General features: G+C 68.3%; 42 protein-coding genes and 2 pseudogenes (1 of these 44 running past the window's edge). 28 read left to right on the top strand and 16 right to left on the bottom strand.

The window, feature by feature from the left end; translation table 11 throughout:
* The 8 genes from IEY86_RS28885 to IEY86_RS28850 all read left to right on the top strand — a co-directional run.
* Window positions 1–222 carry the 3' portion of an aspartate aminotransferase family protein gene (locus tag IEY86_RS28885; RefSeq protein WP_189134835.1) on the top strand. The gene continues 1,143 nt to the left of window position 1, outside the view, so the window shows 222 of its 1,365 coding nt (coding positions 1,144–1,365); its start codon lies beyond the left edge, outside the window; the stop codon is at window positions 220–222.
* A gap of 111 nt (window positions 223–333) precedes the next feature.
* A complete protein-coding gene (locus IEY86_RS28880; RefSeq protein ID WP_189134834.1) occupies window positions 334–1,950 on the top strand; it encodes an ABC transporter substrate-binding protein in 1,617 nt (538 codons plus the stop codon).
* A 30-nt stretch (window positions 1,951–1,980) separates the two neighbouring features.
* Entirely contained in the window at window positions 1,981–2,931 is a 951-nt protein-coding gene (locus tag IEY86_RS28875; protein WP_189134833.1) for an ABC transporter permease, read from the top strand.
* An 18-nt stretch (window positions 2,932–2,949) separates the two neighbouring features.
* Window positions 2,950–3,819 (top strand): ABC transporter permease, encoded by an 870-nt coding sequence (locus IEY86_RS28870; protein ID WP_189134832.1) that lies wholly within the window; start codon window positions 2,950–2,952, stop codon window positions 3,817–3,819.
* Entirely contained in the window at window positions 3,816–5,744 is a 1,929-nt protein-coding gene (locus IEY86_RS28865; RefSeq protein ID WP_189134831.1) for a dipeptide ABC transporter ATP-binding protein, read from the top strand. The genes IEY86_RS28870 and IEY86_RS28865 overlap by 4 nt, the downstream gene beginning before the upstream one ends.
* A complete protein-coding gene (locus tag IEY86_RS28860; RefSeq protein ID WP_189134830.1) occupies window positions 5,745–6,614 on the top strand; it encodes an amidohydrolase family protein in 870 nt (289 codons plus the stop codon).
* 26 nt (window positions 6,615–6,640) lie between these two features.
* Window positions 6,641–7,393: an SDR family NAD(P)-dependent oxidoreductase gene (locus tag IEY86_RS28855; protein ID WP_189134829.1), complete on the top strand. Its 753-nt coding sequence runs from the start codon at window positions 6,641–6,643 to the stop codon at window positions 7,391–7,393.
* A 25-nt stretch (window positions 7,394–7,418) separates the two neighbouring features.
* Complete coding sequence (locus IEY86_RS28850; protein WP_189134828.1) at window positions 7,419–8,642, top strand: alpha/beta hydrolase family protein; 1,224 nt, start codon at window positions 7,419–7,421, stop codon at window positions 8,640–8,642.
* Window positions 8,643–9,040: 398 nt separating this feature from the next.
* Here IEY86_RS28850 and IEY86_RS28845 read toward each other — a convergent pair whose 3' ends face one another.
* Complete coding sequence (locus IEY86_RS28845; protein WP_189134827.1) at window positions 9,041–9,802, bottom strand: IclR family transcriptional regulator; 762 nt, start codon at window positions 9,800–9,802, stop codon at window positions 9,041–9,043.
* Between the two features lie 247 nt (window positions 9,803–10,049).
* Here IEY86_RS28845 and IEY86_RS28840 point away from each other — a divergent pair, with 247 nt between their 5' ends.
* From IEY86_RS28840 to IEY86_RS28805, 8 genes are all read left to right on the top strand, one after another.
* Window positions 10,050–11,711, top strand: coding sequence for an acyl-CoA mutase large subunit family protein (locus IEY86_RS28840; protein WP_189134826.1), 1,662 nt, complete (start codon window positions 10,050–10,052; stop codon window positions 11,709–11,711).
* Window positions 11,708–13,261, top strand: a complete 1,554-nt coding sequence (locus IEY86_RS28835; RefSeq protein ID WP_189134825.1) for a class I adenylate-forming enzyme family protein — start codon at window positions 11,708–11,710, stop codon at window positions 13,259–13,261. The genes IEY86_RS28840 and IEY86_RS28835 overlap by 4 nt, the downstream gene beginning before the upstream one ends.
* Window positions 13,251–14,450 (top strand): thiolase family protein, encoded by a 1,200-nt coding sequence (locus tag IEY86_RS28830; protein ID WP_189134824.1) that lies wholly within the window; start codon window positions 13,251–13,253, stop codon window positions 14,448–14,450. The genes IEY86_RS28835 and IEY86_RS28830 overlap by 11 nt, the downstream gene beginning before the upstream one ends.
* 77 nt (window positions 14,451–14,527) lie before the next feature.
* Window positions 14,528–15,292, top strand: coding sequence for an SDR family NAD(P)-dependent oxidoreductase (locus tag IEY86_RS28825; RefSeq protein WP_189134823.1), 765 nt, complete (start codon window positions 14,528–14,530; stop codon window positions 15,290–15,292).
* A gap of 36 nt (window positions 15,293–15,328) precedes the next feature.
* Window positions 15,329–17,365: a hydantoinase/oxoprolinase family protein gene (locus tag IEY86_RS28820; RefSeq protein WP_189134822.1), complete on the top strand. Its 2,037-nt coding sequence runs from the start codon at window positions 15,329–15,331 to the stop codon at window positions 17,363–17,365.
* Window positions 17,362–19,008: a hydantoinase B/oxoprolinase family protein gene (locus IEY86_RS28815; RefSeq protein WP_189134821.1), complete on the top strand. Its 1,647-nt coding sequence runs from the start codon at window positions 17,362–17,364 to the stop codon at window positions 19,006–19,008. Before IEY86_RS28820 ends, IEY86_RS28815 begins: the two co-directional genes overlap by 4 nt.
* Before the next feature lie 10 nt (window positions 19,009–19,018).
* Complete coding sequence (locus IEY86_RS28810; protein ID WP_189134820.1) at window positions 19,019–19,477, top strand: VOC family protein; 459 nt, start codon at window positions 19,019–19,021, stop codon at window positions 19,475–19,477.
* A gap of 304 nt (window positions 19,478–19,781) precedes the next feature.
* Window positions 19,782–22,202, top strand: coding sequence for an ATP-binding SpoIIE family protein phosphatase (locus IEY86_RS28805; protein ID WP_373287107.1), 2,421 nt, complete (start codon window positions 19,782–19,784; stop codon window positions 22,200–22,202).
* A 157-nt stretch (window positions 22,203–22,359) separates the two neighbouring features.
* Here IEY86_RS28805 and IEY86_RS37905 read toward each other — a convergent pair whose 3' ends face one another.
* The 5 genes and pseudogenes from IEY86_RS37905 to IEY86_RS38255 all read right to left on the bottom strand — a co-directional run.
* Complete coding sequence (locus tag IEY86_RS37905) at window positions 22,360–22,839, bottom strand: ATP-binding cassette domain-containing protein (protein ID WP_189134818.1); 480 nt, start codon at window positions 22,837–22,839, stop codon at window positions 22,360–22,362.
* A complete protein-coding gene (locus IEY86_RS28795; RefSeq protein WP_189134817.1) occupies window positions 22,840–23,835 on the bottom strand; it encodes an MBL fold metallo-hydrolase in 996 nt (331 codons plus the stop codon). It abuts the gene before it with no gap.
* A gap of 27 nt (window positions 23,836–23,862) precedes the next feature.
* Complete coding sequence (locus tag IEY86_RS28790; RefSeq protein WP_189134816.1) at window positions 23,863–25,098, bottom strand: ABC transporter substrate-binding protein; 1,236 nt, start codon at window positions 25,096–25,098, stop codon at window positions 23,863–23,865.
* 153 nt (window positions 25,099–25,251) lie between these two features.
* Window positions 25,252–27,522: an ATP-binding protein gene (locus IEY86_RS28785; RefSeq protein ID WP_189134815.1), complete on the bottom strand. Its 2,271-nt coding sequence runs from the start codon at window positions 27,520–27,522 to the stop codon at window positions 25,252–25,254.
* Window positions 27,523–27,665: 143 nt separating this feature from the next.
* Window positions 27,666–27,781, bottom strand: a pseudogene (locus IEY86_RS38255) (IS630 family transposase); the annotation flags it as partial.
* Between the two features lie 89 nt (window positions 27,782–27,870).
* On the opposite strand from IEY86_RS38255, the gene IEY86_RS28780 reads away from it, so the two are divergent.
* Window positions 27,871–28,212 carry a PadR family transcriptional regulator gene (locus IEY86_RS28780; protein ID WP_189134814.1) on the top strand — a complete coding sequence of 114 codons (342 nt, stop codon included), beginning with the start codon at window positions 27,871–27,873 and terminating at the stop codon, window positions 28,210–28,212.
* Window positions 28,209–28,710 (top strand): annotated as a pseudogene (locus IEY86_RS38250) (hypothetical protein); the annotation flags it as partial. The gene IEY86_RS28780 and the pseudogene IEY86_RS38250, both read left to right, overlap by 4 nt.
* Window positions 28,711–29,013: 303 nt before the next feature.
* On the opposite strand, the gene IEY86_RS28770 reads toward IEY86_RS38250, so the two are convergent.
* The gene (locus IEY86_RS28770) at window positions 29,014–32,343 is read right to left on the bottom strand and encodes a S8 family serine peptidase (RefSeq protein ID WP_189134813.1); all 3,330 of its coding nucleotides are present in this window, start codon (window positions 32,341–32,343) and stop codon (window positions 29,014–29,016) included.
* Window positions 32,344–34,199: 1,856 nt separating this feature from the next.
* On the opposite strand from IEY86_RS28770, the gene IEY86_RS28765 reads away from it, so the two are divergent.
* Window positions 34,200–35,039 (top strand): chitosanase, encoded by an 840-nt coding sequence (locus IEY86_RS28765; RefSeq protein WP_189134812.1) that lies wholly within the window; start codon window positions 34,200–34,202, stop codon window positions 35,037–35,039.
* A 328-nt stretch (window positions 35,040–35,367) separates the two neighbouring features.
* Here the strand turns inward: IEY86_RS28765 and IEY86_RS28760 are convergent, their stop codons facing one another.
* Window positions 35,368–37,248, bottom strand: a complete 1,881-nt coding sequence (locus IEY86_RS28760) for a serine/threonine-protein kinase (RefSeq protein WP_308425182.1) — start codon at window positions 37,246–37,248, stop codon at window positions 35,368–35,370.
* A gap of 419 nt (window positions 37,249–37,667) precedes the next feature.
* Here IEY86_RS28760 and IEY86_RS28755 point away from each other — a divergent pair, with 419 nt between their 5' ends.
* Window positions 37,668–37,877 (top strand): hypothetical protein, encoded by a 210-nt coding sequence (locus IEY86_RS28755; protein ID WP_189134810.1) that lies wholly within the window; start codon window positions 37,668–37,670, stop codon window positions 37,875–37,877.
* 29 nt (window positions 37,878–37,906) lie between these two features.
* Here the strand turns inward: IEY86_RS28755 and IEY86_RS28750 are convergent, their stop codons facing one another.
* On the bottom strand, window positions 37,907–39,415 hold the full coding sequence (locus IEY86_RS28750; protein WP_189134809.1) for an FAD-binding oxidoreductase: 1,509 nt from the start codon (window positions 39,413–39,415) through the stop codon (window positions 37,907–37,909).
* A gap of 791 nt (window positions 39,416–40,206) precedes the next feature.
* On the bottom strand, window positions 40,207–40,962 hold the full coding sequence (locus IEY86_RS28745; RefSeq protein WP_189134808.1) for a glycoside hydrolase family 18 protein: 756 nt from the start codon (window positions 40,960–40,962) through the stop codon (window positions 40,207–40,209).
* A gap of 364 nt (window positions 40,963–41,326) precedes the next feature.
* On the opposite strand from IEY86_RS28745, the gene IEY86_RS36885 reads away from it, so the two are divergent.
* The 5 genes from IEY86_RS36885 to IEY86_RS28720 all read left to right on the top strand — a co-directional run bounded on the left by IEY86_RS36885 (window position 41,327) and on the right by IEY86_RS28720 (window position 49,559).
* On the top strand, window positions 41,327–41,713 hold the full coding sequence (locus IEY86_RS36885; protein WP_229698846.1) for a hypothetical protein: 387 nt from the start codon (window positions 41,327–41,329) through the stop codon (window positions 41,711–41,713).
* A 332-nt stretch (window positions 41,714–42,045) separates the two neighbouring features.
* Complete coding sequence (locus IEY86_RS28735; protein ID WP_189134807.1) at window positions 42,046–42,774, top strand: dienelactone hydrolase family protein; 729 nt, start codon at window positions 42,046–42,048, stop codon at window positions 42,772–42,774.
* A gap of 1,345 nt (window positions 42,775–44,119) precedes the next feature.
* Complete coding sequence (locus IEY86_RS28730; protein ID WP_189134806.1) at window positions 44,120–45,193, top strand: S1 family peptidase; 1,074 nt, start codon at window positions 44,120–44,122, stop codon at window positions 45,191–45,193.
* Between the two features lie 859 nt (window positions 45,194–46,052).
* Window positions 46,053–46,334 (top strand): hypothetical protein, encoded by a 282-nt coding sequence (locus IEY86_RS36875; RefSeq protein WP_229698844.1) that lies wholly within the window; start codon window positions 46,053–46,055, stop codon window positions 46,332–46,334.
* A 342-nt stretch (window positions 46,335–46,676) separates the two neighbouring features.
* A complete protein-coding gene (locus tag IEY86_RS28720; protein ID WP_229698843.1) occupies window positions 46,677–49,559 on the top strand; it encodes a helix-turn-helix transcriptional regulator in 2,883 nt (960 codons plus the stop codon).
* A 188-nt stretch (window positions 49,560–49,747) separates the two neighbouring features.
* Here the strand turns inward: IEY86_RS28720 and IEY86_RS28715 are convergent, their stop codons facing one another.
* From IEY86_RS28715 to IEY86_RS28700, 4 genes are all read right to left on the bottom strand, one after another.
* Window positions 49,748–50,107, bottom strand: coding sequence for a hypothetical protein (locus IEY86_RS28715; RefSeq protein ID WP_189134804.1), 360 nt, complete (start codon window positions 50,105–50,107; stop codon window positions 49,748–49,750).
* A gap of 51 nt (window positions 50,108–50,158) precedes the next feature.
* On the bottom strand, window positions 50,159–50,500 hold the full coding sequence (locus IEY86_RS28710) for a hypothetical protein (protein ID WP_189134803.1): 342 nt from the start codon (window positions 50,498–50,500) through the stop codon (window positions 50,159–50,161).
* A gap of 71 nt (window positions 50,501–50,571) precedes the next feature.
* Window positions 50,572–51,267 (bottom strand): hypothetical protein, encoded by a 696-nt coding sequence (locus IEY86_RS28705; protein ID WP_189134802.1) that lies wholly within the window; start codon window positions 51,265–51,267, stop codon window positions 50,572–50,574.
* 23 nt (window positions 51,268–51,290) lie between these two features.
* Window positions 51,291–51,668, bottom strand: a complete 378-nt coding sequence (locus tag IEY86_RS28700) for a hypothetical protein (protein ID WP_189134801.1) — start codon at window positions 51,666–51,668, stop codon at window positions 51,291–51,293.
* 525 nt (window positions 51,669–52,193) lie between these two features.
* Between IEY86_RS28700 and IEY86_RS28695 the strand changes: the two genes are divergently transcribed.
* From IEY86_RS28695 to IEY86_RS28685, 3 genes are all read left to right on the top strand, one after another.
* A complete protein-coding gene (locus tag IEY86_RS28695; RefSeq protein ID WP_189134800.1) occupies window positions 52,194–52,391 on the top strand; it encodes a hypothetical protein in 198 nt (65 codons plus the stop codon).
* Window positions 52,392–52,471: 80 nt separating this feature from the next.
* Window positions 52,472–53,770, top strand: a complete 1,299-nt coding sequence (locus IEY86_RS28690) for a DUF1800 domain-containing protein (RefSeq protein ID WP_229698842.1) — start codon at window positions 52,472–52,474, stop codon at window positions 53,768–53,770.
* A 27-nt stretch (window positions 53,771–53,797) separates the two neighbouring features.
* Window positions 53,798–55,051 (top strand): DUF1501 domain-containing protein, encoded by a 1,254-nt coding sequence (locus IEY86_RS28685; protein WP_189134798.1) that lies wholly within the window; start codon window positions 53,798–53,800, stop codon window positions 55,049–55,051.
* Between the two features lie 212 nt (window positions 55,052–55,263).
* Here the strand turns inward: IEY86_RS28685 and IEY86_RS28680 are convergent, their stop codons facing one another.
* Both IEY86_RS28680 and IEY86_RS28675 read right to left on the bottom strand, forming a co-directional pair.
* Window positions 55,264–55,455, bottom strand: a complete 192-nt coding sequence (locus tag IEY86_RS28680) for a hypothetical protein (RefSeq protein ID WP_189134797.1) — start codon at window positions 55,453–55,455, stop codon at window positions 55,264–55,266.
* Between the two features lie 995 nt (window positions 55,456–56,450).
* On the bottom strand, window positions 56,451–57,671 hold a 1,221-nt coding region (locus tag IEY86_RS28675; protein ID WP_189134796.1), incomplete at its 5' end, for a 2-oxo acid dehydrogenase subunit E2.

Genomic DNA, 57,671 nt, shown 5'->3' with positions numbered 1-57,671 from the left:
ACCAAGGAGCCGTTCTCGCCCGAGGACCAGGTGTCGCTGCTGGGGTACCTCTCCGACGAGCTCCAAGAACGCGGCCTGATCTTCCGGGCCGACGACCGCGGCGGCCCCGTGGTGCAGCTTGCGCCGCCGCTGATCGCCGGGCCCGCTCAGTTCAACGAGATGGAAGAACTGCTGCGTCCTGTGCTGCACAAGGCATCCGAACTCTTCCCACACGCCCGTTGAGCAGTCCGCAGCAGCCGCCTGCGGGCTCCGGTCCCTCTCCGGAGCCCACCGCGCTTCACCCGCACGACTGCCTGTAGCCCCAACCACCCCCTCGACGCAGGGAGCGTACCGATGGCACCAGTCACCCCACCTTGCAGAACCCGGCGCGGAAGACGACAGCGGGGTGCCCTCGTCGCGGGCACCGCACTGATCCTGCTCCCCACGGGATGCACCGGCCAGGACACCGGCGTCGGCGCCGACCAGTCCTTGAGCGAGCAAACCTGGCTGGTCCCCCAGGACTGGGGTGCGATCGATCCCACCAAGGAGGCTGCCACCAACATCGGAGCCATCCTCATGGCACTGGAGCCCTTGGTGCTCGCCACCCAGGACGGTGCGGTAAGGCCCAACCTCGCCACCCAGAGCCAGCCCGACCCCACGACCTACGTCTACACGGTGCGCAGCGGCGTGAAGTTCAGCGACGGCGCTCCGCTGACGATGGACGACATCCTCTACTCCTTCCGCATCCACATGGGGAAGGACTCCACCTCGAACATGGCTTCCTTCTTCACCGACGTGAAGTCGATCGCCATCACGGGCGAACATCAGCTGACCATCAAACTGAAACACCCCAACGTGCAGTTCCCCAACGCCGTGGCTGAGACGGGCATCGTCGAGCGCAAGATACGCAAGGCCAACACCGGCAACCCTGGGTCGCCAGGGCACCTCAACGTGGGGACCGGTCCGTTCGTCGTGAGCAGCTACGCTCCCGGCAACAAGGTGGTCTTCGCCCGCAACGACAACTACTGGGGCAAGCGGCCGGCCGCCGAGAGGATCACCCTGAGACTGATCCAGGACGACTCCGCCCGGCTGGCCGCCGTCCAAAGCGGGGAAATCACCGGAGCGTTCGAGATCCCGCCCTCGCAGGCCCCGGTGTACAAGCGGATCCGGGGCATGAAGATCATTCGCGGGGCGAGTCCATCGACCGTGCTGCTGAACCTCAACATCCGGCGGGCTCCGTGGAACGACGTCCATGTCCGCAGGGCCATCGCTCTGGCCCTCGACAAGAACGCCATCGTCACGGGAGTACTGCGCGGCAACGGCAAGGCGTCCGCCAGCGTCGTCCCCACGGACATCCTGAACAAGACCCTGTCCGCACAGGATGTCGCGGCGCTCGACAAGTATCCGTTCGACATCGCGGCCGCCAAGGCAGAGCTCGCCAAGTCCTCCATACCCGGCGGGGTGCACGCGACGCTCATGTACACGCAGGCCCGGGGCAGCACCGGGCTGGTCGCGCAGGTCGTCGCTCAGCGCCTCGAAAAGATCGGCATCAAGCTCGACATCAAGTCCGTCCCGGATGCCCAGTTCACCGAGCAGCTCTTCTTCAAGCACACGGCACCCCCCTCCATCGTGGACTACCAGACGGACATCCCCGACCCCATCAGCTTGGCGAACTACCTGTCCAACAGCGACAACACGCTGGCCAAGGGCGGCTACACAAACATCGCCGAGTACAACAGCCCGCGCCAGGACCAGATCCTTCAGCAGTACTTGGAACTGCCGGCCACGGCGACGAAGCGGCGGTCCTCTCTGTTGTCGCAGGCCCTGCACAAGCTCGCGGACGACGAACCCTACGTCCCCCTCTACAACGCCGACTACCTCGCGGTGATCCGCAAGGACCTCACCTTCGACCAGTTCGACGGCATGTGGTGGATGCGCCGCTGGGTCGACTCCGTCCACGCCGCCGGATAACACCACGCCTCCGGGAAGGGTCCATGCCCGATGGCCATCTATCTGCTCAAGCGCATACTGGCGTCCCTGCTGGTCGTCCTCGTCGTCTCGTTCCTGATCTTCCTCTGCCTCTACTTCACCCCGGGCAGCCCGGAGCAGGCGATCCTCGGCCCCACCGCCGCAACGCCCCAGACCCTCGCGGCGGTCCGCAAGACCTACGGACTCGACGATCCGCTCCTCGTGCAGTACTGGAATTTCCTGCGCGGGATACCCACCCTCAACCTCGGACGCTCCTACCAGAGCGGCCAGAGTGTGCTGGAGGGCATCGGATCAGGAGCAGCGGTGACTCTGCCGCTGGCGGTCGGAGGATTCTTCGTCGCCACCACACTCGGCATCTGCGGCGGCGTCGCCGCGGCCAAACGCCGCGGACACCTGTCCGACCGGCTCATGGGCGCCGCCGCCATCGTCGCAGCCAGTACACCCGCATACGCCACCGGCGTGCTCCTGCTCGTCGTCTTCGGGGTGGACCTGCGCTGGTTCCCCGTGTCCGGCAACGGAAGCGACGTGCCTTCGCGTATCAGCCACCTCGTCCTGCCCGTGATCACCCTCGGCCTGGTCGGTGCGGCCACCGTCATGCGCCGCACCCGCATCACGGTCGCCGCCGCCCTGGAGCGCGACGACGTCGCCTTCGCCCGAGCACGCGGTCTTCCCCGACGCGAAGTGCTCTTCCGCTACGTGCTGCGCCATGCCGCTGTGCTGATCCTGACCTCGGCCGGCGTGGTGCTGATCTACATGGTGGCCGCCACCGCGGTGGTCGAGAGCGTCTTCGGCCTCAGCGGCACCGGCACCTACCTGGTCTCCGCGATCAACAGCAAGGACATCCCGGCTGTGCAGGGCGTAGCCGTGGTGATCACTTTCCTGGTGGTCGCGATCAACCTCGTGACGGACATCCTCTACGCGCTGATTGATCCACGCATCCAGCGCGGCGCCTCCGCGCGGTGACGGAAAGGCCCTTCCCCGATGACTATGGAAGCGATACCGGCCGCTCCCGCAAGGAGCCACCACAAGCGGCGGCCATGGCGCCCCGATCCGCTGACCGCACTCTCCGCGGTCATCGTGTGCGCCGTGCTCGCCCTCACCGTGTGGGGGAGCGCACTCGCCCCCCAGCCGCCCATGCGGCAAGACCTCTTCGGCGCCGCCCTCCCACCCGGCGGCGAGCACCTGCTCGGCACCGACCAACTGGGCCGGGACATACTGTCCCGAACTCTCGCCGGTGCCCGTACCGCCGTCCTCGGACCGTTGATCATCGCCCTGGTGACAGCGGTGTTCAGCACCTGCCTGGGCCTGCTCGCCGGATACATCGGCGGCATCACCGACAGCGTCGTCAGCCGCCTCGCCGACGTCGTCTACTCCGTCCCGCCCCTGCTGGTCGCCATCGTTGCCGTCGGTGTTCTGGGAGGCGGTTACACGTTGGGCATCGTCGTGCTCAGCATCCTCAACATTCCTGCGGGCCTGCGCAGCATCCGTGCGGCCGTGCTCGAGCAGAAGGCGCTGCCGTACATCGAATCAGCGTGGGTGATCGGCAAGTCCGGGACACACATCATGTGGGTTCACATCCTGCCCAACATCCGGCCGATCGCCCTCACCACCTTCTTCCTCGCCTTCACCTACGCCTTCGTCGACCTTTCCACACTGTCCTTCCTCGGGCTCGGAGTCGCCCCTGGCACCTCCGACTGGGGGCGGATGGTCGCCGAGAGCCGCGTGCTCGTATTCCAGAACCCATGGGCCGCACTGGCGCCCCTCCTCCTCATCGTCGTGACGGCGGTCTGCGCGAATCTGCTCGGTGAATCGCTCGAAGGCGCGGCTGCGGAGAAGGGAAAGGCCCGATGAAGGCAAGCAGTGCGCACCAGTCGGGCACCGCCGCGCTGACCACCCGCAGCGACCCAGGATCCTCCGGAGCGCCGTTGCTCAGCGTCAAGGGCCTCCGCGTGGCCACACAAGACGGACGGACCCTGGTCGACGGTGTCGATCTTCAAGTAGCCGAAGGCGAGTCCCTCGCCATCGTCGGCGAATCGGGCAGCGGCAAGTCCCTCACGGTCCGGTCGGTCATCGGACTGCTTGCCGGCGGCCTCAGCGCGTCGGGATCCATCCGCTACCGCGGCAAGGAACTGCTGGGCGCCAAGGAGAAGGAGCTGGCACGGCTCAGGGGCGGCGGGATCAGCATGGTATTCCAAGATCCCTTCACCATGCTCCATCCGATGCGGCGCTGCGCCGACATCATCACCGAAACCCTCAGGGACGACCGGGGGCGCCACCTGCGACGCGAAGTCCGCCGGGCCCAGGCCCGCACCCGTCTGGCCGAGGTGGGTATCAAGGACGAGCACGTCCTGAACCAGTACCCGTTCGAACTGTCCGGAGGCATGCGCCAGCGCGTCGCAATCGCCGCCGCACTGGCCCGCGACCCCAGCCTGCTGATCGCCGACGAGCCCTCCACCGCTCTGGACGCAACCACCCAGCGCGAAGTGCTCGACCTGCTCCAGCGCCTGCAGCAGGCGCGCGGAATGGCCCTGGTACTGATCACACACGACCTGCGCGTGGCCTTCTCGGTGTGCGGACGGGTCAACGTTCTGTACGCCGGCTCCATCGCGGAAGTCGGCTCAGCACAGGACGTCGCCACCACCCCGCTGCACCCGTACACGCGTGGCCTGCTGCGCTCCGAACCACCGCTCGACAGGAAGGTCACCGACCTGGTCGGGATACCGGGCTCGGTCCCCTCCCCCGACAGCGTCGCCGGCCGGTGTCCCTTCTCCACCCGATGCACCTGGGCCACCGACCGGTGCCGCAGTCGGCGGCCCGAGCTCAAGGCCGCGGGGTCCGGACGGTGGGTCGCCTGCCACCATCACGGTGATCTCGGCAGCCATCTCGCCGATATGCCCGCCGACATCGAGGAATCGGTGCCCGCCCCGTCGCCCGATGCGACAGCTGTGCTGCTCAAGGCCACCGACCTGCACGTCACCTATGACGCCCCCCGCGGTCGCAAGGGCCGAGCGGTGCACGCACTCAAAGGCGTGGACCTGAGCATCTGCGCTGGGGAGAGCGTCGGCATCGTCGGCGAGTCAGGCTCGGGCAAGACCACGTTGGGCCGCTCCATCGTCGGACTCGTCCACCCGACCGGGGGCAGTCTCACACTCGGCGGCATCGACGCCACCTCCTACACACGACTGCCCCGTACACAGCGCGCCGAGCTGCGGCGCGCCGCCCAGATCGTCTTCCAGGACCCGTACTCGTCGCTGAACCCCGTGCGCACGATCGGCGCCACTTTGGGAGAGGCCCTGGGAGTCCGACTCGGACGCAAAGCCCGCCCCCACGAGATCGAGGCACTTCTCGAACGCGTCAGGCTCCCCGCCTCCTACTGCCAGCGACGCCCTGCGATGCTCTCCGGCGGTGAGCGCCAGCGTGTCGCCATCGGCCGCGCCATTGCGCTGGAACCACAGCTTCTGATCTGCGACGAACCCGTCTCCGCACTCGACGTATCGGTCCAGGCGCAGATCCTGACCCTCCTGCGGGAGATCCGCAGCGAACTCGGTCTGGCCCTGCTGTTCATCACGCACGATCTGGCCGTGGTCCGCCAGATCACCGATCGAATCTACGTCATGTACCGCGGCGAAGTGGTGGAGAGCGGACCGACAGCCGACGTCCTGGGCCACACCCGGCACGCCTACACCCAACGACTGGTCCGCTCCGTTCCCGGAGCGGCGACGACGACACCGTCCGGCGGCACCCGGCCGTCACGAGAAGCTGGGGAGCAGGACTAGATGCGGCCCTTCACCTTCATCGACACACACATCCATCTGTGGAACTTCGACAACGACCGGAGCCTGGAATACAACTGGGTGCAGGCACCCTCCGATGCGCTCCTGGGAGAACTCACCGAGATCCGCATCCCGCGCTGGGACGCGGACCGGTTCATCGCCGAGACACGGCACATCCCGCCCACCCATGTGGTGCACGTCCAGGCGGCGGACGGTGGCGACCCCCTGGAGGAGACGGCCTGGCTGCAAGAACAACACCAGCGCAGTGGTTGGCCGAACGCGATCGTCGCCCACGTGCCACTGTGCTCGCCACGCGCAGCGGAACTCCTCGCACAGCACCAACACCGCTCGGGCCTGGTGCGCGGCGTGCGTGACATGACCACCTTCGGTGCCCTCGGGCAACCCGAGCTGGAGAACGGTCTGTCGGCCTTGGAGGCCGCCGGCATGTCGTGGGAGGCAACGTGCACATGGGGGGAGATGGCACGCCTGAAGGAACTGGCGCTGCGCCACCCCGACCTGCGTATCGCCCTCGGACATGCGGGCTTCCCGGTCTCCCGCGAGGAGAGCTACCTCAAGCACTGGTACGCCGCGTGCTCCGACCTGGCCGAGGCCCCCAACATCGTCTGCAAGGTGTCCGGCCTGGGGATGGGCGATCACACCTGGACTCTGGAGTCACTGCGGCCCATGGTCAAGGCCTGCCTCGACATCTTCGGACCCGAACGCTGCATGTTCGGAACCAACTGGCCCGTCGACCGGCTGTACGCCTCCTACGACGCTGTGCTCACCACCTGTCAGGACATCACCAGGGACCTGTCGCCCTCCCACGCACAGGCCTTCTATGCAGGGACGGCCCAGCGGTTCTACGGATTGTGATCAGCACAGTGAACGAGGAGAAGCCCATGCCCGTTTCCATCGACCTCACAGGAAAGAAGGCGCTGGTCACCGGGGCCAGTTCCGGCATCGGAGCAGAGATCGCGGTGGCCCTGGCCCAGGCCGGAGCCGCCGTAGCCCTGGGCGGGCGCGATGCGGACCGACTTCGGACGACGGCGAACCGCATCCGCGCGCTGGGGACGGACTGCGTCCAGATCATCGCCGACCTGACCACACCTGACGGGCCGAGCGACGTGGTGAACGCCGCTCTGGCACAACTCGGAGGCCTGACCACACTGGTGAACGCGGTAGGCGTCTTCGAACCCAATCCGTTCACCGAGGGTGTCGAGGTCCTCGACCGCCACTGGGCAAGCAACGTGCGCGCACCCTACGCCTTGGCCTGCGCGGCCGTCGAGCACCTTCGGCCGGGCGGCAGTGTGCTCTTCATCAGCTCGATCGGCGGGCACGTCGGCTTCCCCGGGTGCGCCGCCTACGGAGCCACCAAGGGCGCCATCGAACTGCTGGTGCGTTCGCTGGCCGTGGAGGAGGCCCCCAACGGCGTGCGAGTCAATGCGATCGCTCCGGGCAATGTGCGTACCCCCATGAACCAGGACCTGTTCGCCGACCCGGAGTACGAGGCACAGGAACTGGCGCTCACACCACTCGGCCGCATCGGAGAAGTCACCGACATCGCCCCGGCGGCGGTGTTCCTGGTCTCCGACTCGGCTTCCTACATCACAGGCACCAGCCTCGTCATCGACGGCGGAGTCGTCGCCGGCTGAACGCGGGGCTCGACGAAAGGCAGACATGAGCAGGCGTTCCCAAGAACAAGCCTGGGTCGTCAACACCCTACTGGCCTCCAGCGGTTACGAAGTGCTGCACCCCGAGGCCCGCTACTTCATGGCCGAGACGGGCTACGCGGCAGTCGACTTCGACCGGGTCCTGTCGATGGTCAAGACCGCGGGAATGATGCCCAGGGCCTGGAGCATCGTGGGCCGCGAACTCGAGGCCAAGGCCCAGTGGTACGAAAGCCAGGGCTTTCCCCGAGCGGCCCGTGATCTGTTCCTGCGCGCGGGGCTCTCGTTCGGACAGGCCCAATACGCCTTCACCCCGCAGGACCCGCGCAAGGCCGTCTTCCGCCAGGCGGTCAACCGATGCACGGACGCGGTGATCAGACTGACGCCCCATCGCATCGAGCGGGTCGAGATCCCCTTCGAGGGCAAGAAACTCCACGGCATCGCGCACTACCCGGTCACCAGCCGGCCCGCCCCGCTCGTCCTCCTCCTGCCAGGCATGGACATGTACAAGGAGGACTGGACCAAGGTGGCGCAGGAGTACTACGTCCCCCGAGGGATCGCCGTGCTGGCCGTCGACGGCCCCGGGCAGGGCGAGACCTTGGGCGGCGGGCTGCTCGTCGAAGGAGGCAACTACGAGCGCGCCATGAGCGCGTTCATCGACCACATGACGGCCGACCCGGCAATCGACGGCGACAAGATCGGCCTGTGGGGTGTGAGCATGGGCTCGTACTGGGGGCTGCGCACGGCGGCGGTCGAGCCACGCGTCAAGGCCGTCGCCACCGCGATGGGCTGCTACGGCAGCATGGAGACGATCTTCGAGGTCGCCCAGCCCAGCTTCAAGGCCAACTTCATGAAGATGAGCGGTTACACCGACGAAGCCGCCTTCGACGTCGAGGTGGCCGGCACGATGGCAGTCCTTCCAGTCGCCGAGGCGATCAGCTGCCCGGTCCTGATGGCCTACGGAGAGTTCGACGAACTGTCCACGCTGCCCCAGACCATGGACCTGTTCGAGCGGATCAAGGCCCCCAAACGCCTGATGGTCTTCGACCAGGAATTCCATGCGCTGGGCGGCGTCGCGGCCGAACTCATCGGCTCCGCGGCGGACTGGCTGGAGGCCGCCGTCAACGGCCGGCTCGCCGATCTGAAGGCCGAACAGGACTACCTCGGCCGGGACGGCAAGGTCGGCGTGGGCAGCGCACTGCCTCCCTGGTGGACCAACAGCGCGACCGACTAGCACTGTCCGGCAAAGCGAGGGGCGCCCCCTGCGGCGCCCCTCGACAAGCAGACCGAAGGGACTTGTCGCATGAGGCCGCCATCGGACGTCACCCGGCCCGGGGTCGGGGCGGTACTGGCTCAATCCGGCTTGGACGGCCACGACCGCGGCATCGAGGTCGTCGCCCGGGCCCCGCGCGACGCAGGCGTCGACGTCATCCACCCGGGACGCCATCAAAGTCCTGACCGCAGTGTGCACACACTCGTCCGGGAAGACGCCCCGGTTGGAACCGGGGGTCCGGGAGATCTTCGCACCCGGCACCAACATCGCCAAGGTGGTCGAACCGATCACCGGCGTGGACGGGCCCTCCCGCGCCCTGGCCCCGGGTGGCGATCTGAGGGCCCCGGGGCGGGTATGGCTCAGTTCGCCCCTGCGTCGGCGACTGCTCCGCCGAGCTGCCGGGTGATCGACTCGGCCACCTCGCGGATGGCATCCACCGCTGCCGCCATCCGCTCGGCGGTGAAACGATCGGCGGGCCCGGTCACATTGATGACCGCACGTGCCGCTCCCTCGGAGTCCAGCACCGGTACGGCAACCGCGGTCGCCCCGGCGACGACCTCACCCCTGCTGGTGGCGTACCCCGCCGCCCGGATGGCCACGAGTTCCTTGGCAAGCCGCTCGGGTTCGGTGGACGTGGGCACCAGGCGGTCGATGTCCCGCTGCGGCAGGAAAGCGAGCAGCGCCTTGCCCGCGGCACCCCGCAGCAGGCTGTATGTCGCCCCCACCCCCGACGCCATGCGAATGGGATGCTCGCTGATCAACTCCACAATCGGAACCCGCTGGTCACCGATCCGGGTCTGCAGCGACACCGTCTCGCCCGTCTGGGACCTCAGACGCTCCAGGCCGGGATGGGCCAGGACCACCAGATCATCCCGACTCATGATGATCTTGGCCATGCGCATGACCCCGTGCCCGAGGCTGTACCGGCGCGTATCGGGGTCGAGGATCACCATGTCGCGACTGCGCAGGGCTTTGAGCAGCCGGTGCGTGGTGGGCACGGACAGGCCCACGGCCTCACTGATCTCCGACAGGCTCAAAGAGGGCTGGGCGGAGGAGAACGCCTCCAGGATGCTGAGGGCCCTCATGGCCGTCTGCACGCCCCTGGCCGGATCCGTGGTCACCGTAGCCCCCTCCAGCAGTTACCCGTTCGAAACAACGTGCGTGAAAGTAGCATACGCAGCTTGCTTTCACATAGTGCATCCTCCCCCGGCCGACCGCGCCACCCGGATGCCCGGCCGCGGCCTTGAGCGGCGGGTTTCACCGCACTCAAGCCGCCCAGCAGCAGCGACAACCGGGGCCGCGGATGCGGATCGGGGATCGTTGGGCCACCCATTGACGCTACTTGCATCATGTGGATACCTTATCCATATGATGCAGATGCCGATCTCGGAGTCCGATCTGGCAGCACGGGCACGCCAGTGGCGCACGGACAACGCACAGCGGCTCACCGCCCCCTCGGACGCGGACGCTTCGACCCTGTCGCGGCTTCCGGTGGAGGCCGTCTACACGGCCGCCGACACACCCGTCCCCGGGACACAGGACGGCGACCAGTTCCCCGGGGCATTCCCCTACACGCGCGGCATCCTCCCCGGCATGTACCGCGAGCAACTCTGGGTCATGGGCCAGTACTCCGGTCATGGATCCGCCCGGCAGACCAACGCCCGGATCCGTTCACTGCTGGCAGGCGGTCAACGCGGTTTCTCCGTGGCGCTGGACTTGCCGACCCAGATGGGCCTGGATTCCGACGACCCCAGGGCCAAGGGCGAAGTGGGACGCGTAGGTGTCCCCATCGACTCCGTCGCCGACATGGTCGAACTGCTCGACGGCATCGCTCTCGACCAGGTCCGGCAGATCAGGACCACGGCCAATGCCATCGGCCCCCTCGCCGTTGCCCTGTTCGCCGTCGCCGCGGAACGCCTCGGATACCGCCCCGACCAGTTCAAGGTGATGCTGCAGAACGACATCCTCAAGGAGTACGTGGCCCGCGGGACGTACATCTTCCCGCCACGCAAGGGGCTGCGCTTCTCCGTCGACGTGATCGAATACTGTGCGCGCAACCTGCCCCGCTGGGAGCCCATCGAATTCTGCGGCTATCACATACGGGATTCCGGATCGGACGCCGTCCAGGAGCTGGCCATCGCCATGGCCAACGGCTTCACCTACATCGAAGAGGCCCTTGGCCGAGGCCTGTCCATCGACGACTTCGGCGGCTCGCTCTACATGTTCCTCAGCGCGCATCTCGACATCTTCGAAGAGGTCGCCAAGTTCCGCACCGCACGCGGCCTTTGGGCTCGCCTCATGCGCGAGCGGTACAACGCCGCCGACGAAGCCTGCCGACTGAACATCTTCTGCTACACACTCGGCAGCCCCCAGACAGCGCAGGAACCCCTGAACAACATCGTGCGGATCGCCTACCAGGCGCTTGCAGCGATCCTCGGCGGCGTGCAGACCCTGGCCACCTCGGCCTATGACGAGGCCATCCAACTGCCGAGCGACGAGGCCGCGCGGGTGTCCTTGCGCACCCAGCAGATCCTGGCTCACGAAACAGGGGTCGTCAAAACAGCCGATCCGCTGGCCGGCTCCTACTACCTGGAAGCCCTCACCGCCGAACTCACCGGCCGCGTCACCGAGATGCTCGACGAGATCGACGCGATGGGCGGCTCGCTGCGGGCGCTGGAGACCGGCTGGATCGGCAAGGTCATCGACGACGAGTCCTATCGCCAGCAGACCGCCGTCGACAGCGGCGAACGCGTGGTGGTCGGGGTGAACCGATACGCCTCGGAACAGGCAGAACTGCGTCACCGCCTGACCACCGACCCGCGGCTGGAAATCGAGCAGGTCCAGCGCCTGAGCCGACTCCGGGAGCACCGCGACAACGACCACGTTCACGCGGCCCTGGCCGAGCTGCGCCGGGCAGCGGCCGACGGGGAGAACACCGTGCCCCACCTCATGGAGGCAGTGCGCCGCGAGGCGACCGTCGGCGAGATCTGCTCCGCTCTCCGGGAGGTCTGGGGGGTGTATGTCGCATGAACACCGTTGCTTCCCTGATCGAAAGCGCCTCGCGCCGCTACGCCGCCCGTACCGCCGTGGTCGACGGCCGGCGCTCCCTCAGCTTCGCCCAGACCGACCGCCGCTCCAACCGGCTGGCGCACGTCCTGCTCGCGCTCACACCCGACCCCGGCTCACGGGTGGCGCTGCTGATGAACAACCGGCTCGAGTACGTCGAGTGCGACTTCGCCGTCGCCAAGGCGGGCAAGGTCCGGGTTTCCGTCAACCCCCGCCTCGTCGACCAGGAGCGGCAGTACATCCTGGACGACTGCGGCGCCGACACCCTCATCTGCGACAGTGACCACGTCGGCTTCGCGGTGCGGGCACGGGACGCGCTTCCCACGCTGAAGCACCTGATCGTCATCGACGGGGCTCCGGCCGGGGCGCACGACTACGCGGACATCATGCGAGGAGCAGCTGACTCGGCTCCCCGTGTCCCGCGCCGTCCCGAGGCCCCCAGTTACATCATGTACACCTCGGGGACCAGCGGCAGGCCCAAGGGGGCTACCGCAAGCGTCGCCGGCCGCGTCGCTTCCACCGTCAACATGCTCCTGGACGAAATCGACCCCAAGGCCGGCGACGCCATGCTCCACGTCGGCTCCATGTGCCACGGCAGCGGCGCCAAGGTCCTCGCCTACTACCTGCGCGGCGCCCGCAACGTGACGCTGCCCAAGTTCGCCCCGTCCACCTTCTTCGACACCGTCGTCGAGCACGGCATCACCGGCACCTTCGTCGTCCCCACCATGATCGGCATGCTGTTGGAGACCGCCCGGAGCAAGCGGGTCGACGTGGGCCGGTTGCGCGACGTCACCTATGGGGGAGCCCCCATCACCCCGTCCCGGTTGAGCGAAGCTCTCGAACGGTTCGGGCCGATCTTCGTGCAGGTCTACGGCTCCTGTGAAGCACCCCATCCCGTCATGGTGCTCGGCCGCGACGACCACACGGCGGCACTCAGCAGCGGCGGCGACCTCTTGACGTCGGTCGGCCGCGAATCGACGCTCGTCGAAACCCGCCTGATGACCGAGTCCGGCGCAGAAGCGACCGACGGCAGAGGGGAGTTGTGGGTCCGCGGCCCGAACGTCATGAGCGGCTACTGGAACAATCCCCAGGCGACCGCAGAGGTCTTCCATGACGGCTGGTACAGGACCGGCGACGTCGCCGTACGCGACGACAACGGGTTCCACTACATCGTCGACCGCGTTCGCGACGTCATCATCAGCGGCGGACTCAACGTGTATCCCGCCGAGGTCGAAGCGGCCATCAGCAAACATCCGGCCGTGCACGACGTCGCCGTCATCGGCGTCCCGGACGAGCGTTGGGGAGAAGCCGTCAAGGCCGTCGTAGTCGTCAAGCCCGGTGCTCACATCGACGAGGACGACCTGGTCGGCTTCTGCGCCGACCACCTCGCCGGCTACAAGAAACCCCGCTCCTTCGACTTCGTGGCCTCCCTGCCCACCGGCTCCACCGGAAAGGTCCTCAAGCGGGAACTGGCAGCCCGGTACTGGGACGGAAGGCAGCGACGTGTCAACTGATTCCATCGTCGTCCTGGGGGCCGCACGGACCCCCTTCGCCCGCTTCGACGGGGCACTGCGCGACGTCGTCGTCCCGGCCCTGGGCGGCGCGACCGTCGCCGAAGCCCTACGCCGCGCGCGCGTGGCCCCCGAAGACGTCGACGAGGTGGCCATCGGGGTGAACTTCCCCGGCTCGGACCGCTCATTGGCCCGTCAGATCCAGCTTCGGGCCGGCATCCCCGAGGACCGCAACTCCTTCACCGTCGACCGGGCCTGCTGCTCCTCCCTGGCCGCGCTGACCATCGCCCGGCGCGGTCTGCTGCTGGGCGAGTCCACGGTGGCGGTCGCCGGCGGCGCCGAGAACCTGGGCCTGGTCCCCTACTTCCTGCACGGCATGCGCTGGGGCACTCGGCTGGGCGACGTCACTGTGGTGGACCAGCTGGTCATCAGCTGCCCCCACACCGGAGTCCCGCGAGCCGTTCAAGCCGCGGAGGAAGCCCAGAAGTACGGCGTCGGACGGGAGGAACAAGACGCCTGGGCCCTGCGCAGCCACGTCCGTTACGCGGAGGCGCTGGCCAAGGGGCACCTGGAGGACGAGCTGCACATCACGTCGTATGAGTTGCCCCATGGCGGCCACACCGGCATCGAGGCCGACGAGGCCCATCGGCCGCAGGCCTCCATGGAGACGCTCGCGTCCCTGGGCACGGTCTACGGCAGCGCGACCGTCACCGCGGGCAACGCCCCGGGACTGAGCACCGGAGCCTCCGCGCTCGTCCTCAGCACCCGACAACGGGCCCGCGCCGGTGGCCACGACGAGCTCGCCCAGGTGCTCAGTACCGCACAGGCATCAGGCCCTCCGGCGAACATCGCCTCCATCCCGGCCACCGCGGCCCGCAAGGCGCTCCACCGGGCCGGACTTGGCATCGATGACATCGACCTCATCGAAATCAATGAAGCGTTCGCAGCGGTGCCCCTGGTCACCACACTGGTCCTCGGCGACCACGACCCCGCCCGGGCCCGCGAGCTGCGCACCAAGACCAACGTCAACGGCGGCGCGATCGCCATCGGGCACCCCACCGGTGCCACAGCGGCACGCCTGGTCATGACTGCGGCGTTTGAGCTTCGGCGCCGCGGTGGTGGCACCGCACTGGTCACCCTGTGCGGCGGAGTCGGTGAAGCCGAAGCCACCGTCATCCGCGTCGAAGGCTGAACGCCCTCCACCCCCGCCCCATGCCGACCGGCGGACCCGACCGCCGACGGACCGCAGTGAGCCGAACGGGAGCAAGTATGAGCAACGGGCTCGTCGCCGGAAAAGTTGCGCTGGTCACCGGCGCAGGCGCCGGCATCGGGCGGGCCAGTGCCCGCGCGTTCGCCCGCGAGGGCGCCCAGGTCGCCGTCTGCGACATCAACCCGGAAACGGCCACCGCCACCGCTGACCTGATCACCGCAGACGGCGGAACCTGCGCACCCTTCACCGCCGACATCGCCGACGAGCGGTCAGTGACGCGGCTGATCACCCAGGTAGTGGAGCACTTCGGCCGACTGGACTGCGCGCACAACAACGCCGGAGTCGAAGACGCCATGAAACCGGCCCACGACCTCCTGTCCGACGAGTGGGACCGGGTCCTGGGCACCGACCTGCGCGGCACCTGGCTGTGCATGCGCCAAGAGATCTCCCAGATGCTCCGCAACGGCGGCGGCAGCATCGTCAACACCGCATCGGTGCTCGCCGAAGTCTCCATGCCCAACGTCCCGGCCTACACCGCCGCCAAGCACGGCACCGCCGGCCTGACCCGCTCCGCCGCCATCGACTACGCCACCCGCGGCATTCGGGTCAACGCCGTGTCCCCGGGAGCCATCCGTACAGAACTCATCGACCGGACCATCGCCTCGGGCCAAGTCAGCGAAGCCGACTACAACGCCCTGCACCCGATGAACCGGCTCGGCCAGCCCGACGAGGTCGCCGAAGCAGTCGTCTGGCTCTCCAGCGACCGCGCCTCCTTCGTCACCGGCCACTGCCTGGCCGTTGACGGAGGCTTCCTCGCCCGGTGAGCGCGCCTGCCCCGACTACCGAGCAAGGAGACTCCCGTGACTGAAACCGGCACTTCCACAACGACACCCGACCCCTCGGCCTGGTACGTGGGCGGCGACGTCGGCGGCACCTTCACCGACCTGATCGCCTGGCGGGACGGCCACACACCACGCATCGTCAAGGTCCCCACCACACCGGACAACCAAGCTCGCGCCCTGACCTCAGGCGTGACCACCGCGGTCCCCGAGGACGGCTGGCACCACATCACCGAAGTGGTTCACGGGACCACAGTGGCCACCAACGCGATCCTGGAACGCAAAGGCAGCCGCACGGCGGTGATCACCAACAAGGGGTTCCGCGATGTGCTGCAACTCGGCCGCCGCACCCGCCCCAACGTCTACGGCCTGCGCGGCCACTTCCAACCGCACGTACCCCGTTGGTGGCGCTACGAGATCGACGGCCGCCTCGACCGCCACGGCACGGAAATCGAGCCGATCGACCCGGACCAGGTCCGTCGGATCGCTGCGCGGATCCGTGCCGAAGACATCGACGCCATCGCCGTGGTACTGCTCCACTCCTACGCCAACCGCGACCACGAGGACCAGGTCGTGCGCATCCTCTCCCAGGAGCTGCCCCGCACCACCATCTGCGCCTCGGCCGACATCCTTCCGGAGAGCGGCGAGTTCGAACGCACCGTGGCGACAGTCCTCAACGCCTACGTCGACCCCCTGCTGAACCGCTACCTGGACGAGCTCGTCCGGTCGCTCGAGCCCATCGCCCCCCACGCCCGGGTACGCGTCATGCAGGGCAACGGCGGTACCATCCCGGTCGGCGGTGACGCCGGCTTCCCCATCCGCTCCGTCATCAGCGGCCCCGCCGCCGGAATGACCGGCGCCAGACGGGTCCTGCGCGAGCTGAACGCCTCCGACGCCATCACCTGCGACATGGGCGGAACCAGTTTCGACGTCGGAATCATCGAAGGCGGACAACCCGTCGTCACCAACGAACTCGACCTCGAGTACAACGTCCCCATCAAGATCCCCACCCTGGACATCCGGACCATCGGCGCTGGTGGCGGATCCATCGCCTACCTCGACGAGGGCGGCATGCTCCGCGTCGGGCCCGCTTCGGCAGGCGCGGTGCCCGGCCCCATCTGGTACGGCCGCGGCGGCACCCACCTGACCGTCACCGACGCCAACGTCCTGGCCGGACGCCTCAAAGCACTGTCCCTGGGCACCGGTATGCGCCCCGCGCTGACCCCGGACGAAATCTGGGACGTCGTCCGCACCCACCAGCCCGGACTCGTCGCGGCGTTCCCGACGCCAGACGCTCTGGCCGACGCCGTCATCCGCGTCGTCGTCGCCCAGATGGCAGCCTGCGTCCGCGATCTGACCGTGCGACGCGGCCGGGACCCCAAGGACTACGCCCTCGTCGCCTACGGCGGCGCCGGAGCTCTGCACGCGGCCGAGATCGCACAGGAGCTCGGAATCCGTCGCGTGGTCGTCCCCGCCTTCCCCGGACTGCTCTGCGCCTACGGCGCGCTCGTCGCCGACTACGCACTCGATGCCATCGTCAGCGTCCGCACCTCATTGGACGGCTTCGACGCCGACACGGTGGCTGCCGCCCTCACGCCCAAAGCCGCGCAGCTGAGCACCGAACTGAGCGGCTTCGAAGGCATGGAGGTGGAACTCCAAGCCCTGTACGAGTGCCAGTTCGAACGCCAGACTCACACCCTGCACGTCCAAGCGCCGATCGGGGTGACCGCACACGACCTGCGCACCGCATTCCTCAACGAGTACCGCCTCCACTTCGGTGGCCTGATCCCTGACGCACCCATCACGCTGCGCAGCGTCCGGCTCCAGGCACGCTGCAAGCGACGCGGCGCCGAGGGCTGGACCCTGCGCGACGCCGCACCCCCCACCGACCTGCGGCCGCCGCCCGACGCGAAGTACTGGCGGCCGGCCTTGGCCGAGGGCGACACGATCGTTGGTCCGGCCTCCATCAGCGCCGTCGACGCATCCATCACCGTTCCGAGCGGCACCCGAGCGCAGGTCGTCGAGGCCGGACACATCATCATCGAGGTGAACTCATGAACGCCGCGGAACTCGCCGTCTTCTCCGGCGCAATCGAACAACTGTGCTCGGAGATGGATGTGACTCTTGAGCGCGCCGCCTTCTCACCGATCATCTCCGAAGCCACCGACCGCGCCTGCGGCATCTATGCCATGAGGGACGGCGGAGTCATCTCGCAGGGACATCGCGGCCTGCCCATCTTCGTCGGCATCATGCAGTACAGCGTCGAGGCGTTCCTGCGTGAGGTGGACGACTACGCCGACGGCGATGTCTACATCATGAACGACCCCTACCGCGGCGGCACACACCTGATGGACGTGCGGATCATCGCCCCCTACTACTACAAGGGCGAACTGGTCTGCTTCCTCGCGAACACCGCCCACTGGGCCGACATCGGCGGGGCGACACCCGGCGGGTTCGGTGCCCGGGCCACCTCCATCCATGAAGAGGGACTGCGGATGGGCCCCACGCGCATCGTCCGCAACGGCACGCTCGACCGCAACATCATCGATCTGATCATGGCCAACATCAGGCTGGCAGAGGACCGCGAAGGCGACCTGCTGGCCCAGCTCGGCGCACTCGATGTGGGCAGACGCCGCCTGGACGAAGTGATCAGCCGCTACGGCCTGCCACGATTCCACGCCCTGAGCGCCGAGCTGGCAGACTACGCGGAGCGCGTCACCCGCGCCCGGATCCGCTCCATCCCCAACGGCACCTACACGGCCTCCGACTTCCTCGACGACGACGGCATCGGCTACGACCCACTGGAGATCCGCTGCACCCTCACCGTCGAAGACGAGCGGCTCGCGTTCGGCTTCGAGGGTTCCAGCCCTCAGTGCGCCGGCCCGCTCAACTCCCCCGCGGGAGCTTCCTCTTCGTCGGTCCTCATCGCTCTTATGCACCTGTTCCCCGAACTGCCGATCAACAGCGGCACCTTCCGTCGCATCGACATCCGCATCCCCGAGGGCACGTTCCTGGCCGCCAACTACCCCGCCCCCGTATCCGGATGCGCCTCAGAGGTCCCGGCTCGCATCATCGACACGGTCATGTCGGCAGTCGGCCAGGCCGACACCTCCCTCTCACAGGGCGGCGCCTGCTCCACCTCGGCCAACTTCACACTGCACGGCCACGACGGCGGCAAGGAGTACATCATGTACTTCTTCGCAGGCGGCGGATACGGGGCCTGGGACGGAGGCGACGGACTGGACAACGCCTGCGCCACGATCTCCATGTCCAAGGTCCCACCGGTCGAACTACTCGAAGAGTGGTACCCCATCCGGTTCGAACGCTACGAACTGCGAGCCGGCTCAAGCGGGGAGGGCCAGTACCGCGGCGGCCTCGGCGCGGAATACCTGATCCGGTTCGAAGGAGAACTCGCGACGGCGTCCTTCCTCGGCGACCGCGGCAAGTTCCCGCCCCAGGGCCTGGCCGGCGGCGGCGACGGCCAGATGACCGCTATCCGTGTCCTTCGCGCCGACGGAACAGTCCATACCCCTGACCACGTGTCCAAGGACCAGGACGTCGACCTGGTCCGAGGCGACAGGATCTGGGTCCGCATGCCCGGCGGCGGGGGGTTCGGAGACCCCGCAAAGCGCGACGCCGCTTCCCGCGCCCTCGACGAACGGGCCGGCCTGTCCGACCTCCACGCCCGCGAGAGCGCCTGAGGAGGCCACGATGATCCGCGACTTCCACCACACCGTGCTGCTTGTCACCAACATCCAACGATCTTTGGACTTCTACTGCGGCACCCTGGGATTCGAACTGATCAGCGCGGACGACGACCGCCGCGGCCCGTTCCTCGACCAGATGTTCGCCCTCGATGACGTTCTCATCAAACTCGCCCTCGTCCGCGGGGGCGGCGAGATCATCGAACTCATCGAACCGGTCTCACCCCCTGAGCTCCTGCACACCGATGCGTCCTCGCACCGATTCGGAATCGCTCGGATCGGCTTCGAGGTCGACGACATCGACAACATGGTGCTCGACCTCACCGCACAAGGCGTGGAGTTCCTCAGCCCGGTCGTTGACATGACGGTCGGGCACTACGCGGGAGGCAAGGTCGTCTTCTTCCGCGACCCCGACGGCATCCTCCTGGAACTGCAACAACCCGCGGTGCCCGGACAGATCACCTAGCACCTTGCGGCTCGTCCTGGAGCGCACGGCACCAGCCCCCCCCCCGGCCGGTGCGACGGGGATGGCCGACCGCGGGCTTCCCGCGCGTGCGGGGCGGTTCTGATCCCCGGCCGGGACTCACGGGGTGCGGGCGCGCGGAGCCTCAAAGCGACCGCGCTGCCCGGTGCGCCTGCCGCGAGAACCCGGTCGAGCGGCGGCCCTCGCCGGGGAAGCCGCCGACGCACCTCGACAGCAGGGAGGGGCGTGCGCGGGTACCGCCTCCCGGAATCCTTGTGAACAGCGATTTCTTGGCAGGCGGCCGATAATGGTGCGGAGTGGTCGATCAGCTGTGGATCGGGTGATGGACATGGTCAGTCCTCGGGCCCAGGACCCGCCATCCGCTTTCGAGGATCTGGCTGTCGCCGTACTCGATCACCGGGGTTCCATCCTGCAGTGGAGTGATGCGGCTGCGGCCCTTACCGGAATGCCCGCCGACGAAGCGTGCGGCCGTTCCGTGAGGGAACTGCTGGTCGCCGCCCCGGAAGCCTGCGCCGGCTCAGCGGCCGGGGTGGCGTCGTCCGGGCGCGTACTGGTGCGGCTGAACCCGAGCGCCACCGTAGACGTCACGTATCGGGCGACGCCGCTGAACGGCTCTGACGGCTTTCTGGTCCTGGCTGCGCCAACACAGCATGTCACCGATCAGGTGCGGGGAGTCGCACTCTTGCGGGCGCTGTCCTCGCAGCACCGGATAGGGATCGCCCTTCATGACATAGACATGACCATCACACAGACGAACGGCACGACTGGTCTCTTCGGCGGACCCCCGATCCCGATCGGCGGCCTGCCGCACGACGTGCTGGCCGCCGATGACGCCGAGGCCATCGCGTCGGTCTTGCGCGAGGTGCTGGAGACGGGCACACCGGTGGTCCGGAGCGAGCACTGGGTGCATCTGCGGGAGGATGCCGCGCGTCAGTGGGGTCTGTCGCTTTCGGCCTTCCGGCTGGAGGACGCGCGAGGGAGTCCGACCGGGGTGGCGGCGATATTCTTCGACACCACCCAGGAGATACTGGCTCGTCGGCATCTTGAGCTCGCCCGCGCGGCGGCTGTGCGGGTCGGGGGCTCCTTGGAGGTCAGACGCACGGCCCAGGACCTGGCAGACGTGCTGGTGCCCGACCTCGGAGAACACGCGGTGGTCGCACTGGCCCAGGCCGTGTTCACCGGCGAGGAACTCCTGAAATGGGTGGGCGGTGGAGATCTTCACCTGGTCCATGCCGCGATAGCGCCGGCCGACAGGCCACTGACCGGCGTCGAGATCGGCGACGCGGTGCCCCCGCTGCGTGACAATCCGCGGCTGCGCAGCCTCCAGCGCGGCAAAACGGTCACTGTCAGCCGCGACGGCCTCATCGCGGAGCTGGGCGATCCGCGACTTGTCGAACTCCTCCTGCCGGAGTCCTTCCACGCGGTGATGTCGGCACCGTTGTACGCACGAGGTTTTCTGCTCGGCAACGTGACGGTCTTTCGCCTCGACAGGTCCGACCCCTTCACCGAGCAGGACTCCGACCTTCTGAGTGACGTCGCCTCGCGGGCTGCGCTCGCCATCGACAACGCCCGCCGCTACACGCGCGAGCACCGTGCGGCCGTCGCACTCCAGGAACGCCTGCTGCCCCCGGCCACGACCGACACCCCGGCGGCGCAGACCGCCGGCGCCTATCTGCCCGCTGGTGGCGGAGCGGAGATCGGCGGCGACTGGTTCGACGCCATGTCTCTGCCCTCCCTGAGGCTCGCCCTCGTCGTCGGCGACGTGGTCGGCCACGGCATGCACGCGAGCGCCGGCATGGGCCGCCTGCGCGCGGCCATCCAGACCCTGGCCGACCTCGAACTCGAGCCCGAGGAACTGCTTGCCCGGCTTGCGGACCTGGTCCAGCGCCTCGCGGCGGAGGCGTCGCCCGCCGAGCAGGACGCGGTGGGCGCCACATGCCTGTACGCGGTGTACGACCCCGTGTCCGGCCGCTGTTCCCTGGCCAGTGCGGGCCATCCGCCGCCCATCGTGGTCCGGCCTGACGGGACCGCCCGGATCCTCGACATCTCCACCGGTCCGCCTCTCACCGTCGGCGGCATGCCCTATGAAACCCTGACATTCGACATCGAGCCGGGCAGCGTCTTCGCCCTCTACACCGACGGCCTGATCGAGAACAGCGGTCAAGATCTCGACGAGGGAATGCGCCGTCTGGCCGACCGGCTCACCGCCTCCTGCCGTCCGGAATGCGACCTGGCTGCTGTCGGACGGGAAGTGCTCGCCGACTTCTCGGTCCAACCGCGTCAGGACGACATGGCCCTCCTACTGGCCCGCACACGCGCCATATCGGACGAGTCCACCGCACATTGGGACTTCGAGGCCGATCCCGCGTTGGTCTCCGAAGCCCGGGAGTCGGTCACCCGCCAACTCGCCGCCTGGGGACTGGACCATCTGGCTTTCACCACCGAACTCATCGTCAGTGAGCTGGTGACCAACGCCATCCGCTATGGGGGTGGACCGGTGGGCCTGCGCCTGATCCGTCACGACGTGCTGATCTGCGAGGTGACCGACCCGAGCAGCACCCAGCCCCGCCTCCGGCGCGCTCGCGCAACCGACGAGGGAGGCCGCGGCCTTTTGCTCGTCGCTCAGTTGACTCACCGTTGGGGATGCCGCTACGGCCAGAGCGGCAAGACGATCTGGGCCGAACAACCCGTCGAAGCCACCGGCTGAAAGAACCCTTGGGCGGGTGAGGTCCCCTGCGCTCGTCGGTACATCCTGGATCACTGGAACAGGCTGTTCATCCCCTTTGCGGCGGACGGCAGGCCGGCCCACGCGCACACCCTGCGGTACGGCGAGCCCAGGACGTACGTACGCCACTGCGCCCGCGTCAATCCCGCGCCGCCGGACCGGGCGCGGACGGCCCGGGGAGGGCCACCGGCTCCGGGAGTCGCACGGGCTGTCCGGTTCGCAGTGACGCGTAGGCCGCCAGAACGATCCGCAAGCTCCGCAGCCCCGCCTCGCCGTCCGGTTGGGGGCGGCGACCGGCACGGACGGCGTCCAGGAACTCCTCCAGCATGGCCGCGTCGAGGTCGTCCCCGCCGGGTTCCCAGCGGGAGCGGGCGGTCGTGGAGTCGAAGCCGCCGAGGAGCCGGGGAAAGGCGTCGAACTCGACGATCCCGCGCTCGGCCACGCAGGTGGTTTTCCCTGCGCCGTTGGGGCCGATCAATCCGAGCATCTCGCCGCGACGCAGATCCATGTCAACGTCTTCGAGCGCTGCGACTCCATCGAACCAGACGCTGATACCGCGTGCTGTCAGCGACGTTGCCGGCTCACGCCGGCGTCGCACAGGAGGGGTGGGCAGGCGCATCTACACCACTGCCCAGTGCTTGCGCGCATTGATCCTCAGGGGCTCGAGAAGCTGTTGACGCACGAGTTCCCGCAGGTGCAGATCCGTGGTGACATACAGCTGGATCGACCGGTTGGCTCGCGGGTAGTGCGCTGACTGCACCGCGTGTGCGATCTCCGTCAGAGGCATCGGTTCTCCGACTGCGGTCAATGTCTCCAGCAGTTGCTCGGTAAAGGTGTCGGGGAACCGCTCGCAGGCGAGCAGCAGCTCCCGTGCCTCATCGTCGCTGAGTACACCGCGATGAGCATCGACAAGCCACTGGATGTCGACGTCGCAGAACTGCGTGAGCATCGAGCGGTAGGCGGCGATGTTCTCGTAAATGGGGAATGCCTCCGTTCCGTCCAGGAGCGGGGTGCCGTACGCCTGCAGCGCGTCACCGGTGGCGAGCACACCGTGGTCCTTCTGGTAGTACGCGACGCTGCCCGCGGAGTGGGAGCCGGCGGGGAGGACTTTCAGCGGACCTGCCCCGCAGGTGTCCAACTCGTCGTGGTAGTCGAGTACGTGTTGGACAACTGTCGGCTCACCCGCCTGGTCCAGGACAACGGCTCGCTCTTCCTCGCTGGGTGTGTACTCCGGCTCGAACCGTCCGAACAGTTCGCGCCAGTACCTGTCGTGATCCTCGACCCAGGTGACGTCGGCGCGATGGACGGCGACTCGCAACCGCGGTGAACGGCGTTTGAGGTTCGACACCCCGCCGAAGTGGTCGTGGTGGGCGTGGGTCAGTGCGACCATGCGGACCTCGGCCGGATCACGGCCGAGGTCCGCGATGGCACTGAACACCGCGGCGTCCGGGGTCTCCGCAGCGCCCGCGTCGATGAGCACCAGGCCCTCGCCGGTCAGGATCGGCAGGTGCAAGGGCACGGCGGCAAAGCTGGTGTGGATGACGTGGTAGCCCGGAGCGAGCTCCCGGACGCCGCCGGTGACCGTCCGGCCTTCGGGGGTTCTGCTGCCGCACATGGCCTGCTCCTTTTCGCTCAGACCGACTCAACAAGCCTGCGGGATCTTCTTCGGGGTGACGGTTGCCGTGTATGCCTCGCGCCCCTTGTCCATCCTGATCACGACCGTCGGCCGTCCGACCGCAACGTGGCACTGTGCCGTCCACGTCGTCGGGCCGATTGCCAGCGGCTCATCATGAAAACGTTCGAGCTGAGCCGCGACCGCGGTCGACTTCGTCGATTTGGCCGCTGTGATCGCCTTCGCCAACGCCTGGATCGAGCTGTAGCCGGACAACGCCCATATGCCGTTCACCGGCGCTTTTCCGGTCTTTGCCCGGTACTCACTGAACACTTTGGCTCTCATGGGTTCGGGGTCGGTGCCGGTGATGACCCCGCCGCCCATAGCGTAGAAATTGCGCTCCTTCGGCACCGTCGGCAGCCAGAAGGTGCCGTCGAACGCAACGCCCCCCACGACCGGCACGTTGATCCCAGCCGCACGCAACTGCTTCACAGCCGCCGCCCCGCCCGGCGGGTAGGAACACAGCACCACGAAGTCCGGTCGCGGCCTGGCCGCCTTCAACCTGGTGATCTGCGAAGCGATGGACGGGTCGCCGTTCAGGAACGAGTCGGACGGAATCGACGCGGCGCGCGCCCCGGAAATAGTCTTCCACGAATGCCGGAAGAACTGGCAGAAGGACTGTGAGTAAGCGAGACTCGTGTCCTCCAGAAGGTACGGTCGGCGCCATCCCCGGCTCCAGGCGAAAGACGCGGCGGATGCTCCTTCGGTCGGGCCGCCCGAGCCGATGTTGAACGCTAGACTGCCGACCCCGAGCATGCCGAAGCGCGGGTCCCCCGCCAGCGTCATGGATACCAGCCCCTTGGACTGGGCAAGGCGTGCCGCCGGACCACCGAGGTCGTAGTCGACCGTGGGCAGGATGAACTTGGCACCCTGATTGATGACGGTCTGAGCTGCGGTCGCGGACTGCGCCGGGTCGGACTTGGCATCTGCGGACACGATTCTCAACCGCCGACCGAGCACACCCCCGGAGGCGTTGATGTCGTCCACCGCCAGCTGCGCGCCCGTGTGAAAGGGGCCATCCAGACCACTGGCAAGCCCAGAAAGCGCGATCGGCATCCCGATCACGATGGGACCGGTGTCCTGCTTTGCCGGGCTGGTTGCGCCACACCCCGTCGCAGCGAGTGCGATCACCCCCAGGAGTGCCGCAGCGCGCACCTTCATGGCCACCACTTCCTGCCTGTCGAAGTCGTCCGTGGCGTGGAACATTAGACCGATCACAGGGCGGCAAGTTGGTGAGCAGCGGCGAGTTCAGTGTGCAGTTCTCGCTGATTGCGACCAGATTCTTGGTGACACTCGAGGTGCCTGCAACCAGAGGTGCGACAGCGGATGGTTACCGACCGTTTCTGTTTGCAACCGTGGTCAGCGCGATCCAAGCCCTGCGGCCCAACCCGCGATCTGGGTGCGGGATGTGAAGCCGAGCTTGGTCAGGATGTGCTCGACGTGCGATTCAGCGGTGCGCTGGGCGATCACGAGTCGGGCGGCGATCTCCTTGTTGCTCATGCCTTGGGCGACAAGCTCCGCGATTTCGCGCTCTCGGCGGGTGAGGACCTCCGCGGGCTCGTCCCGTGCCGCTGACGCGGGAGCCGGCTTCTCGCCCAGCACGTACGAAAGAAGCGAGCCGTACGGCATCTGCGCCCCCCGCTCGAACGCGGTCCGGTACACGTCCGCCCCGAGAGTGCCACGCACTTCCGCCTCGCATTGATCATGATATTCGCGGAGGTAGAGGAAGGGCACGCCGCCGACTGATCGCCACAGCCTGTCCAGGGCACCGAGCAGGGCAGCGGCCTGATCCATGTGGCCGTCGGTGGTAGCGGTCCAGGCGAGTATTTCGACGGCGCGAGCAAGGGCGATGGGATCTTCGAAAGGCCCCGCGAACCGAATGCTGTCGCGGACTGCGGCGGTGGCAGCGGCAGAGTCACGATGCCTCCAGTGGAGGAGCCCAAGTACCCATAGGGCATTGCACTTGAAGAACTGTTCGCCGCAGGCCTCACACCGGACAAGGGCCTCCTGGCATGAGGCGACGCCCGCCTCGATGTCCTTGGTGAGGGCAGACAGGACGCCGATCCGGATCAGGCTGAGTACGGTGCCGGGTTCGTCCGATGTCGCCTGGTGACGGGTGAGAGCCTCCTGGAACAGGGGTGCGGCCCGCTGCAGGTCTCCGGCACCCATCGCCGCGTAGGCCGTGAGCTGTGCCACCCATGCGCCGGCGACCTCGTCTCCGGCGCCTTGGGCCAGCTCATGGCTCTGCTTCAGCAGCGGCTTTGCGGATTCCGGGTCGCCCTGGAGGAGTGCAAGCCACGCGTTGACCCACAGCGCCTTTGCTCGTACTCGGGTCGGTCGCCTGTCGAGTGCGAGCCCTTGGTCCAGCCACCGGCGACCTTCGCCCAGGAAGCCCGTCACCAACCAGTAGAAACGCAGTCCGGAAGCCATCCGGAGCGCGGCCTCTCCCCCCTCCGGGTCGGCCAAGCAGTGCTCCATCGCGACGCGAACGTTGGCGTGGTCCAAGCGTAGGCGTGTGAACCAGGACATCTGGCAGGAGCTGAATGATCCTTCGTCGGCCTGCTCCACCAGGCGCTGGTACCAACGCGAGTGCCGCTGCTGTACCGATTCGGTCTCACCGGACTCTGCCAAGCGGCTCCAGCCGTACTCTCGCACGGTCTCCAGCATCCGGTACCGGGACCACCCTCGCTGCTCCTCGTGGAGCAGGACCGATTTGTCGATCAGCCCGCTCACCGACTCGAAAACCGACTCGGCCGGCCAGTCCCCGGCGGAGCAGACGGCCCTTGCCGCCTCCAGCTCAAAGCCGCCCCGGAACGCCGAGGACCGCGCCCACACGGCCTGCTCTCCGGGGGAGCAAAGGTCGAGACTCCAGTCCATGAGCGCCCGCAGTGTCCGCTGCCGGGATGGCAGGTCACGCCATCCCGCCGTCAGCAATCTGTAGCGGTCCTGGAGCCCTTCGTGAAGTTCATCCATTGACAAGGCACGCAGCCGGACCACCGCGAGCTCGATCGCCAGGGGGATCCCGTCCAACTGCCAGCACACCTCGGTCATGGCCACCCGGTTGCCTTCGTCAAGAGTGAACCCCGGCACCACGCGAGCTGCCCGGTCCACGAAGAGCCGGACACTGTCGTACTGGGCCAGACGCTCCAGCGTCGGCGGAGGGCTGTCTCGATCGGGGAGCGACAACGGCGGCACCTGGACGATCCGCTCCCCGGCGACTGCCAACGGTTCACGGCTGGTCGCAAGCACCCGCACCCCCCGGGCCGCCGGTAGCAGTGCGGCGACCAGTGATGCAGACGCGTCGACCATGTGCTCGCAGTTGTCCAGCACGATCAGCAACTGCTCGTTCCGCAGGTGATCCACGAACGTGGCCAGGTCCCACCGGTTGGCTTCATCCCGCAGCCCCAACGCCGCAGTGAGCGCGTGGACAAGCAGCTTCGGATCCTGTAACCCGGCCAGGCTGACCAGCCAGACCCCATCGGAGAAGCTCCCCCGCAGATCCTCGGCCGCACGCAGTGCCAGCCGAGTCTTCCCCACGCCACCCGCGCCGGTCAGCGTTACCAGCCGGTCCGTCGCCAGCAAGCCCTTGATCTGTGTCAGCTCGTGGCGACGCCCGACAAACGTCGCCAAGAAAGCTGGGATGCTACTTGAATGGCGCCCCACCTGTGACGGAGCCATAAGCCAACCCTAACGCCGCCACCGCCGTGGCGCTGAGGCCGCTCGCCTCGGTCTTCGAACACCATTGGGGCGAAGTAGTCGCGCGTGCCCTGCGCAGTCGGCTTGATGTGGCCGCAGAGCTTGTCCTTGGCCAGGTCGTAGGCGGCGAACAGGTGCCGGACCCCGTGCGGGTGCGTCGAGGAGACCGCCGTCGCGCCCGCCGGTCGGGAGAGGGTGACGTTCGCGGTGGGCGTGGAGGCGCTGCCGGTGATCACCCGAGGACCGGCAGATATATATCGGAGCTCGATATATGCTCGGCTCATGACTCAGCAGAGCTCGCCCTTGACGGAACCGCAGTACTTCATCCTTGCCGCGCTCATGGACGGACCGTTGCACGGCTACGGCATCATCAAGGCCGCCGAGCAGGCCACCGACGGGCGGCTCCGGATCGCTGTCGGCACTCTCTACGGCGCGCTGGAGCGGTTGGAGCGGGCCGGGCTGGTGGCCGTCGGCCATGAGGAGATCGTGGACGGACGGGCGCGGCGCTACTACCGGCTCACCGAGGACGGCACCGAGGCGCTCGGCCGGGAGGCGCTGCGGATGCAGCAGGCGGCGGCCGTCGTCATCGGACGCTCGCGGGATGCCGGGGTGGCCCCGGCATGAACCGTCTGCTGCTTGCGGCCTACCCCGAGCCCTACCGCTCCCGGCAGGGAGCGGAGTTGCCGGCCTGCCTGTCCGAGGCGTATCCCGGCCGCTCCTGGCCCCCGCCGCGGGAGGTCGTCGCCTTGGCGCGTGCCGGGGTGCAGGCCCGCGCCCGCGCCGTCGTCGACGACACGGCCCGTACCGCTGGCTGGTCCCCGTCGTGCTCGCCATGTTCGTGACCGGGGGCCTGCACGTCATCTCAGTCCGGCCTTCCAACGCGGCCTGTTCACCCTCGAAGCCGCCGCGCTGATCGCCGCGTGGGTGGCGACGGCCGCCACCGGGGACCACCGGTGGCTGATCCCCGTCGCGGTGTTCGCGCTCGTCCGCACACAGGCGATCGTCATCCAACCGAACGGGTCCATGCGGTCCCTGCCGGACCTGGTCGTCCTCCTCCTGATCGCACCTCTCCCGGTCCTGGCGATAGCCGCCCAGCGCCGACAGAGCCGGGCGCTCCTCGAATGTGAAGAAGTTGAGCAGCCGCAACACCACCGCGCACCGTGCCCGCATCCTGGTCGCCCGCACCTCCTACGTCGGCGCCGGCCGGCTCGAGCCAACGAACGCACCGGCCTGGCGATGGCCTGCGTCTCCGTGTCCGGTGAGACCCAACGCGGCCTGCCCGAACCCATCTTGCGCTTCGACTGCCACGTCACCCGCGTCGCCGACATCGCGGTGGCGGGCCCGGCCTCCGGAGCGGGATGCGCGGAAGGGCGCCCCCGGAGAAGCCGGACCCGCGTGTGTGCGTGTGCGGGTGCTCCCGGACGGTTACTTCACGAGGCCGTAGGCCTTGTAGATCGTCTGGTTGGTGACATTGCCGTCCTTGTCGGCCAGCTTGACCTTGAACGAGACCGAGGTCGCGTTCTTGGGGTGGCTGAGCTTGAGGACCCGGTTGCCCTGCTCGATCGTGACCGGGGCCTTCTTCCATGTGGCGCCCGCGTCGTAGGAGACCTGCACGTCGAGGGTCTTGAGGTTGGAGCCGGTGGCCGGGCCCTGGATCCACAGCGGGACGGTCAGCTTCGTGCCCGCCTTGGCGGTGCTGGCCGGGGTCAGCTTCGGGGTGAGGCGGACCGTGGACAGCGCGAGCTCGGCCGGCTTGTCACCGTCGACGCGGGAGGAGGAGAAGGCCCAGTCCGCCACGATCCGGGTGCTGACGGCCGAGACCGCGCTGCCGCGGCTGACATCGGTGCTGACCTTGTACTCGGTCTTGGCGTCCGGCAGCCCGTTGACGGAGCCGCAGGGCACGCCCTCTTCGTTCACGACGGTCTTGCCGCCGGCGACGACGACGAACTTGGCCTTGCTGGACGTCGAGTCGCCCAAGTGGCCGGAGCCGTCGGTGAACAGCGGGATGCACACGTCCAGCCGGTTGCGCAACCGGAAGGCGCCGTAGCCGTCCGAGGCCTTGCCGACGCTGGGGCCGAACACGCCCCGGTTGAACGCGGCGTGGTAGACCTTGCCCGCCTGGTAGGTGCGCTGGGGGCCGTACTGGGTGGCCTCGTAGTCGCCCGTGGTGCTGACCTGGGAGAAGTCGAACGCCCAGGTCAGACCGGACGGGGTGGTGACGTAGTGCTTGGCGGTGCCGGGGATCGGGAAGGCCCCCGCACCGGAATCGACGGGGCCGTCCTCGCCGGACCACGAGACGGCGACGACGCCCTTCTTGTTCTTGGCGGGCGATCCGGCGGTCACATTGACCTGGGCGAGTTCGTCCTTGGTCGTCTTGTGGGTGTAGCCGGTGAAGAAGGAGCCATGACGCTGGTACACCAGGTCCCAGAGCGTGCTGCCCTTGCCCCACGCTCCGCCGATGTGGCTGGTGAACTGCTTGCCGGGCAGCTGCGGCCCGAGGTGGGCGGTAGTGACGCCCTCGAAGCTGTCGCGGACCAAGGTGCTGCCGTAGCCGCTGCCGCCGCCGACCTGGACGCTCCAGTCGATGTACGCCCCGAGGATGTTCGCCGTGCTGTCCGGCGGGGTGATCCTGATCGGTTTGGCCTTGCGGGCGTCGACCGTCAGCGTGGTGTTCTTGGTCAGCGACAGCTTCGGCTGGTTCATGATCGCGGTGTCCGCGTCACCGCCGGCACGCGGGGTGAAGACCTCGGTGTCGAGGGCGTAGGTGCCCTTGGGCACATGCAGCTTGACGGTGCCCTTGTCGGAGAACCCCTTCGAGACCGACTGGTCCAGGCCCGCCAGTTTGCCGGACATCTCGGCGGGCTTGCCCTTGGCGTCGATGAACTTGAGCGTGAGGGTGTACGCCTCGGCCTCGCGCTCGACGGCGAGCGAGGTGCGGACCGTCTGGCTCTCGGCCTTGGCGACGAGGGCGCCGGTGTACGCGCCGTCCTTGGCGTCCACCCTGGTGTCGGCGGTCACCTGCACATCCGCGGTCTTGCCGGCGGGCACGGTGACCTTGTCGACGTCGGCCTTGAACAGGCCCTCCGGAGCGGGCTTGCCGTCGGGGCCGAAGGTCTGCACGGCGAGGTCGAGGGTGACGTCCGCGGTACCGGTGTTGCGGTAGGTGATCTTCTTCGTCACCGGCTTGTCGTCGTCGTGCGGCCACTGCTGGGTGCCGAACCCGACGGAGGTCTGGTCGGTCACCACGGTCTGCTTGATGGCCGTGGTCAGGTTCACCCGGCCGGTGCCCTGCTGGAAGGCCGACAGACCGTCACCGGGCTTGGCCGAGGCGGTCAGCACCCGCTTGATCTGCTGGCCGTTCCAGTCCGGGTGCTGCGAGGCGATCAGCGCGGCGGCACCGGCGACATGCGGAGCCGCCATGGAGGTGCCGGACATCGAGACGTACCCGGGTGCGGCCGGGTCCCCGACGACGCCCTTGGCGGCCTTGGCGGCGACGATGTCCACGCCGGGGGCGGTGATGTCGGGCTTGAGCGAGTCGTCGGCGGTGGGGCCGACGCTGGAGAACTTGGCGAGCTTGTCCGACTTGTCCACGGCGCCCACGGTCAGGGCCTTGGCGGCGCTGCCGGGCGAGCCGACGGTCCTGTCATGGGGGCCCGCGTTGCCCGCGGAGATGGCGAACAGTACGCCCTTGGTGGTCGACAGCTTGTTGACCGCCGCCTCGAGCGGGTCCACCTCGGGGGTGTCGTCACTGCCGAGGCTGAGGTTGATCACCTTCGCGCCCTGGTCGACGGCCCACTGCGCGGCCGCGATGATGCCGGAGTCGCTGCCGGAGCCTTCGTCGCTGAGGACCTTGCCCGCCAGCAGCTTCACGTCGGGAGCGACACCCTTGTACTTGCCGTCCGACTTCTTGCCCGAGCCCGCCACGATGGAGGCGACGTGTGTGCCGTGGCCGTAGTGGTCGACGTCGTTATTGGAGTCGGAGAAGTTCTTCTTCGCGATCACCCGGTCGGACAGGTCCGGGTGGGTGTCGTCCACACCGGTGTCCAGGATCGCGACCTTGACGCCCTTGCCGGTGTAACCGGCCTTCCACGCGTCCGGCGCGCCGATCTGCGGGACGGACTTGTCCAGGCTGGCGCGGCGTACGCCGTCCAGCCAGACCTTGGTGATGCCCGATGCCACCCCACGGGAGGTGCCCGAGCCGTCGGTCAGCGCGTCCCACACCTTCGAGGAAGCGGACTTCCTGGCGGTCAGCGCCTGCCCGCCGACCACGGGCAGGTCGCGCTTCACGGTCAGCCCGGCGGAGCGCAGCGCGGCCCCGGCCTGCGCTTTGTGCGCGTTGTAGGTGACGATCAGCGGCAGCGTGCCGCGGTGCTGGTCGTCGTACTTCGACTTCAGCAGCTCGGTGACGTCGAACAGGCGCCGATCGAGCCTGCCCTGGGCCACCAGCCTGGCGGCGTCCACCGGGGTCACATACGAGTGCCCCTTGAACCGCTGCACGGAGACCGCTGTGCCCTGGCGGCCCTTGCCCCGCGCCACCGAGGTGACACGGCCCTTGGCATCGACATGGACCCGGTCACCGGTGATGAGCGTGACGGTGCGGTCGCCCTTGTCCGCCGACGCCCCGCCGCTCTTCAACTGGTCGGGCCACTGGTCGTGCTGGGACGTGGGCACGCCCTGAGCGCCCGACGCCATATCCAGCGACAAAGCCGCCAGCGCGGCGGCCAGGATTGCCCCGGCCCTCTTCCTGGATCGCAACAACGCTTCCCCTCCAGATCGCCTTGCGATGTACGGGTGCACAGCAGGCGTCGGGAAGAGCCGTCGTATGTTCCCCCGCTAAAGCCCCCCATGACCTACCGTGCGCCGCCTGTGCGCCCCCAAGCCTCCTTTCCCGTACTTCACGAAACAAGGGAGCTTTCGTGGCAGTTTTGTAACAGCCGTCCCGGTCGGCTCCCTCTGTGCCCGATTACGTGCAGGGGCAGGAGATAAATGCCGCGGTCGGGGAAAAGCCGAGGCATTTACCGAATACGACTTGACGAAGAGTCAGGTCTGCACGCTCTTTTGCCGGTTGGTCACACTCGCCCGAACGTTGCGAATCGTCGCCACGCCGGGGGCCCGGCGTCGGGACGGGTACCCACTGGTCCTGGTCGTGGTCCCCGCGCATGCGGGTGCCCCACGACGCGCGCATGCCCTGCTACTTGTGCTTCCAACCAGCCAACGAGGCAGCGCCGCCTGCGGGACCAGGTGGGTCGTCTGCTTTCGCCACACGCCCGACTCGACGCCCCGCAGCTGTCGCATGGCCCGCGCCGACACTTCACACCGGGCTCGGGGACGGGGAAGACCACTGGCTGGGGGCAGTTTGGTGATGACCGGTCGCTGAGGTCGAAACTCTACGATCTGAACAACTCATCCCGCGAACCGCCGCTGATCTGCCGCAGCCAGGGTCCGCCGGTTGCCCCGAAGCCAGGATCACCGTCAGCCCGCACGGCTCTTCGATGGATGCGCCGACATCGTCACGATCAGGGCGTCTGCTCAGGTCGCAGGGGGCTGGATCGACCAGCCCTTGGTTGTGGCTCCTGCCGACGACTCAAACCCGCGGCTTGCGGACCCCTCGGCCGAACCGGACAGTCCTCCGGCTTTCGCTTGCCCCGGACTCCAGTTCACCCACGCAGTCGACCTCAGAGCCGCAGCAACTCACGAACCACCTCAACGGTGATCGTCGGACCGATCGACGCCACGCGCAGCCGCGGCATCCGCCAAGCGGCCCGCGTGGCGGTCACTGCCCTCGGCAAGGCGCTGGTACACGCCGACCGAGAGCAACGCGGTCATCACTGACGGAGCACGCGATGGCCCTGGCGCCGGAGCAGCGAGTGGCAGCGGCGAATCGGCTGTGCGCGGACGGGGTCTGGCATGGAGTCCCTCGCCCTCTGCCGGCGTCGCGGGCCTGCGGGGTCGGAGCCGCTGTCACCCGTGTGGAAGACGGTTCCTGCCTGTAGCAGCAGTCCCCGCGCTTCTTGTGTACGCCGTCCGAGGCGTGCCGTCCACGCATGCGTGCTCCTGGAACGCCGAGCGGGCCGCCTGTTGCGGCGGATGGATCGGTAATCGCGACGAGCGGCCTTGACGGCACGACGAACGGCACGGTGCATGGACGCCCACGGATCCGTCCGCGGTGAGCAGGGCTCGTGACACCGCCGTCCGCGAACTCGGCCCATCCTGTGAGGTCATGTACATCTGATGCCCGCGGTTCCCCGGCTGACGGCGGGTCCGCCACAAGCCCTTGTCACAGATCTCTTGACCCCGCACGGTGGTGGCTCCTAGCATCCCGCGGTGTTAAGAAAGTTTCCTAACTAAGTCGCGCCTGGCCCCCGGCCTTCGGCTACGACACGTTGAACGGGGACGACCCGCGGACTGGGCCGACCGACCGTTCAGGGACCTCTCCGCCGCAAACAGGCGATCAACCCCATTCCTCCAGACGGCCTCGGCCGCTCGCTGCCGCTGCTGACTGCCGCGCTGCCTGCCCAGGGCAATCAAGGCTGTGAACGGCATGCCCGACGACCGCACACCGCCGCCCCACCACACAGGCATCATCGCGTCCCACCTGCAAGGAGCACTGAATGAGTCCCACAACCAAGATCCGCAAGCGCGCCCGAGGCGCCCTCGCGCTGACCGCCGCCTCACTCGCCATCGCCATCGCCGTCCCCACCACCGCGTTCGGTGCCGGCAATGAGTGGCTGACCGGTGCCCAGCGCAGCCGCGCCGACCAGATCATCAGCGTCTTCGAGAACGCGACCACCGCGATCCGGTACGACTACGCCGAGGCCCTCCCCGACGGGCGCGGCGTCACCGCGGGACGGGCCGGTTTCACCACCAACGACGGCGACGCGCTGCAAGTCATCCAGACTTACACCAATCTGGTTCCCGGCAACCCGCTCGCCAGGTTCATCCCCGAGTTGCAAAGGCTCGCCGCGGACGGGAGCGGCGACACCAGCGGGCTGCCGGAGGCGGACTACATCTCGGCCTGGAAGCAGGCCGCCCAGAACGACCCGGTCTTCCGCCAGGTTCAGGACGACCAGGTCAACCAGCGTTACTTCACTCCAGCCATGCAGGACGCCGACAACGAAGGGCTGCACACCGCCCTGGCCCGGGCGGAGCTGTACGACGCCTCCATCCAGCACGGCAACGGCGGCGAGTACGACGCGCTGCCGGCGCTGATCGCCCGCACCGACCAGGCGGTCGGAACAGCGGCCGAGGCGGGCGAGGCGACCTGGCTCAACGCGTTCCTCGACGTACGCAAGGACGACCTGCTCAACCCGGAGAACGAAGCGACCCAGAAGGAATGGTCGGAGTCGGTCGACCGCGTCGAGGCCATCCGCCGCATCGCCCAGACCGGCAACTACGACCTCAACGGACCTTTCCAGATCACCGCCTTCGACAAGGCCTACACGATCAACTGACCTTCGCACCGACGTGCCGAGCCCTCCCCGCGAGGCGAGGGCACTGCTACGCGCGCGCAGCGGAGCGGACCTTCTCCTCATTTGCTCCACTTCGAGACCATCGCAGACCTGGCGCGCCGTCAAGCTCCCTAGGACGCCGTAACAGCGCAGTCGGCAAGTGGTGCGCTTCGAGGCACTCGGCCACGACGAACTCGCCCGGCCGGACACACTCACCAAGCAGGGAACCCGCGGCTGCGCCCTCATCTCCGAACCCGGTATGCGCAGCCGGCTGACCGTCGGCTGGAGCCTCGTCCTTCTCCAGCGCCTGCGGGACGGGACGGCCGCCGGTTCAGGAAGTGGCCACGTTGCGCCACACAGTGAGGTCGACGCTGATGAACTGGCTCGACTCATCCTTGGATGCGAAACCGCGCACGGTGACCAGACCGTAGTGCCCCGAGCCGGTCTTCACGCAGATCCGGGACCCCGTGCTGAGCTTGTCCTTCTCGATGCGCGTGGTGTACCGGGTGTCGGCGCGGCAGCCGGCCAGCGAACCCGGCTCACCGGATCCCAGCAACGCCAGGGTGTTTTTGGTGCTGTTGGTGGTGACGCCGTACCCGAGGACCATGTCACTGTCGTATCCGAAGTCCCCTTCGTAGTTCACGTCCAGGTCCTCGGGGTGTGGCGGTTCGTCGGCGAAGGTCACCGTGTAACCGGCAGGGATGCTGAGGTTCTTGTACACGGAGCCCTTCGGCGCCGCCGGGGCCTTGCTGTTTCCGCTGGTGTCGTCGGCTCTCGGCGTTGGGCCGCCGGACTGCGGCGCACTGCTCCGCGTGCTGCCCTGGGCTTTCTGCGAGCCGTCGGCAGCGCCCCGGTGACCCACCATGTACGCACCGCCGCCGATGAGTGCGGCGACGACCACTCCCCCTACGACCAGTGCGACACGGTTCTGCCTGCGGGGCGGCTGAGTCGGCACCGGCCCCGTCGGATGACCCCCGAAGGTCCCGGGAGCAGGGGTATTCGGATAGCCGCCAGGGGCCCCGGCAATCGCATGCGACGGATACCCGGCGGTCGGGAGGTAGGCATGAGCGCCCGCCGCGGCGGGAGGCACCGAGTGCGAATATGCGGGCTGGGTCGGCGCATGAACCGGCGGCGGCGTTCGCGAGGCCGCCTGCGTCGGCAGATGTGTCGGCTGCGGCGTTCCCGAAGCCCCCTGCGTCGGCAGGTGTGTCGGCAGCGGCGTTCCCGAAGCCCCCTGCGTCGGCAGATGTGTCGGCGGCGGGGTCGGGGCGGCCGCCTGGGTGAGATCAGCGGCGTAGGAGGACGGCAACCAACCGTCCGGGCGGCGCAGCGCCGGGTCCTGGGATGCCTGGCCGCACATTTCGATGATCCGGGCGGTGGACGGCCGTTGCGCAGGGTCCTTGCTGAGGCAGCTGGTGACGATCTCCCGCAGTTCGTCCGGCAGTCGGGACAGGTCCGGATCCTCGTGCACGATCCGGTAGAGGACGGCGTGCGAGGACCCGTCGCCGAAGGCGGCGACACCCGTCGCGGCGAAGGCCGCTATCTGGCCGAGCGCGAATACGTCGGTTGCCGTGGTGCAGCTCGTCCCGGCCGCCTGCTCGGGCGACATGAAGGACGGGGTGCCGACGCTGACGCCGGTGCCGGTGAGTGCGGTGGCGTCGGCGGCCCGCGCGATGCCGAAGTCGATGACGCGCGGCCCGTCGACCGCGAGCAGCACATTGGACGGCTTGAGGTCGCGGTGGACGATGCCCGCGTCATGGATGACCTGCAGCGCCTCGGCGATGCCGGCCACGAGCAGCAGAACGGTCTCCACCGGCATCGCGCCGTGTGCGGCGACCGCCGCGTGCAGAGAAGGCCCCTGGACGTAAGCGGTGGCCAGCCACGGGCGCGGACCCTCGGTATCGCTGTCGATCACCGGCGCGGTGTAGAGGCCCTGCACCCGCTGCGCGGCCCGCACCTCCTGCTGGAACCGGCGGCGAAAGCCCGGATCCTCGGCGAACTCGGGGCGGATCACCTTGATCGCCACTGGTCGCCCGCCAGGCGTGTAGGAGAGGTACACCTTTCCCATGCCACCGGCCCCGAGCCGGGCGCTGAGCAGGTATCCGGCCACGGTTCGCGGGTCGTCCTCGGCCAGCGGCTGGAACACCTCCGGATCCGCTGCCGGAGCGTCCGCTCCGCCGGCACGCACCGGTCCCTGCTGATGATCTGTCACGATTCCCCCGAGTGTGCCTTTACCCACCGCTTGCGGCGCCGAGCCTACCGAAGCCCGCGGCACATGGCCCCCTCTGGCAACAGCCTCGCCGGAGCGGCCGGTGAGAGGAATCGACATCGTCCACGGTCCGGTCCACGGCCAAGTATCCACACCATCACGGATGGCCGAATCGCCAGACCAGTCACGCTCGACCGGGGCATCTCAACAGGATCGTGTTACGAGCTCCAAGGGCGGTAACCCGGAAGCCACTGCCCCGTCGCGTGGGGAGCGACGCCGTGCTCCCCCGCACGAACGGGTCGATGGCTCCGCGATCCGCGAGGACACTGGAAGCTCGTCGAGTTGGACGGGATCACCCTGTTCCACCTCGGCACGGTGCCGATCACTCGGTGTCGCTACCGGGGCAGCAGCATCCCCAGCCCTTGGCCGGACGCCCTGACCGGCCCGATCCCAACGGCATGGATCTCGTGGAGAGCCCGGTGCTCGGAGACGGGCACGCCGGGTTCGGCGGCCGGGTCGGGGAAACCCACCGGGAGCAATCCCGGCAGGGCGCCCCGGCCCGACCCGGCAACCTGTGCGGCAAGGTCCCGGCCGAGGTCGCTCCACGCCGCCTGCTGGGCCACGGCCGGTAACCCCGCCAGGAGCTCAGGCCGTTGCTCGGTCAGCAGGACGCAGGCGGGATGCTCTGGTCGTACTGGAAGACGTTGTGCGGGTCGTACTTCGCCTTGATCTTGCGCAAGCGGTCGAAGTTGTCCCTCCAGTAGGCGGTCTCCCAGTCCTGCATGCCGACGTTCGGCACGTTGACGTAGGCGCCGTCCACGTAGGGGCGCATGGCCTGACTGAACTCGGCAATCCAAGCCTGAGCCTGCGGGGTGAGCGGGTCGCAGATGCCCGGCCGGTCGGAACGTGTACCCCAGCCGGCACCGGGCTCGGAGTAGAAGAGTGCGTCGCGGTGCGGGAACGCCGTGCCGCCGCGAGGGCTCCTTCTGACCGCCCCGCCGAACGCCTGAGTGAAGAAGTTGCTGTCGTCCGTGGGCGCGTCCCGCATGAACGAGGAGATCACGTCGATCGCCTTGCCCGGGAACGGCTTCCTGGTGAACTGCGAGTAGAACTTCCAGTTCGCGGGTTCGTTCTCGGTCGGAATCTGGAATCCCGAATACACCTCGCCCCAGTTGCCTACCTGCACCGACACCTGGGGACTGCCGACCGACAGGATCGGCCTCAGCAGCTTCTTCGCCTCCGCGGGTGTCCCCTCCGCGAGGACCGCGAACAGCAGGGTCTGGTTGCGGTGAATTTCGAGCTGCGTGCCGAGGCGGTCATCAGCGTGCAGCGCGGTGCGTTGCCAGGCGTCGAAGACCCTGCGCAGGTCGCCGATGCCGTCCCACGTCGCCTGCACATAGGTAACGCTCTTCAGCGGGGCCACTTTGTAGGTGAGTGAGGTGACGATCCCGAAGTTGCCGTTGCCCGCGCCGCGCAGCGCCCAGAGCAGGTCCGAGTTGTTGTTCAGATCGGCCTTGATCACCTTGGCGCACTCGGCGCCCTCGGCGACGACGACCTCGGCGCCGATCAGGCTGTCGCAGGCCATCCCGAGCCAGCGGGTCAGGAAGCCGAAGCCGCCGCCGAGCGTCGCACCGGACAGGCCCACTGTGCCTTCGGTACCCGTCGTCACCGCGAAGTTCCGCTTCGCGAGCGTGGTGACCGCTTCCAGCTGGCTGAGTCCGGCGCCGACCGTCGCGACACGAGCGGCGCTGTCGATGTGGACCGACTTCAGCTCGCTGATGTCGATCACGAGGCCGCTGTCGACGTTCGACCAACCCTCAAGGCTGTGGCGGCCGCTCCGGATCCGCAGCGCGACGTCGTTTTGCCGCGCCCACGTCAGGGCGTTGACCACGTCCTGGGTGTTCTGAGCGAAGACGATGACCAGCGGATAGTGAGAGAAGAGCTGGTCCCAGCCGAGGCGCGCGTCCGTGTACCCGGGGTCGTGGGGGCGGACGATGCGGCCGGTCAGTTTCGCCGACGGGCGCTCCGCCCCGTACACCTCACTCAGGGAAGCCTCCGTCATGGCGCTCGCACCAGGGGCCGCGGCAGCCGCGACGCCCGACACGGCGACCGCGCCGACACCGGCGACAGCCGAAGTCTTGAGCAGTCGGCGACGGGAAAAGTCGTTCATGGTCCATGTCCTCTCGACCACCAGGGGGCGCAAAGCAGTCCTTTATGGAACATTTAGGCAAAGCGGACCGTAGCAGAGGCGACCCCGGGGACCGTTTCGACACGCTCACCACCACGACCAAGCCGCCCGACGCCGTAGCTCCCCAGCTCGCGCGTCGGTCTCGACAAGGCCGACGAACAACGGCGAACAAGCGCACCAGCCCCGGGCCCGCCACGCCGACCCACCCCACCCGAGCGAATGAAGTGGCCCCCAGCCACCGCGACCGATCCCCCGCCGATCGGACCGCCCCGCACCTGGCCATTGCCGGCCCACGCCTGCCGACCGCCGCGTCGACCACCACTGCGCACCGATCCGCCACCCATGGCTGCCGCCGTGACCCGGCCTGAGGGGCGCTCACATGACCCAAGACGCTTGACTTCCCGCCCGATCCGGAGCGTCCATGGTCGTGGCCGACGAACCACGCGGGGCTCCAGATCGTGAACTCCGCGTGCACGACGGCCGTGTTCGCCGGACAGGAACGCGATGCGCACGCGGCCGGCGAACGCGCGGACCCCATCCGCGTATCCGCGCCCCCGGCCGGGGACCTCAACCCCGTACCCCTCACGCGAACGAGGTTCCCTCATGTCCGACACCACGACCGACCGCACACCCGCCCTGCGGCCCGTCCCCTCCCCCGAGCCGCCGGCCGGACCGACCGGCTCGCCAGCCGCGATCCACACCGAACTGATTTCGCTGCTCCTCGGGGTCCGCGGCGTCCGCGGACCCCGAGAAGGCGTGGCGGGTAGGCGCCTTTAGAACCAGGCGTTGCCGCCGCCGAGTACCCAGAGCGAGACGTTGGTGATGCCCAGGCTCTTCGCCAACTCCAGCTTGGCGTCCAGCGAGGTCTGGTCGACGTAGTCGTAGACCCAGCCATCAGCGACCCACTGGATCTCGCCCGAGTCCGGGTCGCGGCGCGATTCGATCACCTCGGGGTCGGTCGAGAAACCGGGCGCGGCCTGCATGTCCTGCATGGTCAGGTTGCCCTGCAGCACGGAGTTGCCCTGGGCGTCGTCGTGGTGGTCGCAATTGGCGGTGGTACCGGCCAGGACGGGAGCCTTGTAGGCCTCGGAGGGCAGCCCGGCCACGAACTTGTACCGCTGGGCCTCCGGGATCGGCGCCAGGGCGCTGGTCCACAGGCCCCGCATCCAGGCGTACGGGGCGTAGCCGTAGCAGTGGCCGGCGTCGGACGGAGTCTGGTACTGGGCGTCGTAGGTCATCATCGTGACCTGGTCGGCGCCCGCGGCGATGACATCGCCGTAGTCGAAACCGGTGGTGGTGTCCGGCGGGCCTTCGACCTGGAGCTTGAGCCCTTCCTGGTGCAGGCCGTTGGCCAGTTTGGTCAGGAAGTTGTAGTAGTTGTCCTTGTCGTCGCCCCGCCAACCCCAGTAGTCACGCTCGGGCGCCCGACCATCAGGCGGATCGAGTTGCAGGACGTGTGCGTGACTGCATTTGCGATCCGCTCCGACGTGATCAGCGCGGCGGCGTCGGCAGGGCTGCCGAGGCGCCACGCCCCGAGGGCGTCACGGACGAGCTTCCGGCCTATCTCGGACCTGGCAGGCTCGCATGGGAAGGTCAGGCTATAGGCGGGGTGGCCGGTGGGAGCGGGTTGCACTAGCGTGATCAGACTCGTCATTGGGTTGAGCCCTCGCGTCGTCTCGGTGTCCGACTTACGCCTGAGAAGGCTGCAGGGAGAGGCCGGACCGTCAACAGCCGCACGCGCCGGAGGAAGTGGCGAGCGGCCAACAGCCGGACAACTCACTTTCCCCGCCAAGTGATTGGGACGATTCGTCGTCCAACCCAAGGAAATCCTAGGGCGATTTGACCACCCCTTTACCTGTTGGGTGAGGTGACGTCAGAGCTACCGTGCAGTGCATGGACACCACGCGCAACGTCGTTCTTGAGGCGTGGATGGCCGAACACGGCTACAGCTCCAATAGCCTCGCCGACGATGTGAACATGGCCTTGGATCGGCTGACCGGACGCCCTGGCGGCCTCGACGGCTCATCGGTCCGCGGCTGGAAAGCAGGACGGGTTCTGTGGCCCAAGTCGGCCACCCGCAAGGCGCTTGAGGACGTGAGCGGCCTGCCCGCCGTCGCTCTGGGGTACGTGCCACGGGTGAGCGTGGTGGAGCGGCCCCCCTGGTCGGCCGCCTGCCCGTGGGCGCCCCGCACGTTCTCCGTGTCGCCCAGTATCGCGGCGGCCCTGGCCTGGAGGCTGGCTTTGTTCACGAGCGACGACAGCACCTGTACACGAGTTTAGGGAGGCGTCGGCGGTGCGTCGTGTTCGATGTGCATAAGAAACGACAGCGCCGGTGCGCCCCGCCGTCGCAGAGCCGCCACCCGGGAAGTCGCGACGACACCCCAAGTAGCTCTGCGTAGTGTCTGCGTGGTATCCGGCCACGGAGACTCCGCAAAACCCGTTTGGCGGACGAGGGGCGACCACTGCTACATTTCCGGAGGCCGTGCGAAGGACCGAGGAGGTGGTACCCGTGAACGCAGTATCGACGCGGGTGCTCCCCTCCGGGGTCACGGTCGGGCGATAGACAGGTCGTCCGGGAGCGCCGTTCCAGTGCACTCCCGAAAGGCACGGCCATGCATTTGACTTCCGAGCAGCGCCTCGACGACGGCGTCCTCGAACGCGAATTCACCCTCGGTGAGATCCCCGGCATCCTGTGGACACCCGCATCCGCACCGGCGCCGCTGATCCTGCTCGGCCACCCTCCCCTCGGGCTGCGCACGATGTACCCCCGACTGGTGGCCCGGGCCCGGCACTGCGCGGCGGAGGGCTTCGCCACGGCCACCATCGAGCTCCCCGGAAGCGGCGACCGGCCCCGTTGGCCCGCCGCCGAGCAGGCCCGTGCCGACCTGCGCCGGGCGATGGAGGCCAGCGAGCCGGTCAGCGACGAGATCGTCGACGCCCTCGTCCTCCCGCTGGTCGAAAAGGCAGTCCCGGAATGGCAGGCCGCCCTGGACGCCCTCCTTTCGCTGCCCGAGATCGGCGGCCCGGTCGGGTACTCGGGGGGAGTGATCTCCATCGGCATCCGGCTTGCGGTGGTCGAGCCGCGCATCGCGGCCGCCGGTTTCTTCGCCGGGAGTCTCGTGCCTCGCGCCATGTTCGAGGAGGCCCGGCAGGTCACTGTTCCACTGCACGTCCTGCTGCAGTGGGACGACGAAGGGAACGATCGGCAGGCGGCCCTGGACCTGTTCGACGCCTTCGGCTCCAAGGAGAAGTCCCTGCACGCCAACATGGGCGGGCACACCGGCGTCCCGCAGTTCGCGGGAGACGCCGCGGCCCAGTTCTTCACCCGACATCTGAAGTGAGGCCGGGCCGTCAGACCGGCAGCAGGCTGTAGCCGATGTCGGCCGGCATGCTGCTCATCGAGGACAGGTCCCGGCCCTCCACAGCTCTCCACACCATGGGCCCCCGCCGAACTCTCGACAGGGGCCCGTGCTGCCCGAAGTCATGAACTGTTCGTTTTCTGCAGAGCTTGGGTGCTCCCAAACTCTTGCACAGGTGCTGTCGGTTCTCGTGAACACAGCCACCTGGAGGCCAGGAGCCAGAGTCCGACCGTGCCGTGCCGGTCAGCGGCCGTCTCCGCGCCGCGCTCGGCGTTGTGGTAGGCGCGGGCCTACTGGGTCCAAGCTCGGGCGGCAGGGCTATGGATCCTGCTGCCCTCGCCTCCGCAGCAGGGTGATCTGCTGGGGGCGGGGCATGCGGAACATGCGGGACATGCGTGCTGCCGTATCTAAGAGCTGTACGAACTCCCTGACCTGAGACTCGGCGAACGATTCGGCGCCGAAGAGGTCGTTCATCTTGACGCCCCGCCGCGCGGGCGCGGTGTCGTGGTGTGCCGAGGCGGCAGCGGGGCTGCCCCGCCGGTACTGCGAGAGCGGACAGCACACGAGCAGCGGAAGCGACGGTGCTGCTGCCCGGCACGGCCCGCCACACTTCTGTAGAACCGGCTCCACGGATGACCGTAACGCGGTGGACGTGCAGTCGACGCAGCTTCAAGGGGAAGGACTACCGGCGGCTTCGTGCGCCCGACCGCGGCGAAGCAGATCGTGCAGAGTGATGTCCTGTTATTGATCAGAGACTCGAAGGGTTCTCTTCGAGGATGTAGCGGAGGTGTGGGCCGGCGACGCAGCCGCGGAGGATGTGTGGCTGACGTTGACGCCGGTGGGCGGACCTGCTGGTCTCGGCGTCGAGTTGCGCAATGGCGGCGGGCCCGGCTGTGCATGGGAAGGCTCCGTTCGAGCCCTGCTTCCACCGGGCCCGTGGCCTGGTCCGGCGCAGCCGTAGGTGTCGGGGGGTGTGCTCCGGGGCGCGGTCCGTCGTCAGCCCGGATCCAGTTGCGCGGTGTCTCGGTGTTGACCCCGAGGTCCTCCGCGGCCGCTTTGGCCGTCGTTTCCGGCCTGGGTCGGTATCGCGTTCGCTTTGAACTGGGCGGGGGGTGCTGCCGTGTCCATGGGGGTGAGACTCCCGAACCAAGAGCTGGGGTCTTCTACCCGCTGGAGAGTGGTGATTTCGATGTCCTTACGTTTGAATTCGCGGCGGCGTTGGGGTGCGGTGCTGGCGGTGGCCGGTGGCGCGGCGCTGGCCGTGGGTGGGCTGCAGTACGCCAGTGCCGGTCCCCCTGCGCCCGGCGCGAAGCCTGCGGACAGGGTGATGGCGGCTTATGCGAAGGCGCAGAACCTGAGTGTGGAGGAGGCCAAAACCCGGCTGGTGCGGCAGTCCGAGCTCGCGCGCACGGCCACGAAGTTGGACAAGGCGTTGAAGCCGAGTTGGAGTGCGGGGAGTTGGATCGACCAGAAGAGCGGCAGGCTGCTGGTGGCGGTCACCAATCGGCAGCGTGCGGCCGCGATTGATGCTCCGAACACCGAGTCCCGCCTGGTCACTCGCTCCACGAACGACCTGGAAGCGGTCAAGGGCTCGGTCGCTGGGTTCGCCAAGCGGCATGCCCCGCGCGGGGTGGCGTGGTACATCGATGTTCCCCGGAATGTGGTCACGATCGAGGTGGCCGAGTCCCTGAGTGGTCGTCCGCAGAACAAGGCTTTTCTCGCGGAGGTCCGAAAGCTCGGAGCCGCGGTGAAGGTGCGGTCCGTGAAGGGGAGGATGGCTCCCAACTACGGGATGCAGGACGGCGACGAGATCACCTCGGGGAACGCCTCATCCTGTTCTCTGGGGTGGTGGGTCCAGGACAGGAGCGGCGCGGACCTGCTGATGACGGCAGGTCACTGCCTCGACTCGGGCGGCCACCTGTGGTACCACAAACTCCTGCACATCGGCGGTGGCGTCAGCCACAAGTACGGTCCGATGGACTGGGGCACCATCCACGTGGACGACATCGCCGCCCCCCGTCCGACCACCCAGGTCAACCTGTACAACGGCGCCTACGCGAAGATCTCGGGCTACGGCCGGGCACCGGTGGGCACCCAGATCTGCAAGTCCGGACACAGAACCGGTCAGACCTGCGGGCCGATCACCGCCCATGACGCGACAGTCACGTACAGCGACGGCCACACCCTCACAGGCATGTCCAAGGCCGCGCTCGTCGGCGACCACGGGGACAGCGGCGGAGCGGTCTACCAGTTCGACCCGAACAAGGAAGGCTTCGTCATAGCCCAGGGCATGGTCAGCGGAGGGCCGGAGGGGCAGGGCCCCGACGACTACAGTTGGTACCAGCCCATCGACACCGCCGTGGCCGATTCGGACACGATATTCATCAAGTCCACGGAATGATCGGATGAGTAGCCGGGGAGGATTTCACTCCCCGGCTCTCAGAACCGTGCGCAAAACCTCTCGGCTTGCACGTTCGAAGCCCTGCACGCGGCCTCCGGGAACCCCCGCGGCGACGGAGCACCTGACCCCGTGGTCGCGCGCACCGCATTTCGCACAGTGGCCCGTCTGCGGGTGTTCTTGCGGTCGTGCGTGGACGGATCCACAACTACGTCGAGCACTGCGGATTATTCATCATCTGGCCTGGTCAAGCGGCATATTGGTATTCCTGAAGGGTTCCGCCGAGTCGGTCTCGTCGGCGGACCTCCGGGGCTCTGATCTGTCCTGGCACGCTGATCGGCTCAGGTCGTGGGCGGAGCGGAGCGGCTTGCTCCAGCGTTCGGTGCGGCCGATGCTCGTTGGAGAAGGTCCCGAACCCGCCGAGCGCGTGCGGAAGGTGGCTCTGGTTCCAGGTCAGTGTTCTGTCCAGGAGCTCGCGCCGGCAGGTCTGCATCCAGCGCTCCGTCAGGGAGTTCAATTCGGGGCATCTGGATGCCGGTGGTGACGACCTTGACCCCGGCGTCGGCCGGCACGGCGTCGAAGCCCTGCGTGAACTTCGAGTCCCGGACGCGGATCAGCAACCCGGCCCTGCTGCCCGCGTCCTGGAGGTCCATGAGGAGATTGCGTCCGAGCTGCACCACCCACTGCGCGGTGGGGTGCGCAGTGACGCCCAGGATCCGGACGCGCCTGGTGGAGTGCTCGATGACGGCGAAGACGTACAGGCGTGCCCCGGTCGTGGTGCGGGTCTCGAAGAAGTCGGGGTCTCGAAGAAGTCGCAGGCGAGCAGGGTGCCGGCCTGGCTGCGCAGGGTGTCTTTGGGGAGGTGGTGGAGCAGACCGGCGAGGATCGCGCGATCGGTGTCGGTGAAGGCGGGTTTGCCAACCTGGCGTTGCAGGACAAGGAGCTGGTGCCGCAGCGCCAGGATCTCGATTTCCTCATCGCGGTCGCTCATCGGCAGGAGACGCAGGAGCGCCAGGGTGTTGGCCGCGGCGAGGTGGGCCAGGCGCACCAGCACGACAGATCATCATGCCGCCGGCGCCCTGGACAGGTGAAGACATTTGGGCCAGGGGCAGGCGCCGACGGAGACCGGCGATCACGGCCGTGAAACTGGGCGGACGCTTTATCGGCACCCGCAGCCGCGGCCCGTCGACGCAGGTGCCTGATCGCTGTGTTTCGCCCCGGCGGGGACGACGCCGCGGGGCGACTTATCCGTCCTGCCGGATGAGTCCGGCAGGACGAAGCGCCGCACATGCGGTCAGCCGCGAGTTCGGGCAGTGAATGCGCGGCTGCGAAACAACCTGGATCGAGTAAGCGGCGTCTAGCATTCCGGAACGAAGGAAAGTGGGCCCGGATGAAGACCAGTCGCAGATGTGAAGGGACAGAACGAAGTGGACCGCTCCGGTCGCACCCGCCGGACAGGATCTCCTCGGTCTGCGTCGACTGGCCCGTGGTCGGGCGTTCCGACGAACTGGCCGCCCTCGATGCCCTGGCCGAGGAGGTCCTGTCGGGGCGCACCCGCGTAGTGCAGCTGCAGGGGCCCGCCGGTTTCGGCAAGTCGACCCTGCTGCACTTCTGGCTGGACCGGGTCCGGCAGTTCAACGTGCTGCGCGTGCGCTGCCCTCGGTTGGAGAGTGAATTCGCGTTCGGCACGGTCCGCCGACTGCTGCGGCCCCTCATGGCCGCCGCCTCCGACAGCGATCGCCTGTCCCTGCTCGAAGGAGCTGGGGAGACAGCGCTGCGCCTGCTGGACCCTGAGGGCTGCCAGAACGGCCTCTCCGAAGCGTGTGCCGACGCCGCCGAGACACTGCGGAGCCTGGACACACTCGTGTTCCGCCTGTCCCGCCGGCAGCCGTTACTGCTGGCCGTAGACGACCTGCAGTGGATCGATCCCCCGTCGCTGCGTTGGCTCGCCCGCCTCGTCCACCGGGCGGAGACCCATCCCATCCTCGTGGCCGCCACCACCCGCACCGGTGAGAGACCGGAACCCGGTCAACCGTTCAGCGCGCTCCTGCACCCATCGACATGCCGCACCCTCGTCCTGGGACCACTCGGCGCCCGCGGCGTGGAGGAGCTGGTGGGCGCGGTGCTCGGCGGGCCCCGGCCGGATCCGTCCTTCTCCGCCGCCTGCCACGCCGCCACAGATGGCAACCCGCTCTTCCTTCGCGCGCTGCTGTGGGACGCGCTGGGCAGCGGCGTCGAGGCCACCAGTGCGGATCAGGAGAAGATCCGGTCGTTCGGACTGCGGACGGTCAGTCGCGAGATCGGACACCGGCTGTCCAACGCATCCGAGGACATGGCCGACCTGGCACGGGGGCTGGCGATCCTGGGCGACCACATGCCGCCGACACTGCTTGCCGCGTACTGCGGCAAGGGGGAGGCCGTGATCCGGTCGGCTGCGGCCGAGCTCCACTCCAGCGGACTGCTGCGCGCGGGGGACGACCTGTGCTTCGTGCATCCCGTGGTCCGCGAAGTCGTCCTGGGGGAATGGCCGGCCCAGGAGGTGGGTGAGGCACACGCCCGAGCGGCCCATGTCCTCCACCTCAGCGGCCGCCCCGACGAGGAGGTCGCGGCCCACCTCCTGGCCGCCGGACCCGTGCCCGGGAGCTGGGTCCTGACGGTCCTGCGCCGGGCCGCTGAAAAGGCCCTGCGCCGAGGGGCGCCGCAGATGGCGGTGACCTACCTGCGTCACGCCGTGCACCAGCAGGTCCAGCCGGGGGAAGGCGCCTCGCTCCTCGTTCAGCTCGCCGTGGCCGCCAGCCACTACGACTGCGCACTCGCGATGTCGTACGGGACGGCCGCGCTGGAGAGCCTGACCGACGAGCTTGCCCGCTTCGAGGTCGTCTGCGTACTGGCATACTCCCACCTCCTGTCGTCAGGCGCACAGGCACGTGTGCCGGACCTGGACCGGCTGACCGCGGACTTGTCGAAGCGGGCAGACGCCGCGTCCACCGGCCGCGAGGCGGCCCTGAGAGCCTACGCGCTGCGCTACTGGCTGGAGTTCGAGCACCCCGGCATCCCCACCGACGCTGCGGCCTCTGGCGCCGTCCTCGACGCCGAACTGGCCGGCAACACCCCTGGGGAGCGGCAACTCCTCGCGATCCGCGCCTTCAACGCCGTACGAGCGGCGCGGCCGGCCTCCGGCATCACCGAGACGGTGGAGCGGATCTGTGTCAATCCGCCCCCGTTCTCCCACGAACTCTTCCCCCTGCACTACTTCCTGGCGCAGTCCCTGCTGTATTTGGACGAGCTCGAACGGGCCGAGGACCTGTGCGCCCGCCTGTCGCGGGAGGCAAGGCAGAAGGGACTGGAACTGGCGACATCGTCCCTGCTTGTCTACCGGGCGGCTGTCTGGCTGCGCAGAGGTGACATCAAGGAGGCCGCCGCGGCGGCGCGGGCCGCCTCCGAAGGAACCCTCACGGCAGGTGAGCTGCCGCACAGAATGACGTTGGACGCCATCAGGATCGACACCCTCCTGGAACTGGGGGACCTGCATGCCGCCGAGCAGATCGCGGAGGCCTACTCCTCCCCGGGCCCGGCGGCGGTCTCCCGGGAGTGGCCGCGCTTCCTGATGAGCCTGGCCGCGCTGCGTACCGCGCAAGGCGACCTCCGGGCGGGCCTGTCACTGTTGCGTGAGTGCGGTCATCACCTGGAGTCGGCGGGCACGGTCAATCCCGCCATCGCCCCTTGGCGTTCCCGCGCTGCCGCCGCTCATCGCGCCCTGGGCAACCACGGCGAAGCACGCGCCCTGATCGAGCAGGAGCTCGATCTGGCGAGGCGCTGCCAGATCCCGCGAGCTCTCGGCGTGGCGCTGCTCGCCGCGGGAACGGCGACCGATGGAGCACGAGGGCTGGCCCAGCTGGCCGAGGCGGCGAGCCTGCTGGAGGGCACTCCGGCCGACCTCGAACTCGCCCGAGCCCTGTACCACTACGGATCCGCGCTGCTGCGGCGCGACGACAAGCGCGGAGCGCGGACAGCCCTGCGGCGTGGGCTGGGCATAGCCGTCAGGCGCGGAGGGTGCGCTCTGGCGACGCGCCTGAACAGGCGTCTGCACGACGCGGGCGGCCGACTCGGCAGCCGGGGGGCGGACAGCCGCACTCTGACGACCAGTGAGGAACGGGTCGCCGCGCTTGCCGTCCAGGGCTGCAGCAACAAGCAGATCGCCGAGCGCCTCTTCGTGTCGTTGCGGACAGTGGAGACCCACCTCACCGGGGTCTACCGCAAACTCCACATCAGTGGCCGGTCGGAGCTCGGCGCTGTCCTGGGTGGCACCTCTTTCCGCGGCCGGGCGGACACCTCGTTAACAGGTTCGAGGTCACCGTGCGGTAAATGACCTGCGCGGTTGGGGCACACATGCCTTGAGCCGTGCGAGGACCTCGCGCATTCCGGCACGCGGCCCCCATGCCTGGGCCCCCGCGCTCCGGTGCTCGCAAGGAGCCCGGAGGCACGAGGGCCCGACCCGAGGGTCTTCCGGCGGTTATCGCCGGTGCTCGACCGTTTCGAGACGGCCGGACGGGACGCTCAGCACTGCACTTTCAGGAGATGGCCATTCGGCCAGACCCCGGTGATTTGGTAGCAGTGGCTGCTGTCGGCGTTGTCTATGTAGACGGGTTCCGAGTGGCTTCCCGTGAAGTTGACGGTGACGGTGACTCCGGTCGCCTCCTCCGGGAAGTGCGCCTGCCACTTGGTCCCGACGGTCCTGGCCCAGTGGCAGTAGTTCTTGCTCTCGATCCCGGCCGGGCCCTTCCAGGCGTAGCAGGTGTCGACGAAGTACCCCGAGTCGTTCCTGAACCCGATGTAGTTGTCCGGGTTCGCGGAGGCCGTCGGCACCATCGTACCGGCCAGGGTGACGCCGAGGGCAGCGGCACCGCATACAGCCAAATTCCTTCTCTTTCGCAACCCAAGGTTCATCTCTGCCTCCTCTGATCCGGTCTAGCAGTCCTTCTCGGTGATGGTCGGGTTGAACGTGTAGCCACTGAGTACATAGCAGTGGCTGCGGTTGAGATCAGTGATCTGCGGCGATATGTTCCCGCCGCTGCCCTGCCCGGCCACGGTCACCTCGACCCTGACGCCCTTGGCATCGGCCGGAATGTCCACATGCCAGTCCTGGTTGATGGGCTTGGCGTAGTCACACGAGTCGGCGGTGGTCGAGGATTTCCACTTGTAGCAGGTGTCGACCAGGAACCATCCGTTGTTCGTGAACCCGATGGAGTTGGCCGAACCGGCACTTGCCTGTGGCACCGTCACCATCGCACCGACCAGAGCGACTCCCATGGCGGCGGCACCGTATGCCGCCGACCGCTTAATCCTGAGCATGAGCTCGACCTTTCTGGAGAGTTTCCGGATCAGCGGCCGTTAAGCAGCGTGCCGCCGCACGGCACTACGTCGGTTCCCACTCGCATACCGCCCTTGAGGGGAATTTCCATGCGCAGTCCGCTGATCTTCGCGCCGCCGAACTTTCCGCCCTGGACCGTGACATCAGCGACCTTCCGCTCCATGTCGTAGCCCAACTTGAGCATCCCCTTCTCACCCTTCTTCACGGTCATCCTGACGTCACCGCTCTTGGCCTCGGTGTGCGATTCGTTGTACTGCGCATTGAGGTTCAGACCGAGCTTTTCCTTGATGAGTGTGATATCGATCGCGGCGCCCACGTTCCACCCCCAGGTGAAGGTGTGGGAGCCGCCGACCGACTGGCTGATCTCCCCTTCGCCCAGGCCGCAGGCCTCGATCGGGCCGGTGCCCGTGCCGGTGTTGTCCACGTCGAACCACTTCGTCACCTGGGTCGGGGTGCCGACGGTGGTCGACGCGCAGGACACGGATCGGTTGTTGCACTGGTCCAGCACTGCCCGGACCTCGGACTGCGAGTCGACCTTGTAACCGTTGTCGTACTCGGCGGACGGGGCTCCCTCGTTCACCCAGTTGTCCGTGTGGCCGTTCACCTCGGTCAGGGAAGCCGCGGATCCTGTCGGTACAAGCAGCGCGACCGCGACCGCGGCCGTGAAGGTGCCGGCGAGGACACACATTCGGGACTTCGAGTTCACTGTTCTCTCCTGTGGTTCGGCTTTCAGCAGCCGGTTTCGAGCAGCGTCGGATTCAGCGCGGAACCGCTGATCTCAAAGCAGTGGTTCTGGCTGGTGTCGGTCACCACGGCGCTGGCCTTGGCACCGAAGCTGGGCCAGACGCTCAGGTCGATCAGGGCTCCCGTCGCTCCCGTGGGGAGATACGCCAGCCAGGAATCTCCGACCGGCCGTCCGGTGTGGCAGTAGTTCCTCTTCTCTGCGCCGCGCCAGTCGTAGCAGGTGTTGGCGACGAAGGCCCCGCTGTGCTTGATCCGGATGTAACTGCCGCCCTCTGCCTGAGCGGTGGGTGCCAGCGTCATGGTGGCCAGGCACGTGGCCCCCAGCGCGATCAGCCCGATTAGACCTTTCTGGCCATGGTTCACGGTTCGACTCATTTCTGTCATCTCGGAGACCGTCTTCGCGGCGGAGCGGCAATGAGAACTTCATCCTCGTACATGCTCTTCACGCCGAAACCCCCGCCGCGTCTTCGTCACGTTAGGCGGGAAACGGTCGCCGGCGTAAAGGGCTTTGCGTCAAGTCTTCGGTTCACGAGAGGCCGACTGCGGGCGACCACGAGACCAGCGGAGGCGACCACAGCATTAACGGGGCAGCCACCCGGCGGGCCTGCCCGCGCATATACACAACTCCTCTCACAGGCATATCACTTCGCGGGCACATCTGATGAAACTTATAGGGATCCCGGCGAAGAGCGCGATTCGGTCGGAGCCTCCGCTACCGTCGCCCTTGCCTGCGGAGCCGGCGTGCTTACCGAATGAGCCGGGTGCTACTCGGCCGGCCGTTGCGTCCATGGGCCCGGCTCGGCTGCCATGCCGGGCACCCACGCCACGGAGCGCTCTGGCTCGGCGATGATTTCCAAAACGAATCCGAAATAAACAGGAGTGACCGAGATGACCAGGACACTGCGGCGGAGAATCGCCGTCACCACCGCGACGCTGGGAGCCGTGGCCGGGATCGTCGGCTGGGCCGGTCAGGCGAATGCCGCGCCCGGCCAGGACGCCGCCCCGAGGCAGGTCACCACTCCGTCGGCGGCGCCCTTCGCCGACAGCGACCACTATGACATCGCGATGAAGTGGGACAGCGAGTAACCATGCGACTGGGCCACAACCGGTCGGAGGGATTCAGACGGCGGTCGGTACGTTCCCTGGAAGAAGATCTCCGGCCGGTCGTGGCGCACCTGATACGCCGCTCGGGCTTCGGAGCCACGCCCGAGGAGATCGACGCCGCCGCCGAACGCGGCTACGCGGATGCGGTGGCGGATCTGCTCGGCGCGCCGGACACCTGCGAGGGCCTCGGCCAAGGCCCGCGGCCGCCCCACTTCGACCACCGGCCGCTCTCGGTCGACCCGGACCTGGTGGTGCGCCGGAAGGCCACCGACGAGGCCGCTGAACAAGGCCGCCAACTGGCCGGTTGGTGGCTGGAACGCATGGTGCGGGCTTCACCCGCACTCGTGGAGAAGCGAACCTTCTTCTGGCACAGCCACTTCGCCACATCGATACACAAGGTCGGCAGCGCGCATCTGATGCTGCGGCAGAACATCGCGCTGCGCCGCCTCGGGTCCGGCGATTTCGGCAAGCTGGCGGCGGCGATGGTGACCGATCCGGCCATGATCGTCTGGCTCGACGCGGAGGCCGCCACCAAGGACGCCCCCAATGAGAACCTCGCCCGCGAGGTCATGGAACTCTTCACGATCGGACTCGGCGGCTATGCGGAGGCGGATGTCCACGAGGCGGCGCGGGCGCTGACCGGCCTGCGCGTCGATCAGTCGACGGGCCGATACGTCTTCGAGCCGTCCGCCCACGACCCCGGCACCAAGGAGGTCTTCGGCCTCCGGGGGAGCTTCGGCGCTGGCGACCTGGTCGCGCTGCTGGTGGACCGGCCGGCCTCGCACCGCTTCGTCGTCACCAGGCTGTGGAACCGGTTCGCCGCCCCCGGACCTCCCCCGCCGGATGTACTCGGACGCCTGCTCGACGCCTATGGGCCGGGCCGGAACATCCACGCGGTGCTGCGAGCCCTCTTCCTGGACCCGGCGTTCACCGGCCCGCACGCGCGCGGCGCCTTGGTGAAGCAGCCCGTGGAGTACGTGGTGGGAGTACTGCGCGCCCTCGGGATCGGCGTCGGATCCGACGCCGGGGAGGAGAGGACGGCCGTGCTGGTGACCCTGTCGAGACTTGGACAGGCTCCCTTCGCGCCGCCCCACGTCGGCGGTTGGCCGCAGGGCCGGGCCTGGCTCACCACAGCCACGGCTCAAGCTCGGCTCGACTTCGCGCAGTGGGCGGCGGCCCGTGCGGACATCCGCCCGATCGCCTCCCGCACGGCACGTTCGCGTCCGGACCATGTGGCCCGGATGCTCGGTGTGGCCGACGGCTGGACCGCCCGGACACGCACGGCGCTGGAGCGGGTCGTACGTGATCCTCGGTCACTGCTGACCGCGGCCCTGGTGTCGCCGGAGTATCTCGTCAACTGAGCCACCCCGAAAGGAGAAGGAGTACCCATGGACACCCGGACACGGCGCAGGTTCTTGCGGGCCTCGCGAGTGCCCCGGGCATCGGCCCTGGCGGACGGAGCCCGTACGGTCGGCCTGCGGCGCCTTCTGCGCAGCGGCGTGGAGCAACCGGGGCAGGCCCGCAGGCCCGTGCTGGTGGTCGTCACGCTGTACGGCGGAAACGACGGTCTGAGCACGGTCGTTCCCTACACCGACGGTCGGTACCACGACGCTCGCGCCGCCTTGGCCTACGACGAGTCCGAGGTTCTCCCCCTGGGAGAGGAACTGGGCCTGAACGCGTCGATGACGGGCCTGCACAGGCTATGGCGAGCCGGTCGGCTCGCTGTCGTCCGCGGTGTGGGCTACCCCGATCACGACCGGAGCCACTTCCGGTCCATGGACATATGGCAGTCCGCCTCGCCGGGCCGGCCGAAGGAGACCGGCTGGCTCGGCCGCTGGTTGGACACCACGGACAACGACCCGCTGCGAGCGGTCTCGATCGGGAATGTGCTCCCGCCCATGCTGGTCGGAGATCTGACGGCCGGAGCGGCGATCCCCCTGGCCGGCTTGACTCGACCGCCCGGTATCGCGCAGCGGACCCTGGCCCTGCTGGGCGAGCCCGGCGCGCAGGACCCGCCGGTCCAGGCCCAGGTCGCCGCGAGCATCGGCGACCTGGCGAGCCTGGCCGCGGCGGTCGGGGAGCCGCTGGCGGCCGCCGCGGCCGGGGCCGCCGGGGATGCCGGGGATGCCGGGGATGCCCAACAAGGCCCGGGGACAGTGCTCCTGCGTCCCAACGCGCTCGCCGAGCAGCTCGGCATCGTCGCGACCTGTATCGAGGCACGGCTCGTCACCCAGGTGTACGAGGTGAGTCTCGGCGGCTTCGACACCCATGCGGCAGCGAAGGCGGCGCAGACGGGGCTGCTCGGCCAGGTCGATCAGGCCGTCTCCTCCTTTGTCGATCGGCTGGCCGGGCACGAGGTCGATGTGACCGTGATGATCTACTCCGAGTTCGGCCGGCGGGTGAGGACCAACGGCAGCCACGGCACCGACCACGGAACCGCCGGACCCGTCCTGGTGGCGGGGACGTCGGTACGAGGCGGCTTCTACGGCGAGCAGCCGGACTTGGCGGATCTGGACGGTGAGGACTTGAGGAGCACAACCGACTTCCGCTCGGTCTACGCCACGGTCCTGGCGAACGTGCTGGGCGCGGATCCGCGGCCGATCCTCGGCGGCGACCACCCGGCCGTTCCGTTTCTCATCTGACGTCCGCCCGCCGGTTCCGCGCCCGACCGCTCGCCGGGTCGGCGTCCTCGCGGCCGGCCCCGGCGTCTTCGGTGACACCGGCACCGAGGTGGCGCACCGCCCCCGAAGCGCTCGGCGCCGTCCCGGGGACGGTGGTCCGGGGGTACGCAGACTCGCCGGCCCCCTCGGCGGACTCCTGGGACGGCTTCTGGGACGGCTCCTGGCCGGTCTCGTCAGTGGTGGAAGCCGGGACGGCCGGCCTCCCTGGGGGTACCCGGCATGAGGCGGGCGACCGCCGTACGGATGCCGTCGGCGAGCAGCATGATCTTGTCGTGGCTGATGCCGTGCCGGACCAGGACCCGCTGGATCACCGTGTCCTCCCGGGAGGAAGGCAGCGGGTAGGCGGGCACTTGCCAGCCCCGCATCCTGAGCCGGTCGGCGAGTTCGTAGAGCGTGAACGGGGCGCGCTCGGGGTCGCCGAGCGTCCAGGAGACGGCGGGCAGGGCCGCCGCGCCCGTCGTGGAGCAGCCGGAAGGGGCCCATCCCGGCGATCTCCCCCGCCAGGTACCCGGCCGTGGCCGCCGCGGCGGGGTAGCAACACCAGCAGGTCCAGGCGGCCGAGGACCTCTCCGTCGGTCCTCATCGGCCCTACGAGGGGTAGCAATCCGCAGCCGGGCCATCTCCAGTGAAGTGGGTGTCGTGGCCGCGTAGAAGGCGAGGCAGACGATCGTGGTGGCCCTCCACGAAGAGGCCCATACCGCGCCGAACGGCTGGGTACGGCGCTCTCGGCTTGGGAGTGACCCGTCTGCGGGGGAACGCCAAGGGGCCTTGCCTCGCCTTGACAGGGCACACCTTCGGCGGAAAGGGCAGCCCAGAGGGGGCTGCCTGCGCGAACGGACCGCCCGCAGCGCCGGCGCCCAGCGTCTTCGTACCGCGCCCCACATCGACCGGATCGGGTGATGGACGAATCGGGCATGATTGACACCTTGGGAGCATGGGAGGACGAGGGCTCCCAGCCCGCTCCCACATGGGAGCAAACACCCGCACGTCAAAGGCCGTCCCCGCTGCGCGGGGACGGCCTTTGACCTGCTAGTTCTCTGTCGGGACGGCGTCATTTGAACCCACGACCCCTTGACCCCCAGCATTCACGCGTCGCCGACAGAGGCGATCATGCCTGGCTTCAGGGCGCTACCAAATCCGGTTCGGCTCACGTAGCAGCGAGGCGACCGGGCGCTGGACGCGGCGTGCGTGGATGCCCGTCCTCATCGCACCCGAGACGGCTGGTATTCCCGGGACTGGTCCATGACTGCCGACGCTGACCAAGGAGACAGAACCTGGGCGTGAGTTGTGCACTCAACGTCCCCCTGGAGACAGCATCCCGGCCGTTGTTGCCTCAGCACCGCCCCACGCGCACGGAACTTCACACAAGGAGAAGGATCGGCTGCTCCACAACCTTGACGAACTCGCTCATCCACCGCGCGGCGTCTGCGCCGTCGGCTGCCCGGTGATCGACGGACAGCACAACTCGCGTGATCGTCGCTACGCTGAGCTGCCCGTCGTTACCGACGACCGGCTCACGCCGCCCCGCCCCGACAGCGAGGACGGCCACCTGGGGCGGATTGATAATCGCAGAGAATTCTTCCACCCCGTACATGCCGAGATTGGTGAGAGTGAGGGTTCCGCCCTCAAGGTCACGCTGAGCGAGCCTGCCGTCCTTGGCCTGCTCGATGAACCCTTTGACCTGCTGGGCGACAGCGCTCACGGGCAGTGACTCGACGGACCGCAGCACCGGTGTGACCAGACCGCGCGAGGAAGCGATGGCGACGCCGATGTCGGCCGAGGTGTAGCGGAGCATTCCGTCGTCCTGCCAGACAACGTTCAGCTCTGGCACCCGGCGGTGCGCAATCGCGGCCGCCTTGATGAGAAAGTCGTTGACCGACACGCGCACGGGCGAAGCGTCGTTGATCTGGCGACGCAGTTCGAGCAAGGCGTCCAGGCGGGCGCTGCCTTTGAGATAGAAGTGCGGTGCGGTCTGCTTGCTTTGGATCAGTCGCGCGGCGATGGCACGCCGCAGTCGGGTGTGCGGAACCATTTCCGCAGGTGACGCGGACGTCGTATGACCTGTCGCAGCAGGATGCAAGGGCGTGGTCTGCGCACCGAGGAAGGACGCGGGCCCCTCTGCTTGTGGCGGGCAAGCGGCTCCGGCCGATGTGGCGATCGTGTCTCCTGCCCTCGTGCCCCCGGTCGCCTTGGTGGCGATCGCGCGCTCGACGTCCTTGCGCACGATGCGGCCGTGGGGGCCGGTGCCCTCGACATCGGACAGAGACAGGCCGGCCTCTTTCAGGAGCCGTCTCGCGAGGGGACTGGCGAACAGGCGTTCCTCTTCCCGCGGAGCGGCGGGCGTCTGCTGGACTACGGAGTCCGTCTGCGTGCGTGCGGTCGTGCCGCCGACGGCAGCCGACTGCCCATTGACTCCCCCGGGCCCGGAGGCAGCCACGCCCAGCTGCGCAAGGAGCACGCTCATCTCGGCGACCTGCTCGCCCGGTTCGAGCAGTACCGCAACAGGTGACCCGACCTCCACCGTGCTGCCGGCATCGACGAGCGTCTTGGCGAGCGTGGCGTCCTGCTCCGCCTCGACCTC

The organism is Wenjunlia tyrosinilytica, from assembly GCF_014646055.1.
GTDB lineage: Bacteria > Actinomycetota > Actinomycetes > Streptomycetales > Streptomycetaceae > Wenjunlia > Wenjunlia tyrosinilytica.
Note: the sequence above shows the minus strand (reverse complement) of the source record. Positions and strands in the feature narration are given on the sequence as shown.

Bases quoted from the DNA above. Each gene is read 5' to 3' on its own strand.
- IEY86_RS28710 (WP_189134803.1), bottom strand. From the start codon at position 50,500: ATGGGAGTCGCTCTGGTCGGTGCGATGGTGACGGTGCCACAGGCAAGT.
- IEY86_RS28765 (WP_189134812.1), top strand. From the start codon at position 34,200: ATGAGTCCCACAACCAAGATCCGCAAGCGCGCCCGAGGCGCCCTCGCG.
- IEY86_RS28795 (WP_189134817.1), bottom strand. From the start codon at position 23,835: ATGTGCGGCAGCAGAACCCCCGAAGGCCGGACGGTCACCGGCGGCGTC.
- IEY86_RS28855 (WP_189134829.1), top strand. From the start codon at position 6,641: ATGCCCGTTTCCATCGACCTCACAGGAAAGAAGGCGCTGGTCACCGGG.
- IEY86_RS28870 (WP_189134832.1), top strand. From the start codon at position 2,950: ATGACTATGGAAGCGATACCGGCCGCTCCCGCAAGGAGCCACCACAAG.
- IEY86_RS28850 (WP_189134828.1), top strand. From the start codon at position 7,419: ATGAGCAGGCGTTCCCAAGAACAAGCCTGGGTCGTCAACACCCTACTG.
- IEY86_RS28730 (WP_189134806.1), top strand. From the start codon at position 44,120: ATGGCGGCTTATGCGAAGGCGCAGAACCTGAGTGTGGAGGAGGCCAAA.
- IEY86_RS28750 (WP_189134809.1), bottom strand. From the start codon at position 39,415: ATGAACGACTTTTCCCGTCGCCGACTGCTCAAGACTTCGGCTGTCGCC.
- IEY86_RS28735 (WP_189134807.1), top strand. From the start codon at position 42,046: ATGCATTTGACTTCCGAGCAGCGCCTCGACGACGGCGTCCTCGAACGC.
- IEY86_RS28865 (WP_189134831.1), top strand. From the start codon at position 3,816: ATGAAGGCAAGCAGTGCGCACCAGTCGGGCACCGCCGCGCTGACCACC.
- IEY86_RS28780 (WP_189134814.1), top strand. From the start codon at position 27,871: ATGACTCAGCAGAGCTCGCCCTTGACGGAACCGCAGTACTTCATCCTT.
- IEY86_RS28825 (WP_189134823.1), top strand. From the start codon at position 14,528: ATGAGCAACGGGCTCGTCGCCGGAAAAGTTGCGCTGGTCACCGGCGCA.
- IEY86_RS37905 (WP_189134818.1), bottom strand. From the start codon at position 22,839: ATGCGCCTGCCCACCCCTCCTGTGCGACGCCGGCGTGAGCCGGCAACG.
- IEY86_RS28790 (WP_189134816.1), bottom strand. From the start codon at position 25,098: ATGTTCCACGCCACGGACGACTTCGACAGGCAGGAAGTGGTGGCCATG.
- IEY86_RS28685 (WP_189134798.1), top strand. From the start codon at position 53,798: ATGGACACCCGGACACGGCGCAGGTTCTTGCGGGCCTCGCGAGTGCCC.
- IEY86_RS28815 (WP_189134821.1), top strand. From the start codon at position 17,362: ATGAACGCCGCGGAACTCGCCGTCTTCTCCGGCGCAATCGAACAACTG.
- IEY86_RS28835 (WP_189134825.1), top strand. From the start codon at position 11,708: ATGAACACCGTTGCTTCCCTGATCGAAAGCGCCTCGCGCCGCTACGCC.
- IEY86_RS28880 (WP_189134834.1), top strand. From the start codon at position 334: ATGGCACCAGTCACCCCACCTTGCAGAACCCGGCGCGGAAGACGACAG.
- IEY86_RS28875 (WP_189134833.1), top strand. From the start codon at position 1,981: ATGGCCATCTATCTGCTCAAGCGCATACTGGCGTCCCTGCTGGTCGTC.
- IEY86_RS28810 (WP_189134820.1), top strand. From the start codon at position 19,019: ATGATCCGCGACTTCCACCACACCGTGCTGCTTGTCACCAACATCCAA.
- IEY86_RS28680 (WP_189134797.1), bottom strand. From the start codon at position 55,455: ATGCGGGGCTGGCAAGTGCCCGCCTACCCGCTGCCTTCCTCCCGGGAG.
- IEY86_RS28840 (WP_189134826.1), top strand. From the start codon at position 10,050: ATGATGCAGATGCCGATCTCGGAGTCCGATCTGGCAGCACGGGCACGC.
- IEY86_RS28860 (WP_189134830.1), top strand. From the start codon at position 5,745: ATGCGGCCCTTCACCTTCATCGACACACACATCCATCTGTGGAACTTC.
- IEY86_RS28805 (WP_373287107.1), top strand. From the start codon at position 19,782: ATGGTGCGGAGTGGTCGATCAGCTGTGGATCGGGTGATGGACATGGTC.
- IEY86_RS36885 (WP_229698846.1), top strand. From the start codon at position 41,327: ATGGACACCACGCGCAACGTCGTTCTTGAGGCGTGGATGGCCGAACAC.
- IEY86_RS28695 (WP_189134800.1), top strand. From the start codon at position 52,194: ATGACCAGGACACTGCGGCGGAGAATCGCCGTCACCACCGCGACGCTG.